The organism is Cobetia sp. PDI-23MA (genome assembly GCF_059507735.1).
Genome location: NZ_CM183352.1, coordinates 1,201,893 through 1,258,542 on the forward strand (window position 1 = coordinate 1,201,893; position 56,650 = coordinate 1,258,542).

51 protein-coding genes (1 of these 51 running past the window's edge) are annotated in these 56,650 nt (G+C 63.1%); 35 read left to right on the forward strand and 16 right to left on the reverse strand.

Annotated elements, in window-relative coordinates; all coding sequences use genetic code 11:
- Positions 1–786: the 5' portion of an archaetidylserine decarboxylase gene (gene asd / locus AC5WNJ_RS05150; protein ID WP_495930569.1), read on the reverse strand. 126 nt of this gene lie to the left of the window's left edge; only the first 786 of its 912 coding nucleotides appear in the window; it begins with the start codon at positions 784–786; its stop codon lies beyond the left edge, outside the window.
- A gap of 252 nt (positions 787–1,038) precedes the next feature.
- Positions 1,039–1,902, reverse strand: coding sequence for a sulfurtransferase (locus AC5WNJ_RS05155; RefSeq protein ID WP_495930570.1), 864 nt, complete (start codon positions 1,900–1,902; stop codon positions 1,039–1,041).
- Between the two features lie 571 nt (positions 1,903–2,473).
- Here AC5WNJ_RS05155 and AC5WNJ_RS05160 point away from each other — a divergent pair.
- Positions 2,474–3,808: an NCS2 family permease gene (locus AC5WNJ_RS05160; RefSeq protein WP_082388884.1), complete on the forward strand. Its 1,335-nt coding sequence runs from the start codon at positions 2,474–2,476 to the stop codon at positions 3,806–3,808.
- 162 nt (positions 3,809–3,970) lie between these two features.
- Here the strand turns inward: AC5WNJ_RS05160 and rsgA are convergent, their stop codons facing one another.
- On the reverse strand, positions 3,971–4,981 hold the full coding sequence (gene rsgA / locus AC5WNJ_RS05165; protein ID WP_495930571.1) for a small ribosomal subunit biogenesis GTPase RsgA: 1,011 nt from the start codon (positions 4,979–4,981) through the stop codon (positions 3,971–3,973).
- A gap of 183 nt (positions 4,982–5,164) precedes the next feature.
- On the opposite strand from rsgA, the gene orn reads away from it, so the two are divergent.
- Positions 5,165–5,737: an oligoribonuclease gene (gene orn, locus AC5WNJ_RS05170; protein ID WP_495930572.1), complete on the forward strand. Its 573-nt coding sequence runs from the start codon at positions 5,165–5,167 to the stop codon at positions 5,735–5,737.
- A 45-nt stretch (positions 5,738–5,782) separates the two neighbouring features.
- Here orn and queG read toward each other — a convergent pair whose 3' ends face one another.
- On the reverse strand, positions 5,783–6,925 hold the full coding sequence (queG, locus tag AC5WNJ_RS05175; protein ID WP_495930573.1) for a tRNA epoxyqueuosine(34) reductase QueG: 1,143 nt from the start codon (positions 6,923–6,925) through the stop codon (positions 5,783–5,785).
- A gap of 231 nt (positions 6,926–7,156) precedes the next feature.
- Between queG and AC5WNJ_RS05180 the strand changes: the two genes are divergently transcribed.
- The 19 genes from AC5WNJ_RS05180 to AC5WNJ_RS05270 all read left to right on the forward strand — a co-directional run bounded on the left by AC5WNJ_RS05180 (position 7,157) and on the right by AC5WNJ_RS05270 (position 30,353).
- Positions 7,157–8,962, forward strand: coding sequence for an NAD(P)H-hydrate dehydratase (locus AC5WNJ_RS05180; protein ID WP_495930574.1), 1,806 nt, complete (start codon positions 7,157–7,159; stop codon positions 8,960–8,962).
- Positions 8,943–9,428: a tRNA (adenosine(37)-N6)-threonylcarbamoyltransferase complex ATPase subunit type 1 TsaE gene (tsaE, locus tag AC5WNJ_RS05185; RefSeq protein WP_043335197.1), complete on the forward strand. Its 486-nt coding sequence runs from the start codon at positions 8,943–8,945 to the stop codon at positions 9,426–9,428. The genes AC5WNJ_RS05180 and tsaE overlap by 20 nt, the downstream gene beginning before the upstream one ends.
- 91 nt (positions 9,429–9,519) lie before the next feature.
- Positions 9,520–11,004: an N-acetylmuramoyl-L-alanine amidase gene (locus AC5WNJ_RS05190; RefSeq protein WP_495930575.1), complete on the forward strand. Its 1,485-nt coding sequence runs from the start codon at positions 9,520–9,522 to the stop codon at positions 11,002–11,004.
- A 163-nt stretch (positions 11,005–11,167) separates the two neighbouring features.
- Complete coding sequence (gene mutL, locus AC5WNJ_RS05195) at positions 11,168–13,489, forward strand: DNA mismatch repair endonuclease MutL (protein WP_495930576.1); 2,322 nt, start codon at positions 11,168–11,170, stop codon at positions 13,487–13,489.
- 60 nt (positions 13,490–13,549) lie between these two features.
- The gene (gene miaA / locus AC5WNJ_RS05200; RefSeq protein WP_495930577.1) at positions 13,550–14,533 is read left to right on the forward strand and encodes a tRNA (adenosine(37)-N6)-dimethylallyltransferase MiaA; all 984 of its coding nucleotides are present in this window, start codon (positions 13,550–13,552) and stop codon (positions 14,531–14,533) included.
- 114 nt (positions 14,534–14,647) lie between these two features.
- The gene (gene hfq / locus AC5WNJ_RS05205; RefSeq protein ID WP_176676617.1) at positions 14,648–14,896 is read left to right on the forward strand and encodes an RNA chaperone Hfq; all 249 of its coding nucleotides are present in this window, start codon (positions 14,648–14,650) and stop codon (positions 14,894–14,896) included.
- Between the two features lie 15 nt (positions 14,897–14,911).
- Positions 14,912–16,282 (forward strand): ribosome rescue GTPase HflX, encoded by a 1,371-nt coding sequence (gene hflX / locus AC5WNJ_RS05210; RefSeq protein WP_176676618.1) that lies wholly within the window; start codon positions 14,912–14,914, stop codon positions 16,280–16,282.
- Between the two features lie 388 nt (positions 16,283–16,670).
- Positions 16,671–17,894 carry an FtsH protease activity modulator HflK gene (gene hflK, locus AC5WNJ_RS05215; RefSeq protein WP_176676619.1) on the forward strand — a complete coding sequence of 408 codons (1,224 nt, stop codon included), beginning with the start codon at positions 16,671–16,673 and terminating at the stop codon, positions 17,892–17,894.
- Complete coding sequence (hflC, locus tag AC5WNJ_RS05220) at positions 17,891–18,772, forward strand: protease modulator HflC (protein ID WP_176676620.1); 882 nt, start codon at positions 17,891–17,893, stop codon at positions 18,770–18,772. The genes hflK and hflC overlap by 4 nt, the downstream gene beginning before the upstream one ends.
- A gap of 359 nt (positions 18,773–19,131) precedes the next feature.
- Positions 19,132–20,316, forward strand: coding sequence for an ATP phosphoribosyltransferase regulatory subunit (locus AC5WNJ_RS05225; protein WP_495930578.1), 1,185 nt, complete (start codon positions 19,132–19,134; stop codon positions 20,314–20,316).
- 174 nt (positions 20,317–20,490) lie between these two features.
- Positions 20,491–21,786: an adenylosuccinate synthase gene (locus tag AC5WNJ_RS05230; protein ID WP_495930579.1), complete on the forward strand. Its 1,296-nt coding sequence runs from the start codon at positions 20,491–20,493 to the stop codon at positions 21,784–21,786.
- Between the two features lie 385 nt (positions 21,787–22,171).
- A complete protein-coding gene (locus tag AC5WNJ_RS05235) occupies positions 22,172–22,678 on the forward strand; it encodes an SUF system Fe-S cluster assembly regulator (protein ID WP_495930580.1) in 507 nt (168 codons plus the stop codon).
- Positions 22,679–22,813: 135 nt separating this feature from the next.
- Positions 22,814–24,256: a Fe-S cluster assembly protein SufB gene (gene sufB, locus AC5WNJ_RS05240; RefSeq protein ID WP_176676623.1), complete on the forward strand. Its 1,443-nt coding sequence runs from the start codon at positions 22,814–22,816 to the stop codon at positions 24,254–24,256.
- Positions 24,257–24,331: 75 nt separating this feature from the next.
- Positions 24,332–25,081 (forward strand): Fe-S cluster assembly ATPase SufC, encoded by a 750-nt coding sequence (sufC, locus tag AC5WNJ_RS05245; protein WP_176676624.1) that lies wholly within the window; start codon positions 24,332–24,334, stop codon positions 25,079–25,081.
- Entirely contained in the window at positions 25,081–26,493 is a 1,413-nt protein-coding gene (gene sufD, locus AC5WNJ_RS05250; RefSeq protein ID WP_495930581.1) for a Fe-S cluster assembly protein SufD, read from the forward strand. The genes sufC and sufD overlap by 1 nt, the downstream gene beginning before the upstream one ends.
- On the forward strand, positions 26,490–27,734 hold the full coding sequence (locus tag AC5WNJ_RS05255; RefSeq protein ID WP_495930582.1) for a cysteine desulfurase: 1,245 nt from the start codon (positions 26,490–26,492) through the stop codon (positions 27,732–27,734). Before sufD ends, AC5WNJ_RS05255 begins: the two co-directional genes overlap by 4 nt.
- 165 nt (positions 27,735–27,899) lie before the next feature.
- Positions 27,900–28,475 (forward strand): putative Fe-S cluster assembly protein SufT, encoded by a 576-nt coding sequence (sufT, locus tag AC5WNJ_RS05260; protein ID WP_495930583.1) that lies wholly within the window; start codon positions 27,900–27,902, stop codon positions 28,473–28,475.
- Positions 28,476–28,698: 223 nt separating this feature from the next.
- Entirely contained in the window at positions 28,699–29,304 is a 606-nt protein-coding gene (locus tag AC5WNJ_RS05265; RefSeq protein WP_495930584.1) for a YceI family protein, read from the forward strand.
- Between the two features lie 152 nt (positions 29,305–29,456).
- Complete coding sequence (locus tag AC5WNJ_RS05270) at positions 29,457–30,353, forward strand: SanA/YdcF family protein (protein WP_495930585.1); 897 nt, start codon at positions 29,457–29,459, stop codon at positions 30,351–30,353.
- A gap of 105 nt (positions 30,354–30,458) precedes the next feature.
- On the opposite strand, the gene AC5WNJ_RS05275 is transcribed toward AC5WNJ_RS05270, so the two are convergent.
- The 4 genes from AC5WNJ_RS05275 to AC5WNJ_RS05290 all read right to left on the reverse strand — a co-directional run bounded on the left by AC5WNJ_RS05275 (position 30,459) and on the right by AC5WNJ_RS05290 (position 34,425).
- Complete coding sequence (locus AC5WNJ_RS05275) at positions 30,459–30,917, reverse strand: hypothetical protein (protein WP_043335223.1); 459 nt, start codon at positions 30,915–30,917, stop codon at positions 30,459–30,461.
- Between the two features lie 290 nt (positions 30,918–31,207).
- Entirely contained in the window at positions 31,208–32,116 is a 909-nt protein-coding gene (gene rimK / locus AC5WNJ_RS05280) for a 30S ribosomal protein S6--L-glutamate ligase (protein ID WP_043335225.1), read from the reverse strand.
- A gap of 198 nt (positions 32,117–32,314) precedes the next feature.
- Positions 32,315–32,824, reverse strand: coding sequence for an ATP-dependent zinc protease family protein (locus tag AC5WNJ_RS05285; protein WP_176676631.1), 510 nt, complete (start codon positions 32,822–32,824; stop codon positions 32,315–32,317).
- Positions 32,825–33,300: 476 nt separating this feature from the next.
- A complete protein-coding gene (locus AC5WNJ_RS05290; protein WP_495930586.1) occupies positions 33,301–34,425 on the reverse strand; it encodes a DUF3549 family protein in 1,125 nt (374 codons plus the stop codon).
- A 779-nt stretch (positions 34,426–35,204) separates the two neighbouring features.
- Between AC5WNJ_RS05290 and AC5WNJ_RS05295 the strand changes: the two genes are divergently transcribed.
- From AC5WNJ_RS05295 to AC5WNJ_RS05305, 3 genes are all read left to right on the forward strand, one after another.
- Positions 35,205–35,939 (forward strand): amino acid ABC transporter substrate-binding protein, encoded by a 735-nt coding sequence (locus AC5WNJ_RS05295; protein ID WP_253062213.1) that lies wholly within the window; start codon positions 35,205–35,207, stop codon positions 35,937–35,939.
- A gap of 146 nt (positions 35,940–36,085) precedes the next feature.
- The gene (locus AC5WNJ_RS05300; protein ID WP_495930587.1) at positions 36,086–36,760 is read left to right on the forward strand and encodes an amino acid ABC transporter permease; all 675 of its coding nucleotides are present in this window, start codon (positions 36,086–36,088) and stop codon (positions 36,758–36,760) included.
- Positions 36,757–37,521, forward strand: a complete 765-nt coding sequence (locus AC5WNJ_RS05305; protein WP_495930588.1) for an amino acid ABC transporter ATP-binding protein — start codon at positions 36,757–36,759, stop codon at positions 37,519–37,521. The genes AC5WNJ_RS05300 and AC5WNJ_RS05305 overlap by 4 nt, the downstream gene beginning before the upstream one ends.
- Before the next feature lie 205 nt (positions 37,522–37,726).
- Here AC5WNJ_RS05305 and AC5WNJ_RS05310 read toward each other — a convergent pair whose 3' ends face one another.
- Both AC5WNJ_RS05310 and AC5WNJ_RS05315 read right to left on the reverse strand, forming a co-directional pair.
- Complete coding sequence (locus AC5WNJ_RS05310) at positions 37,727–37,993, reverse strand: late competence development ComFB family protein (protein ID WP_054556810.1); 267 nt, start codon at positions 37,991–37,993, stop codon at positions 37,727–37,729.
- Positions 37,994–38,193: 200 nt separating this feature from the next.
- Positions 38,194–40,182 carry a cation:proton antiporter domain-containing protein gene (locus AC5WNJ_RS05315; protein ID WP_082388800.1) on the reverse strand — a complete coding sequence of 663 codons (1,989 nt, stop codon included), beginning with the start codon at positions 40,180–40,182 and terminating at the stop codon, positions 38,194–38,196.
- A 75-nt stretch (positions 40,183–40,257) separates the two neighbouring features.
- Between AC5WNJ_RS05315 and AC5WNJ_RS05320 the strand changes: the two genes are divergently transcribed.
- Positions 40,258–40,623: a YqcC family protein gene (locus tag AC5WNJ_RS05320; protein ID WP_495930589.1), complete on the forward strand. Its 366-nt coding sequence runs from the start codon at positions 40,258–40,260 to the stop codon at positions 40,621–40,623.
- Between the two features lie 115 nt (positions 40,624–40,738).
- Complete coding sequence (locus AC5WNJ_RS05325) at positions 40,739–41,239, forward strand: gamma-glutamylcyclotransferase family protein (protein WP_495930590.1); 501 nt, start codon at positions 40,739–40,741, stop codon at positions 41,237–41,239.
- A 103-nt stretch (positions 41,240–41,342) separates the two neighbouring features.
- On the opposite strand, the gene brnQ is transcribed toward AC5WNJ_RS05325, so the two are convergent.
- Together brnQ and AC5WNJ_RS05335 are read right to left on the reverse strand one after the other, a co-directional pair.
- Positions 41,343–42,683 carry a branched-chain amino acid transport system II carrier protein gene (gene brnQ / locus AC5WNJ_RS05330; RefSeq protein ID WP_495930591.1) on the reverse strand — a complete coding sequence of 447 codons (1,341 nt, stop codon included), beginning with the start codon at positions 42,681–42,683 and terminating at the stop codon, positions 41,343–41,345.
- Between the two features lie 269 nt (positions 42,684–42,952).
- Positions 42,953–44,218 carry a DUF1853 family protein gene (locus AC5WNJ_RS05335; RefSeq protein WP_495930592.1) on the reverse strand — a complete coding sequence of 422 codons (1,266 nt, stop codon included), beginning with the start codon at positions 44,216–44,218 and terminating at the stop codon, positions 42,953–42,955.
- Positions 44,219–45,493: 1,275 nt separating this feature from the next.
- Between AC5WNJ_RS05335 and AC5WNJ_RS05340 the strand changes: the two genes are divergently transcribed.
- The 7 genes from AC5WNJ_RS05340 to AC5WNJ_RS05370 all read left to right on the forward strand — a co-directional run bounded on the left by AC5WNJ_RS05340 (position 45,494) and on the right by AC5WNJ_RS05370 (position 50,181).
- A complete protein-coding gene (locus AC5WNJ_RS05340) occupies positions 45,494–45,835 on the forward strand; it encodes a hypothetical protein (protein ID WP_495930593.1) in 342 nt (113 codons plus the stop codon).
- An 85-nt stretch (positions 45,836–45,920) separates the two neighbouring features.
- Positions 45,921–46,253 (forward strand): hypothetical protein, encoded by a 333-nt coding sequence (locus tag AC5WNJ_RS05345; protein WP_043335406.1) that lies wholly within the window; start codon positions 45,921–45,923, stop codon positions 46,251–46,253.
- Between the two features lie 83 nt (positions 46,254–46,336).
- Positions 46,337–46,669 carry a hypothetical protein gene (locus AC5WNJ_RS05350; RefSeq protein WP_495930594.1) on the forward strand — a complete coding sequence of 111 codons (333 nt, stop codon included), beginning with the start codon at positions 46,337–46,339 and terminating at the stop codon, positions 46,667–46,669.
- 115 nt (positions 46,670–46,784) lie between these two features.
- A complete protein-coding gene (locus AC5WNJ_RS05355; RefSeq protein WP_495930595.1) occupies positions 46,785–47,117 on the forward strand; it encodes a hypothetical protein in 333 nt (110 codons plus the stop codon).
- Between the two features lie 560 nt (positions 47,118–47,677).
- The gene (locus AC5WNJ_RS05360; protein WP_495930596.1) at positions 47,678–47,944 is read left to right on the forward strand and encodes a hypothetical protein; all 267 of its coding nucleotides are present in this window, start codon (positions 47,678–47,680) and stop codon (positions 47,942–47,944) included.
- 643 nt (positions 47,945–48,587) lie between these two features.
- The gene (locus tag AC5WNJ_RS05365) at positions 48,588–49,289 is read left to right on the forward strand and encodes a haloacid dehalogenase type II (protein WP_495930597.1); all 702 of its coding nucleotides are present in this window, start codon (positions 48,588–48,590) and stop codon (positions 49,287–49,289) included.
- Between the two features lie 208 nt (positions 49,290–49,497).
- Complete coding sequence (locus AC5WNJ_RS05370; RefSeq protein ID WP_495930598.1) at positions 49,498–50,181, forward strand: alpha/beta hydrolase; 684 nt, start codon at positions 49,498–49,500, stop codon at positions 50,179–50,181.
- A 125-nt stretch (positions 50,182–50,306) separates the two neighbouring features.
- On the opposite strand, the gene AC5WNJ_RS05375 is transcribed toward AC5WNJ_RS05370, so the two are convergent.
- Positions 50,307–50,873: a DUF6314 family protein gene (locus tag AC5WNJ_RS05375; RefSeq protein WP_495930599.1), complete on the reverse strand. Its 567-nt coding sequence runs from the start codon at positions 50,871–50,873 to the stop codon at positions 50,307–50,309.
- Between AC5WNJ_RS05375 and AC5WNJ_RS05380 the strand changes: the two genes are divergently transcribed.
- On the forward strand, positions 50,872–51,747 hold the full coding sequence (locus tag AC5WNJ_RS05380) for a carboxylate/amino acid/amine transporter (protein WP_176676647.1): 876 nt from the start codon (positions 50,872–50,874) through the stop codon (positions 51,745–51,747). The two genes, AC5WNJ_RS05375 and AC5WNJ_RS05380, sit on opposite strands and share 2 nt — an antisense overlap.
- Before the next feature lie 39 nt (positions 51,748–51,786).
- Here the strand turns inward: AC5WNJ_RS05380 and AC5WNJ_RS05385 are convergent, their stop codons facing one another.
- Complete coding sequence (locus AC5WNJ_RS05385) at positions 51,787–53,493, reverse strand: aminotransferase-like domain-containing protein (RefSeq protein ID WP_176676648.1); 1,707 nt, start codon at positions 53,491–53,493, stop codon at positions 51,787–51,789.
- A 156-nt stretch (positions 53,494–53,649) separates the two neighbouring features.
- Here AC5WNJ_RS05385 and AC5WNJ_RS05390 point away from each other — a divergent pair, with 156 nt between their 5' ends.
- Positions 53,650–54,645, forward strand: a complete 996-nt coding sequence (locus AC5WNJ_RS05390) for a DMT family transporter (RefSeq protein WP_176676649.1) — start codon at positions 53,650–53,652, stop codon at positions 54,643–54,645.
- 131 nt (positions 54,646–54,776) lie between these two features.
- Here the strand turns inward: AC5WNJ_RS05390 and AC5WNJ_RS05395 are convergent, their stop codons facing one another.
- Together AC5WNJ_RS05395 and AC5WNJ_RS05400 are read right to left on the reverse strand one after the other, a co-directional pair.
- Positions 54,777–55,526 carry an OmpW/AlkL family protein gene (locus AC5WNJ_RS05395; protein ID WP_495930600.1) on the reverse strand — a complete coding sequence of 250 codons (750 nt, stop codon included), beginning with the start codon at positions 55,524–55,526 and terminating at the stop codon, positions 54,777–54,779.
- 343 nt (positions 55,527–55,869) lie between these two features.
- Positions 55,870–56,463 (reverse strand): OmpW/AlkL family protein, encoded by a 594-nt coding sequence (locus AC5WNJ_RS05400; RefSeq protein ID WP_054556795.1) that lies wholly within the window; start codon positions 56,461–56,463, stop codon positions 55,870–55,872.
- Positions 56,464–56,650 lie beyond the last annotated feature (187 nt).

The window sequence follows — 56,650 nt, forward strand, 5'->3', positions numbered from 1 at the left end:
CAGGGCGTCATCGAACTCGACGCTGTCCGGGAAGCACATCACCACGGTGGAACCGAGCTGGAAGCGACCCATCTCGGCGCCGCGCGCCAGCTCGATGAGTTGATCGAAACGGGTCGTCTCGACATCACCGGAAAGCGGCGTGATCTGACCACTCCAGACGGTCTTGATCGCCGCGACGATCATCGCGCCCACCAGCACCATGGCCATCGGGCCATGCTCGGTCTCGAAGATGCAGACCAGGCGTTCGTTGCGCGCGAAGAGGCCCGGTACGTGCTTGGCAGTGGCTTCGTTGACCGAGAACAGGCGCCCCGGAACGTAGGCCATCTCGATCAGACGCCCGGCCACCGGCATATGGACGCGATGGTAGTCCTTCGGTGACAGGTAGACGGTGGCGAAGCGACCGTTGCGGAAGGGCGCGGCACGCGCTTCACTGCCACCCAGCAGCTGGGTCAGCGAGAACGCCTGACCCTTGGCCTGTACCAGGGTGCCGTGGTCGATGTTGCCGAACTGGGACAGTACGCCATCGGCCGGTGACACCAGGCCTTCACCGATGGGGCGGGCGTCCGCCTTGAGGGCACGGGTGAAGAAGTCATTGAAGCAGGCGTAGGCACGCGGATTCTCCTCGAGCGCCTCGTTCATGTTGACGCCGTAGGCCTTGATGAAACGCTCGATGAAGGTGTTCTTGACCCACGGATTGGTGCAGGCGGCGACACGGCCGATGAGGCGTGAGATCAGGTGCTGGGGCAGTGGGTACTGGCTCAGGGAAAACAGCTTGGCGCGATCCACGATGGCGATCCTTGCAGGCTCTTTCAGGAATGAAAAGCCCGCTCCTCGAGAGGGCGGGCGTTGGCCGGCTCAAGCGGCGGCCAGCAGTTGGGCTGCACCTTAGCCCATCGTCAATAACGGCTCAAGCCTGCGGATCGCCGCAGTCGTGGGCCTGGCGACAGTTGCCAGGCAGGCCATGCGCGTCATCCCGACATGGCCTGCCTTGGCGTGCTGGCGATCGAAAGGGGCATTCCAGTCTGCGATCGAGCGCCTTCAGCGCTCGATGGGCGTATCGTCACGGTTGCCCCATTCCTTCCAGGAGCCCGGATAGGCGCGCACATCGCTGAAGCCAAGCGCCTGACCCACCAGCCAGGTCAGGCCGGAGCGGTGATGGCTCTGGCAGTGTGTCACGATGTGCTGTTCGGGGTTGAGGCCGCGAGCGCCCAGTTCGGTCATCAGCTCCGCATAGTCGCGGATGCGCAGGTTGCGCTCACGGTCCATGGCCTCGGTCCACTCGAAATGCACGGCGCCCGGAATATGGCCGAGGCGGGCGTTCTGGCCCTTCTCGCCGCGATATTCCTCCGCCGAGCGTGCATCCCAGATCACGACGCTGTTCTGCGGATCCTCGGCCGCCAGCCGATCGAGAATGTCCTCCCGCGTCGCCATCACGCTGGCGTCCATGTAGGCGGCGTGATACTCGCTGGAGCTCCAGTCGCTGGCGGTGTCACTCAGCGGCAGGCCATCACCTTGCCATGCGTGCAGGCCACCATTGAGGTAGCTGTAGCGGGTATGACCGAGCAGCGCCAGGGTCCACAGCAGGCGTCCGGCCCAGCCGCCTCCTTCATCGTCATAGGCCACCACATGGCTGTCACGGGTGATGCCAAGGGCTGACATCACCTCAGACAGCGCCTCGGGGCTCGGCACGCCGGGAATGTCATCGTCATTGCTGCCGACCAGCTGCTTGAAGTCGAGCAGGCGAGCGCCGGGCACGTGACGCGCATGGCTCTCGGCTTTCAGCGGCACATCGACGATCACGATATCAGGATGGTCGAGCATTTCCGCGAGCTGCTGCGGTTCGACGATCAAGGGCAGCAGGTCGGCTTCCGAGGGGGAAGGATGTGAAGAATCGTGAGACATGGCGTAATCCTTGCTTCTACGAAGAGAATGGTCCTTCCGGCATCATGGCACGTCGGCTGGCGCTGTGGTCAAGTCACTGTGATCAAGAGATGCAATCAAGGCACTGCGGCGAGGCGAAGTGTCACCGCGCCAGATTCCTTGCCATCTTGTCCCCTGAAACGACATGTTTTCAGTATAATGCCGCGCGTCACATTCTGGGGCGAACGTGTGAAAGCCCAGTGCGCGCCACGACCTGACCTCCTGGACAGCCTTCCGGATTCCGGCCAGTTTCAAGGACGGGGTTCTGGTCAGCTGGCGAGGCCAGCCAGTAGCCCCAGCAGCCAGTAGATCCAGTCGGTCTTGTCGAAAGAAGCGCGTGTTTCAGCCCAGCGCCCTGTGGCGAATGCAACATTGGCCCTCGAGGCATCCTCTTCGCGGCCTCAGGCAATACACTGTCTGTCACCAGTGGCGCTGCTGCACTTTTCGGGTGCGGTGCTGGCGCTCAATGTGTGTCATTTTGGTGCAGCGTGTCGGCGCCCCGTCGATGCTGAGCTGCTACTCAATCGCTTCATCCTGAACGGGAGTCATCATCTTGCTCGAGCGCCTATTCTCACTGCGTGCCGAAGGCACCACGACGCGCACGGAAGTGCTGGCGGGCATCGCCACCTTCATGGCGTCGATGTACATCATCGTGGTCAATCCCGGCATCCTGTCAGCCGCCGGCGTGCCATTCAGTGCGGCCCTCACGGCGACCGTGCTGGTCAGCTTCTTCGGCAGCCTGATGATGGGCCTGTACGCGCGCAACCCGATCCTGGTCGCGCCGGGCATGGGCATCAATGCCCTGTTCGCCTACACCATGGTGCTGGGCGGCGGCATGAGCTGGGAGGTCGCGCTGGGCTGCGTGTTCTGGGCCGGCGTCATCTTCGCGGTACTGGCCATGTTCAACGTTCGCCGCCTGGTGATCGATGCGATTCCCGCTCAGCTCCGCTACGCCATCGCCTGTGGTATCGGCCTGTTCATCACCTTGATCGGCCTGGTGAATGCCAAGCTGATCGTCTCCAATCCGGTCACCGTGGTCAGTGTCGCGCCGATGACGCCCTCGCTGGTGGTCTTCCTGCTGGGGTTGGCGCTGACTGCCATTCTGGTCGCGAAGCGCATTCACGGCGCACTGATCATCGGCATCATCGTCACGACCCTGATGGCGACCACCATCGGGCGTCTGTGGGGGGATGGCAGCGCCTACTTCCCGCCGGAGATCGCCCAACCGACGCTGGTCAACTTCACCGGTATCTTCGCCGCGCCTGATTTCAGTGGCCTGCTGGCGCTGGACCTGCTCGGTTCGCTCAAGGTGGCCTATGCGCCGTTCATCTTCGTCATCCTGTTCACGGTGTTCTTCGATGCGCTCTCGACTTTCATGGCGGTGGCCGAGGCGGGCAACCTGAAGGACGAGAATGGTGACCCGCGTAATATCCGGCGCTCGATGATGGTCGATGCCTTCTCGGCGCTGGTGTCCGCGCCACTCGGCACCAGTCCGGCGAACGCCTACATTGAATCGGCGGCCGGTATCAGTCAGGGCGGACGCACAGGGCTGGTCGCGGTGGTGGTGGCGCTCTGCTTCCTGCCGTTCCTGTTCCTGGCGCCGCTGCTGTCGCTGGTGCCGTCCATCGCGACTGCCCCGGCGCTGATTCTGGTCGGCGTGTTCATGATGGAGCCGATCGGCAAGATCCACTGGCACCAGTTCGATGATGCGATTCCGGCCTTCATCGCCATGGTGATGATTCCGCTGACCTACTCCATCACCCACGGTATCGTGTTCGGCTTCCTGAGCTTCGTGGTCATCAAGCTCGGCGTTGGCAAGGCGCGCGAGATTCGCCCGACCATGTGGGTGCTGTTCGCGCTGTCACTGCTGCTGTTGCTGGAAGGCTAGGCTTCGAAAGCGGCAGTGATATGTCTCGAGGCTGTGATGTATCTCGATGATGTGATGTGTCTCGATGATGTGATGCATCCCGAGAGTGTCGAGCATGAAAAAGCCCCGCCAGGCAGTGACTGCCTGGCGGGGCTTTTTTGACGACTTCTGGATCGCGCCTGATCAGCTCTCGGTCAGCGAGAGCAGAATCTTCTTGTAGCTCTCGAAGCGCACGCGGCCGATCTCACCATTGTCCACGGCCTGCAGCAGGGCGCAGCCCGGTTCCTTCTCGTGCTTGCAGTCGCGGAAGCGGCAATAGCCGAGATAATCGTGGAACTCGCGGAAGCCGTCGGTGACCTGCTCGGGAGTCAGGTGCACCAGGCCGAATTCACGGATACCGGGCGAGTCGATCAGGTCACCGCCATCCGGCATGTGATAGAGCCAGGCGGTGGTGGTGGTGTGCGTGCCCTGACGTGATTCGGTCGACAGCGGGCCGACGCGAACCTCTTCCCTGGGCAGCAGCATGCCGATCAGGGACGACTTGCCGACGCCACTCTGGCCGACGAAGACTGAGGTGCGGTCGCTGAGCTGGGCCTTGAGGGCATCGAGCCCCGATTCGCCACGCGTGGTACAGGCGACGACTTCGTAGCCGAGTGCCTCATAGCGCGCCAGCAGGTCGCGCAGCTCACCGCCGCTTTCCGGCAGCAGGTCGACCTTGTTGAGCACCAGCACCGGCGTGATGCCGGTGGCTTCCGCGGCGATCAGATAGCGATCGATCAGGTTGGGCTGCGGGGCGGGTTCGGCGGCGAACACGATCAGGATCTGGTCGATGTTGGCCGCCACCGGCTTGAGCACGCCGCGCATGTCGGGGCGTTCAAGCTCGGTGGTGCGTGCGCCACGCGCGACGACGACGCCGCTGGCATCGCTGGCTTCGCGCCAGATGACCCGGTCACCGGTGACCAGCGTCTCGAGGTTGGCGCGCAGGTGGCAGCGGTGCAGGCTGCCGGACTCGCTCTCGACTTCCAGGCTGCGCCCGTAGTGGGCGATGACACGGCCATGCTGCTCCGGGCCATATTCGCCGGCGTCGAGCTTGTCGCGGTCCTGCGTCTCGCGCTTCTGGGCACGCTTGGTACGCTCGGCCTGCACCTTCTCGATTCGCCATTGCTGCTGGCGGCTTAGCTTGCGTTTACTCATGCTTGGCTGGAGACTCCGGTCGCCGTTCGTTCGCCAGGGATGGGAGAGTCTTCCCCCGTCTGCGGCGCGATTGTACCCTTTGCGCCCTCGGGTGTCGTGCGACGCCCCGGGATGGCGTGTGATACTGCGGCCACTGGCTGGCGTCTTGCGCCATTCCATCATCTGTTCAGCAAGGAGTGACCCATGGCAAACCCCACCGAGCAGGCCGACCGCCTCATCTGGATCGACCTGGAAATGACCGGTCTCGACCCGGCGCGTGAGCGTATCATCGAGGTGGCCACGCTGGTCACCGACGGCGACCTCAACCTGATCGCCGAAGGCCCGGTGCTAGCCGTGCATCAACCGGACAGCCTGCTGGAGGCGATGGATGAGTGGAATACGCGCACTCATGGCGAGTCCGGGCTGGTGAAGCGCGTCAAGGAAAGTCAGATGGATACCGCCGAGGCCGAACGTCAGACGCTCGAGTTCCTGGCCCGGCACGTGGCGGCAGGCGCCTCGCCGATGTGCGGCAACAGCGTGCATCAGGACCGCCGCTTCCTGCAGCACGAGATGCCGCTGCTGGAAGCATTCTTCCACTACCGCAACATCGATGTCTCGACCCTGAAAGAGCTGGCCAAGCGCTGGAATCCGGCCGCGCTCGACGGCTTCAAGAAGCGTGCGACTCACCAGGCGATGGACGATATCCGCGAATCACTGGCGGAGCTTGCGCATTACCGCAAGACCTTCCTCAAGCTGACCCAGCAGGGCATCGTCTGAACATCGTGCCTCAACTGAAAGCGATAGCGCTGGAGGCAACGCCTCTCACAGCGCGGTGGCCAGGCGGGCGCCGCGCTTGATGGCCTGCTCCTTCAGCGCCCAGCGCACATGCTCGCGCAGTGGCTCGCTGGGGTAGGCCAGACGGGCGCGCAGCACATGCTCGACCTGCTCCGACCAGGGCGCGTTGCCCAGCCCGATGGCGATGTTGGAGAGCCACTTCTCGTAGCCGATGCGTCGGATCGGGCTGCCTTCCGTCTTGCTGAGGAATTCCTGCTTCCCCCAGCAGAACAGGCGGATCAGCTCGATGCGATCCAGATCATGACGCGGCGAGAAGTCAGTCTCCTGAGTCGCCTTGGCGAAGCGTGTGAAGGGGCAGAACAGCTGACAGTCATCGCAGCCGTAGATGCGGTTGCCCATCGGGCGGCGGAATTCCTCGGGGATGGCGCCATCGAGCTCGATGGTCAGGTAGGAGATGCAGCGCCGCGCATCGACGACCTTGTCCTCGATGATGGCATCCGTCGGGCAGGCGACCTTGCAGGCGTTGCAGCTGCCGCAGTGTTCCTTTTCAAAAGGGGCATCCACCGGCAGGGGCAGGTCGGTGTAGAGTTCGCCCAGGAAGAACAGGCAGCCGGCCTGCTGATTCATCAGCATGGCGTTCTTGCCGAACCAGCCGATGCCGGCCTTCTGTGCCAGGGCGCGCTCCATCACCGGCGCGGAGTCGACGAAGGCGCGATAGCCGAACTTGCCGACTTCCTTCTCGATCTGCTTGGCCAGATTGGCCAGTCGCTTGCGCATCAGCTTGTGGTAATCACGCCCCAGCGCGTAGCGTGACACATAGGCGCGCTCGGGTTGGCTGAGTACCTGAGTGGTCTCGACCTCAGGCGGCAGGTAATCGAGGCGCACGCTGATCACGCGCAGTGTCCCGGGTACCAGCTCCTCAGGGCGAGTGCGCTTGGTGCCGTGCTTGGCCATGAAGTTCATCTCGCCGTGATGGCCGTTGGCCAGCCAGCGCTCCAGATAGGCCTCGTGGGCCGAGAGGTCGACATCGGTGATGCCGACCTGCTGAAAACCCAGCTCGCGCCCCCATGTCTTGATGCGCGTCGCCAGCTCCGCCATGGCCTGTTCATCGGCGGCGGGGCTCCGGGTGTCGGCAGGTGAAGCGGCGGTGGGTGAGTGCGGAGCAGACATGGGGTTTCCAGCGAGATCAAGGGCAGAGGCGCGCCACCTTAGCGCAACTTGCCGGTCAGCCCAAGCGTGCTGCCTGTCGGGGCGTGCACGGCAGGTAAAGGTGGTAGAAAGGAAGGCGGCATGCAACGGCATGCCTCACGACAGGCAACGCACATCCAGGCAGGCAATGAGCGTCCAGGCAGGCAACGAACATCCAGCCAGGCAACGAATACCCAGACAAGGAGTGTAGGCATGGCAGCGCACGAATCGACCTCTGAGCAGACCTGCCCGCCGGCATCTTCGGCGACCATGACACTGTGGCGTTCGGTCAACTGCCTGTGGCCGTTGGCGGCGCTGCGCGATCTGGAGCATTGGATGCTCGCGGAGGAGACCGTCGCCGCTGACAGTGGCCAGAGCGAGGCGCCGGTGGAGAAGCGCCTGATGGGGCGCGCCGCGCAATCGGCGTTCGACCTGCTGCGTCAGCGTTGGCCGGAGACGCGCAGGCTGTGCGTGCTGTGTGGCGGCGGCAACAATGGCGGCGATGGCTATCTGCTGGCGCGCCTGGCATTGCTGGCGGGCTTCGAGGTGCGAGTAATCGCCTTGACGCCGGAGGATGCCTTGACCGGTGATGCGCAGCTGGCCGCGATTGCGGCGCGCGAGGCTGGCGTCGAGACGCTGGCATGGCCCGCGGGCGACGAGGCCGCGGCGGATGCGCTGCTCAAGGGCTGGCCCTTGCTGGTGGATGCGCTGACCGGCATCGGCCTGCGCGATGCACCGCGCGGCAGCGTGGTTGAAGCCATCGAGCGCATCAATCACGCTCATCGGCAGGGCGTGCATGTCATGGCGCTGGATGTGCCCTCAGGCTTGAACGCCGCGACGGGCGCGGTCGCCGGTGTCGCCGTGGAAGCGGATGTGACGCTGACATTTCTGGTCGACAAGCCGGGCCTGCACACCGGACGCGCCGAGCTGCATACCGGGCATGTCAGCCTGGCGCGCCTGGGTGCGGCGCGCGTGTTGCCGGAGGTGGTCGCGCAGTCGCGCACCGCGGCATGGCTGGCACAGGACGGTGTGCAGCGCCTGACGTCACGCTGGCTGGAGTCCGAGCTGGTGCCGCGCTCGCCGCTGGCCCACAAGGGGGATGCCGGCAGCGTGCTGGTCTTCGGTGGCGGGCCCGGGCTGGGTGGCTCGGTGCTGCTGGCCAGCGAGGCAGCGGCGCGTGCCGGTGCCGGCAAGGTCGCGCTGCTGACGGCGCCCGCGCATATCAGCGCCAGCCTGACGCGCTGCCCAGAGGTCATGGCGCGCGGTCTCAAGAGTGGCCCGGAGGGCAGCAGCCACGATGGCTTCGCCGTGCTGGAATCACAGCTGGCACAGGCCAGCGTAACGCTGGTTGGACCCGGCATGGGCACCGAGAGTCTCGAGAGCATGCTGTGGGGCTGGGGCGGCATGTCGCGGGTGCTGGCGGCGGGTCAGCCACTGGTCGTGGATGCCGATGGGCTGAGCCTGCTGGCCTGGCGCGCTAGCGAAGGCGATATCATTCACCGCGATGACTGGGTGTTGACGCCGCATCCCGGCGAGGCCGCGCGCTTGCTCGATTGCAGTGTGGCGGACGTCGAACATGATCGGATCGCAGCCGCAAGAGCGCTTCAGCAGCGTTTCGGCGGCAGCGTTGTGCTCAAGGGCGCGGGCAGTCTGGTGGCGAGCCCTGCGGGAGTGCTCGAGGGGCCGGCGGTGGCGCTCTGCCCCTACGGCAACCCGGGCATGGCCAGTGGCGGCATGGGCGATGTGCTGGGGGGCATCATCGCGGGTCTGGCGGCGCAGGCACTCAACGGCGGCTTTGATGCACGCCAGCCGCGTTCCACCCGGGATGAGGCGGTGCAGGCCCGGCGAGTCACGCGTGCCATGGCGCAGGCGGCACGGCTTGGGGTGCTGGTGCATGCCCTGGCGGCCGATCAGGCGGTACAGGAGCGTGGTGAACGTGGCCTGCTTGCAGGTGATCTGGCATCCTATATGCATTTATTGCTCAATCCACGGGCCCGAGATGCGCATACTTCTGTCTGATGAAAACGCCCAGGTTGCCTTCGGCACTCAATTGGGAAATATCCTTGCCGGCCGCGGGCTGGTGTTCCTGGAGGGCGAGCTGGGGGCGGGCAAGACGACCCTGACCCGTGGCGTGCTGCGCGCCTATGGCCACCAGGGCGCGGTCAAGAGCCCGACCTACACCCTGGTGGAGCCCTACGTGCTGCCACGGGCCGAGGGTGGTGAGTGGCACATCAACCACTTCGATCTCTACCGCCTCGCCGACCCTGAAGAGCTCGAGTTCATCGGGGGGCGCGATCTGCTCGCCGCCGACAGCCTGGCGCTGATCGAGTGGCCGAGCTGTGGTCAGGGCTTTCTGCCCACGCCGGATCTGCGCATCACGCTGTTCGTCGCCGACGAAGGACGTGAGGCCGAATTGACTGCCCTGACACCGCGAGGTGAGGGTTGGTTGGCAACACTGGCCGAGCGCCGAACCTCTCAGGCATGATGACGCCGATCCGCTTGCGATGCTTGGCGGCGAAGTGTCTGGTCATTCGTTAACTTCATTCATGTTCTTTCTGTCTGGGTCATCCTGTCTGATGCCTGAAATAGCGTCCAAAATCCCCCGTATGCGTCTGGCGCGCAGCTTCCGTCGCTGGCTGGCGGGTGGCGTCGTCTGCTCGCTTGCCAGTCTGGTGCTGGCGCCGCAGGCGCTGGCCGCCAAGGTCGAGAACCTGCGCCTGTGGACCGCACCGGACCACACGCGGCTGGTGTTCGATCTCGACAGTGCCGCCAAGGCCAAGGTCTTCGGCCTCGACAATCCGCGCCGTCTGGTGATCGACCTTGCCGGTAGCGAAGTGGCCAGCGCCGCGGTCGAGCGCAAGTTCGCCGCGCTGAATCTCGAAGGCAGCGCCATCAAGTCGATCCGCAGCGGACGTCAGGGGGATGCCCTGCGTGTGGTGCTCGACCTGACGCGGCCGGTCAATCCCAAGGACTTCACGCTGGCGCCGAATGCCAAGTACGGCAATCGCCTGGTGGTGGATCTCGAGTTCCCCGGCGAATCGGCGGTCGAGAATCCCATCGATCCCATCGAAGCCCGTATCCGCGAGCAGGAACAGGCCGCGGCCAAGCGCAAGCTGAAGGGCGAGCCGGTGGAACCTGTGGTCAATACCCAGGCGGCGGCACACCCCAAACGTGACATCATCATCGCGATCGACCCTGGCCACGGTGGGGAAGACCCCGGCGCCAGTGGCCCCGGCGGGACTCGGGAGAAGGATGTGGTGCTCAAGATTGGCAAGCGCCTCAAGCGCATGTTCGATGCCCAGCCCGGCTTCAAGGCCATCCTGACCCGCAACAGTGATTACTACATTCCGCTGCGCAAGCGCACCGAGATCGCGCGTGAGCAGAAGGCGGACTTCTTCGTCTCGATTCACGCCGATGCCTTCAACAGCCCGCGCCCGCACGGCAGTTCGGTCTTTGCGCTCTCAAGCCGCGGGGCGACGTCCGAGACCGCACGCTGGCTGGCCGCCACCGAAAACCGTGCTGACTTGATCGGGGGCGTGGATGGCAATCTCAGCCTGAATGACAAGGATGAGATGCTGCGTGGCGTCTTGCTCGACCTGACCATGACCGCGACGCTCAACGATTCGCTGGCGGCGGGTAGCGGCGTGCTGGCCAACCTCGGGCGCATGAATTCCCTGCACAAGCGTCAGGTGGAGCAGGCGGGCTTCGTGGTGCTCAAGTCGCCGGATATCCCCTCGCTGCTGGTGGAGACGGGCTTCATCTCCAACCCCCAGGAAGAGCGCAACCTCAACAGCGGCCCCTATCAGGAAAAGCTGGCGCGCTCGATCTTCTCGGGAATCCAGAGCCACTTCGAGCGCAATCCGCCGCCCGCAAGTCTGCTGGCATGGCAGCGCAGCCAGGCACGCGGTGGCAACGGCGGTGAGTATCGCGTCAAGAGTGGCGATACGCTGTCGGAAGTGGCCCAGCGCCACAACGTGAGCATGGCGGCCATCAAGCAGGCCAACAACATGAGTGGCGACACGGTGCGCGTGGGCCAGCTGCTCAAGATTCCGCGCAGCTGAGCCTGACGCCATCAAGTCGTCCTGACAGCGCCTTGCGTTGGCGGGGCGCAGACACTGTCCGCTGATGCAGTTCCGGCATGCGTTGCTTGCCGTGGCTGGGTCGGCGGACAGTATCGTTTTCAGAGACGCGGCGTTTTTCGCTCGTGTATCCAGGAGTTTATCGATGTCTGACGAGCTGACCGACATGCAACCCGCTCGCCCTGGCGAGCGACGGATCCGCATCCTCAATCCACGCCTTGCCAACCAGATCGCGGCGGGTGAGGTCGTGGAGCGGCCGGCTTCCGTGGTCAAGGAGCTGGTCGAGAACGCCATCGATGCCGGCAGCACCCGCATCGAGCTGGAGCTGGAAGGCGGCGGTGCGCGGCTGATTCGCGTGCGCGACAACGGCAGCGGCATCACCGAGGAAGACCTGCCGCTGGCGCTGTCACGGCATGCGACCAGCAAGATCGAGAGCCTGGATGATCTCGAGGGCGTGGCGAGCCTCGGTTTCCGGGGCGAGGCTCTGGCCTCGATCAGTTCGGTCTCGCGGCTGGAGCTGTTCTCGAATGTCTCGGATGAGCCGGCTAACGGCTGGCGCGTGGTGGCGGAAGGGCGCGAGATGGCGCCGCGCGTCTCCCCGGCGCCGCATCCGCGTGGCACCAGCGTCGCGGTGCGTGATCTGTTCTTCAATACGCCGGCGCGCCGCAAGTTCATGCGCACCGAGAAGACCGAGTTCGGTCATGTCGAGGAAAGCTTCCGGCGGCTGGCATTGTCACGCCACGACATCGGCTGGACGCTGCGTCACAACCAGAAGGTGGTGCATCAGCTGCGTGCCGGTGAAGACACCCTGACGGTGGAGCGGCGCATCGGTGCGCTGCTGGGGCGCAACTTCCTCGAGCACGCGCTGCATCTGGATATCGAGGCCTCCGGGCTGCGTCTGTCCGGTTGGGTGGGCTTGCCGACGCATTCGCGTGCCCAGGCCGATCAGCAGTACTTCTTCGTCAATGGCCGCGTGGTGCGTGACCGACTGGTCGCGCACGCCGTGCGTCAGGCCTATCGCGATGTGCTGTTCCATGGTCGGCATCCGGTGTTCGTGCTCTATCTGGAGCTCGACCCGACGGTGGTGGATGTCAACGTTCACCCGACCAAGCACGAAGTGCGCTTCCGGGACGGGCGACTGGTGCATGACTTCCTGTTCTCCAGTCTGCACAAGGCGCTGGCCGAGGTGCGTCCCGGTGACAACAGCGCCGCGCCTACCGGCATCGAGGGGCAGGAGAAGGAAGAGGACCCCGGTTGGCAGCAGCAGGGCATGCGTCTCGGGCGTCAGGAACAGGATACCCAGCAGAATATCGCCTCCGGGCAGCAACCTTCATCGGCCGGTCCGCAGTCCGGGGGCGACTCGCCGGCTTCGCCAAGCGCGCCTGCAGGCGCTGCGGCTCCCTGGAAACCTTCCTCGCAGCTGCCGCCTGCCGGTGATGGGCGCTCCAGCGAACGCCTTAGCGCCGAGCGTGTGCGTCAATTCATGGCCGGTTATCGGGCACTGCACCCCAGCGAAGATCATCTGCTCACGCCAGGCGGTGGGGCAGGCGGCGCGGGCATGGCCAATGATCCGGCGGCGATCGCCAATGCCGAACGTGAGGCGCGGCGTGCGCCACGAGTCACGCTGGGCGAAGGTGGCCGCGAGGATGACGGGGAAGGCGCACGTCAGGGGAGTGCGCTGGAGAATGCGCAGACCGGTGTCCGAGAAGCGGCGCCCGGCTGGCAGGTCGACTCGCCTCAGGTGGGGGGGGCGTCCGGCGGCGCGCCTTCCAGCGACGCCGTGTCTGGCATGTCGGCGCCGTCGGTCTCAGGTGGTGCGGTCTCAGGTGATTCGGCAGTGGTGATGCGTGGTCTGCCGGCGCAGAGTGACGACGATGACACCCCGCCGCTGGGCTATGCCGTGGCGCAGCTGCATGGGGTCTACATCCTGTCGCAGACCTCGCGCGGGCTGGTGATGGTCGACATGCATGCCGCTCACGAGCGCATTACCTATGAACGCATGAAACAGCACGTCCACGGCGGCGGCCATCTGGAGGCCCAGCCGCTGCTGGTACCGGTGTCGCTGGCGGTCAGTGCGCGCGAGATGGGCACCTTCGAGCGCGAGTCCGAGGCGTTCACACGTCTGGGCGTCGAGCTGGACGCTGCCGGGCCGGAAACGCTGCTGGTGCGTCAGGTGCCGGTCGTGCTCGGCAATGCCGATGTGGAGCCTCTGGTGCGCGGCATGCTGGAAGACCTCGAGCGCTATGGGCGCAGTGACCGCATGGAGGCGCACATGAATGAACTGCTCGCCGACATGGCGTGTCGCGGCAGCGTGCGCGCCAACCGCCGACTGACGATTCCGGAAATGAATGCCCTGCTGCGTGACATGGAGCGCACCGAGCGCTCCGGGCAATGCAATCACGGCCGGCCGACCTGGACCGAGCTTTCGATGCATGAGCTCGACAAGCTGTTCCTGCGCGGCCAGTAGATGACGCCCCGTGTCGTCGCGGTTCACCCCTGATTCACCTCCCAGCCCAGACAATAGGCCATGACCCAGATTCAACCCCCTGAAGATTCCCGACACCACGCGCCTGAGGTGGCTGACAAGCCTCCTGTCGTGTTGTTGATGGGGCCGACGGCCTCCGGCAAGACCGACCTCGCCATTCGCTGGCACGAGGAGCAGGGCGCGGAGCTGGTCAGTGTCGATTCGGCGCTGATCTATCGCGGCATGGATATCGGCACGGCCAAGCCGAGCGCGGCAGAGCTGGCCCGAGCGCCACACCGCCTGATCGACTTTCTCGACCCGCTGGAGAGCTATTCCGCCGCCGAGTTTCGTCGCGATGCGCTGGCGCATATCGCCGAGATCCAGTCCCGCGGCAAGATGCCGCTGCTGGTCGGCGGCACCATGATGTATTTCAAGCGTCTGCTGGAAGGCGTGGCGGAGCTGCCGGCAGCGGATGCCGAGCTGCGCGCGGAGCTTGAGGCGCGTATCCAGTCCGAGGGTCTGCCGGCGATGCATGCGCAGCTGGCGCGGCTTGATCCGGCCACGGCACAGCGCATTCGGGCCACTGACCCCCAGCGGCTGACACGCGCGCTGGAGGTCTGTCTGATCAGCGGGCGCCCGATGAGCGAGCTGCTCGCGGAGCAGCCGAAGGCGGAACTTCCGTTCCGGCCGATAGCGATCGCACTGGCGCCCCACGATAGAGCCGTGTTACATGAACGTATCGAGACGCGTTTTGATCAGATGTTGGAACAGGGCTTCATTGCCGAGGTCGAAGCGCTGAAGGCACGTCCGGAACTGCATGCGGGCCTGCCCTCGATCCGTTGTGTCGGCTACCGTCAGGTGTGGGATTTTCTCGATGGCCATCTGAGCCGGGACGAGATGCGTGAGCGCGGCATCATCGCGACGCGTCAACTCGCCAAGCGACAGTTGACCTGGCTGCGGAGCTGGCAGGGGATTCACCCGGTGGATTCCATGGGTGTAGATCCTTACAGTGAAACCTTGAAAATCGTGCGCCAGACCTGCACTTAGCGTAACATGAGCGGTCACGACCCGCGCCCGTGAAGCCCCCTCAAGAGGGCAACCCGGAGCGCTGGCGAACATAACCATACTTACCTCGAACGAGACATTTTTACGGAGAGTCACATGTCCAAAGGTCAATCACTCCAGGACCCGTACCTGAACATCCTGCGCAAGGAACGTATCCCGGTCTCGATCTTCCTGGTCAACGGCATCAAGCTGCAGGGCCAGATCGAATCCTTCGATCAGTTCGTGATCCTGCTGCGCAATACTGTCTCCCAGATGGTTTACAAGCATGCTATCTCGACCGTGGTGCCGTCGCGCAATGTGCGCCTGCCAGCCCAGGATTCGAGCGTGCCGTCCACAGAAAGCTGAAGTCAGAGGCGCTGATTGTTCTTCGAACGACCCGAAGCCGGTGAAACGGCCGTCCTGGTGCATGTCAATTTCCGGGACGAAAAAGAACGCGAGGATGCCGGTGAGCTCCTCGAACTCGTACGTTCGGCAGGCGCCGTGCCGGCGACCCTCATCGAGGGTAGCCGGCCCCGCCCCGACTCCCGTACGTTCATCGGAGAAGGCAAGCTTGAGGAAGTGCAAGAGGCCCTGGCCGTGCACGAAGCCGAGCTGGTCATTTTCAACCATTCATTGAGTCCTTCCCAGCAGCGCAACCTCGAAGCCACGCTCAAATGTCGCGTCATCGACCGTACCGGTCTGATTCTCGACATCTTTGCCCAGCGTGCGCGGACCCATGAGGGCAAGCTGCAGGTGGAACTCGCACAGCTCGAGTACATGTCTACCCGCCTGGTGCGGGGTTGGACTCACCTTGAGCGTCAGAAAGGCGGTATCGGTCTGCGAGGCCCGGGGGAAACCCAGCTCGAGACTGACCGTCGCCTGTTGCGCGCCCGTATCAAGTCGATCCACAAGCGACTCGAGAAGGTGCACAAGCAGCGCGATCAGAACCGCCGTGCCCGTGCGCGTGCCGAGATCCCGAGCCTGTCGCTGGTCGGCTATACCAACGCCGGCAAGTCGACGCTGTTCAACGCGCTGACCACCTCCGAGGTGTACGCCGCCGATCAGCTGTTCGCGACGCTGGACCCGACGCTGCGTCGTCTGGAGCTCGAGGATGTCGGTTCGGCAGTCCTGGCCGATACCGTCGGCTTCATTCGTCATCTGCCGCACAAGCTGGTGGAAGCCTTCCAGGCGACCCTGCAGGAAGCGGCGGAAGCGGATCTGCTGGTACATGTCATCGACGCCGCAGACCCGGAGAATGACCGCAATACCGAGCAGGTCAACGAGGTGCTCAACGAGATCGACGCCGGTGATGTGCCGCGTCTGTTGGTCATGAACAAGATCGATCGACTCGACATGGCGCCGCGCATCGAGCGTGATGGCTTCGGTCGTCCGCTGGCGGTGTGGCTGTCGGCACGCGATGGCAAGGGGCTGGATCTGTTGATGCAGGCCTTCGCCGAGCTGCTGTCCGACAACGTCATCTCCATGCAGCTGACGCTTGGGCCTGAGAAGTCCCGTCTACGGGCAGGTCTGCATGAGCTGGACGCGGTCAAGGACGAGCAATATGACGAGCAGGGCAATGCGCTGCTGGACATTCGTCTCGAGAAACGCGACTTTCTACAGTTGTTGTCTCATCTTGGTGAATCGCCTGAAGATTATCTCGGCGGTGAACATGATGACCGTGAAGCCTGGCAGCGTGAGCTGTCTGCCGAACGCGCGGAAAAGCATCGCGTGTCGGTCACGCACAAGTCCTGATACCGTCTGGTAACGAGACTTGCGCTGGTGCGCTGCGCAGCAGCTCGATGAGAAGTGGCGCACGAGGCAATAGCGCACTGTTGTCACATTGCAATGGCAAGTACTACCCGGCATCCATCGCGGCGCACGAATGACGATGGATGCCCTCGCGCAGGGCATGCCCTGCGCGTCAGAGCAGCGGGCATTCAGCAGGATTGGCTGGATGCCGTCCGACGGACGATGGCCGTCGGGCAGGGCCATGGCCTTCTCCCGCAAGGGACGCGTCGCCATGCCGTAAGAGAGAATCGGTCGCCGGAGGCCATCAGGCTCAAGGCACGGAACCGGTCGCAGCTGGCAGGGCGGCGTCATCATAATGACGAGCGGAACATCGACTGAGTGGAGACGACGTATGGCTTGGAATGAGCCGGGTGGCGGCAACCAGCATGACCCGTGGAGCGGCGGTGGTCGCAACGGGGACAAGAAGGGGGGCGGGGGTAACGGCGGTGGCAATGGTGGGCCGCCCGACCTCGACGAAGCGCTGAAGAAATTCCAGGACAAGCTCAACGGCATGCTCGGCAATGGCCGCAAGCGTCGTGGCGGTGCCGGTGGCAATGGCGGCAACGGTGGCAGCACCAATGCCTTCGCGCTGCCGGGTATCATCGGTGTCATCCTGGTCGCCATCTGGGCGGCTTCCGGATTCTATCTGGTCGATCAGTCAGAGCGTGGCGTCGTGCTGCGTTTCGGCAAGTACAACGACATCGTCGGTCCGGGTCTGCACTGGAATCCGCCGATTATCGATGATGTGCGTGAGGTCAACGTCACCAAGGTGCGTTCGCTCTCCCAGACCAAGTCGATGCTGACCCGGGACGAGAACATCGTCGAAGTCCAGATGTCCGTGCAGTATCAGGTGTCCAACCCGCGTGATTTTCTGCTCAACGTCCGTGCGCCCGAGATCAGTCTCGAGAACGCCATGGACTCCGCGCTGCGTCACGAAGTCGGCAGTGCCGACATGAACGACATCCTGACCTCCGGTCGTGAGCTGCTGGCCAGCAACGTCAAGTCGCGCCTGCAGTCCTATCTGGACAACTATGGTGTCGGCCTGACGCTGCAGACCATCAACGTCGAGTCCACCTCTGCGCCGGCAGCGGTCCAGGATTCCTTCGATGACGTCATCAAGGCGCGTGAGGATCGTCAGCGCACGATCAACCAGGCACTGGCCTACGAGAACTCGATTCTTCCGGAAGCCCAGGGTCAGGCGCAGCGCATCATCGAGGAAGCCGAGGGTTACAAGGAGTCCGTGGTCGCGAAGTCCCAGGGTGAAGCCAACCGCTTCACGTCCCTGCTGACCGAGTACCAGAAGGCGCCGGAAATCATCCGCGAGCGCATGTACCTGGAAACCATGGGCGAAGTGCTCGGCAAGACCAACAAGGTGCTGGTGGATGTCGAGAACGGCAATTCCCTCATGTACCTGCCGTTGGACAAGCTGGCCAACAAGTCCAGTGCTGCCGCCGAAGACAGCAGTGGCATGAGTCGTAGCGAGCTGGACCGTGTGTCCCGACAGGCGAGTGATGCCCTGAGCCGCAGCCAGAGCAATGACAGCAGCAACAGCATCCGTCGGGAGGGTCGTCAATGATCAACAATCGCTCACTGATGGCCGTCGCCGGTCTGGCCGTAGTGGCCTGGCTTGGCAGCAACAGCCTCTACACGGTTGATGAGACCCAGCGCGCCATCAAGCTCAAGTTTGGTGAAGTGGTGGAAGACAACATCCAGCCCGGTCTGCATTTCAAGCTGCCGGTCTACAACACGATCCGTACCTTCGATACGCGCGTGTTGACGCTGGATGCCCAGGCAAGTCGTTATCTGACCCGCGAGAAGAAGGCCGTCATCGTCGACTCCTTCGTCAAGTGGAAGATCGTCGATCCGAAGCGCTACTACGAAGCGACCTCAGGCGAAGAGCAGATGGCCGAGCGCCTGATCGCGCCGCGTGTCGACGAGAGTCTGCGTAACGAGTTCGGCAAGCTCGAACTGGTGCAGATCATCTCCGAGCAGCGTGACGCGCTGATGAAGAAGCCCACCGAAGAGCTCGACGAGGTGATGCGCAAGGAACTGGGGGTGTCGATTCTCGATATCCGCGTCAAGCGTATCGACCTGCCGGACGAAGTCTCCCAGGCGGTCTACGAGCGTATGAAGACCGAGCGTCAGCGTGAGGCACGTGAGTATCGTGCCCAGGGTCAGGAGCAGGCCGAGAAGATCCAGGCCAATGCCGATCGTCGCCGTTCCGTCCTGCTCGCGCAGGCCGAAGAGCAGGCGCAGACCCTGCGCGGTGAAGGCGATGCCTCCGCCGCTGCCATCTATGCCGGTGCCTACGGGGCGGATACCGAGTTCTTCCGCTTCTACCGCTCCCTGCAGGCCTATCGCGACAGCTTCAAGGGCGATGGCAACATGATGGTCATGCAGCCGGACAGCGAGTTCTTCCGCTTCTTCAAGGACCCGCAGGGCAGCAACCAGTAAGCAGCATCATCAAGCCCGAAGGCTTGCTTTCGGGGATGTTGCGCGCGGCCTCTGGCAGCATCAGAGGCCGCGCAGTGGATGAACGTCGCTTGAGAGGTTCGCGGGGTTCATCCCACAAGGATTCATGCTAGACTCCTGCAACCGGGCACCGCCCGGTTTTTTTGTGGCCGCTTTTCATGCCCGGGTTTCATATTCGGGCGCAAGGCCGACAGGAAAGCGTCGAGCAGGACCTTGCTTCACGGGTCTCGGTCAGCTGACGTGAAATCCCCACGGGCGTCATTATCGATATGTGCGTTACCGAGTGGATTTCCGCGCGTCACGAGCCACCCCTTGTCATAAATCTCTCGCAGGATAGCGCAATGACCATCGCAGATCGCTGGCTCCTCCCGGATGGCATGGATGAGGTATTGCCCCCTCAGGCAACCCGTATGGAGGCGCTGCGCCGCGCGCTGCTCGACCTCTATCATCGCTTCGGCTATGACCTGGTGCTGCCGCCGCCCGTCGAATTTCTTGATTCGCTGCTGACCGGCACCGGTACCGAGCTTGATCTGCAGACCTTCAAGCTGACCGACCAGATGACCGGTCGCATGATGGGCGCCAGCGCCGACGTCACCCCGCAGGTGGCGCGCATGGACGCTCACTCTCTGCACCGCGAAGGCCCGGTACGTCTGTGCTACTGCGCCAACGTGCTGCGTACCAAGGCGGACAAGCACCAGGGCGGTCGCAGTCCGGTGCAGGTCGGTGCCGAGCTCTTCGGTCACGCCGGCCTCGAGGCCGACCACGAGATTCTGCATCTGGCCCTGACCAGTCTCGAGCAGGCCGGCGCGGGTGAATTGCACCTGGCACTGGGTCATATCGGCATCTACCGTGCCTTGATCGCCGAAGCCGGCATGAATGACGAGCACGAGCGTGAGCTGTTCGCTGCCATCGAGCGTAAACAGTATTCCGCTCTCGATGCATTGATCGATCGCGTGGTGGGTGACAAGGTAGTGGCGGGCATGCTCAAGGCGCTGCCGCACCTGCACGGTGATGACGAGATTCTGGCCCAGGCGCGTACCGCCTTCGCCGGCGCACCGGCGGCGGTCGCCAGCGCTCTGGATCAGTTGACGGCGCTGAGCTGCGCGGTCCGCGAGCGTCATCCGCAGGTCACGCTCTATTTCGATCTCGCCGAACTGCGCGGTTACGAGTACCACACCGGCATGGTGTTCGCGGCCTACGTCCCGGGTTACGGTCAGGCGCTGGCCAAGGGGGGGCGCTACGACGATACTGGACGAGCCTTCGGTCGTGCGCGTCCTGCCACCGGCTTCTCGATGGACCTCAAGCAGCTGGCCTCGCTGGCCGTGCATGCTCCGGCCTGCGACGGCATCTGGGCGCCGGCACTCAACGACAGCGCGCTGCGTGAGTGTGTCGATCAGCTGCGTGCCGCTGGCGAGCGTGTTATCGAGGCCCTGCCGGGCCAGACCACCGGCGCGGATGCACACCGTTGCAATCGTGAGCTGGTCAATGGCGACGGCGGCTGGCAGGTCGTCACGCTCGATGCCTGAGCCTGGATGACTGAGCTTGAATGGGTAAGCTTCGGTGACCCGAGAGCGATGGCAGCGAGTGACAGATAGCAGAACAGCTGGGGCCACTGGGCCCCGAGGTGCAGCTGCCGACAGGGCAGCTGCACTTGTGAGTGGGTTTTCACCGACGGTTATTCACCGAAAGAGATAGGAACCATGGGCAAGAATGTAGTCGTGCTCGGCACCCAATGGGGTGATGAAGGCAAGGGCAAGGTCGTCGACCTGCTGACCGAATCCGCCAGCGCCGTCGTGCGTTTCCAGGGTGGCCACAACGCAGGTCACACCCTGGTGCTGGACGGCAAGAAGACCGTCCTCCACCTGATCCCGTCCGGCATCCTCCACCCGGGCAAGACCTGCGTCATCGGCAACGGTGTCGTGCTGTCTCCGGAAGCGCTGATCAAGGAAATCCGTGAGCTTGAAGCCAACGACGTGCCGGTGCGTGATCGCCTGCGTCTGTCGCCGGCCTGCCCGCTGATCCTGTCCTACCATGTGCGTCTGGACCAGGCGCGCGAGAAGGCCCGTGGCGTCGCCAAGATCGGGACTACCGGTCGCGGCATCGGTCCGGCCTATGAAGACAAGGTCGCGCGTCGTGGCCTGCGTCTGGGTGACATGCTCCACCGTGAGCGTTTCGCCTCCAAGCTGGGCGAAGTGCTGGATTACCACAACTTCGTGCTGCAGCACTATCACGGTGAAGCGCCGGTCGACTTCCAGCAGGTGCTGGACGAAGCCATGGAAATGGCCGAAGAACTGCGTCCGATGGTCTGCGACACCGTGGATCTGGTCCACTCCGTGCGCAAGGCAAACGAGAACATCCTCTTCGAAGGTGCTCAGGGCTCACTGCTCGACATCGACCACGGTACCTACCCGTACGTCACCAGCTCCAACACCACTGCCGGCGGCACCGCCACCGGTTCCGGCGTCGGCCCGCTGTATCTCGACTACGTACTGGGCATCACCAAGGCCTACACCACCCGTGTCGGCTCCGGCCCGTTCCCGACCGAGCTGTTCGATGAGTTCGGCCGTCACCTGGCCGAGCGTGGCCACGAGTTCGGTGCCACCACCGGCCGTGCGCGTCGTTGCGGTTGGTTCGATGCCGTCGCTCTGCGTCACGCCGTGCAGATCAACTCGGTTAGCGGCATCTGCCTGACCAAGCTGGACGTGCTGGATGGTCTCGAGAACATCCGTGTCTGCATCGGCTATCGCGGCAAGGATGGCGACGTGCTGGACACCCCAGTGGATTCCGAAGGCTACGAAGCCATCGAGCCGCTGTACCAGGACCTGCCGGGCTGGAGCGATTCCACCATCGGCGTGCGCGAAGTCGACAAGCTGCCGGCCAACGCCCGTGCCTACATCAGCTTCCTGGAAGAACAGGTCGGCGTGCCGATCGACATCATCTCCACTGGCCCGGACCGCAACGAGACCATCGTGCTGCGCAATCCGTTCCACGGCTGATCATCACGCATGGCTCCGATGAGCCTTGCATGACGGCATGATGGCGTGACCAAGACACCCCGTCGGGATTTCCCCGGCGGGGTGTCTTGCGTTGTGGAGGGGCCTTGTAGAGAGGGCGTGCGTTGTAGAGGGGCGTAGCGGGGCTGCCGTCATCGATCACCTGGCGTGCACGGGATTGTTGTACAGGGCGCTTGGGCTATCGGGCAGGGCTGGTAGATATTATAAATGGGAATGATTGTTATTTTTGTTGTTATCGGCGGCTATCTTGTCGGCAAACTGGTTGCCCAGGTCGCAATTCGACGTTTTCGGTGGGGTCCCCGCTTCACATCGTTCTGATACAGGACTAAAATGGTCCCCAATTAATCTTCCCGTGGTGGAGGCCAGCATGCTGAAGCTTTCCAAGATGACCGATTATGCCGCTGTCGTGATGGCGCGCATCGCCCGCGAGCCGGACTCGGCCCACGCGGCGATCGATCTGGCCGAAAGCGTGCAGCTGCCGCATCCCACCGTGAGCAAGACGCTCAAGGCGCTGGTGCGGGCAGGGCTGCTTGAGTCGCGTCGCGGCGCGCTGGGCGGTTATCGCCTGGCGCGCCCAGCCAGCCAGATCACGGCCAGCGACATCATCAGCGCCATCGAAGGCCCGGTGGCCGTGACCGAATGCAGTCATGTCGATGGCGATTGCGAACTGGTCAACACCTGCGGGGTGGCCGACAACTGGCAGCGCGTCTCGTACGCCATCAGTGAGCTGCTGGGCAGCGTGACGCTGGCGCATCTGGCGTCATCCGCGCCACTGCGCATGCCGGTGCAACTGCCGATTCAGGCCATCAGTCTGTATGGGGATGACGAGCCACTCCCCAGGGCCAAGGCATCCAACAGCACTGGCAAACGCTAGAGCCGGCAAACGCTGAATCCGTTGCCGCGCGACAGACATCGCCTTGGCAACACGAACATTCGAACTTCGCTGCGATTCGGGCGGGGTGATCAGGCATCTGAACAGACCCGGAGCTCTCCGGGAGAGGAGACCAGCATGGCGAGCCAGGAGATGGAGCAGCTTGTACAGCGCGAGTACAAGCAGGGCTTCGTGACCGATATTGAGAGCGACACCATTCCGCCGGGATTGGATGAAAGCGTGATTCGCTTCATCTCGGCCAAGAAGGGTGAGCCGGAGTGGATGCTGGAGTGGCGCCTGGATGCGTATCAGCAGTGGCTGAAGATGAAGGCGCCGTCCTGGGCCCACCTGGATTATCCGGAGATCGACTACCAGGCGATTTCCTACTTCAGTGCCCCGAAGAAGCCGGAAGACCGCCCACAGAGTCTGGATGAGGTCGACCCCAAGCTGCTCGAGACTTACGAGAAGCTGGGTATCCCGTTGCACGAGCGTGCCGCACTGGCCGGTGTCGCGGTCGACGCGGTCTTCGACTCCGTGTCCGTGACCACGACCTTCAAGAAGGAGCTGTCCGAGGCGGGTGTCATCTTCTGCTCCATCTCGGAAGCCATCCAGGACTATCCGGAGCTGATCAAGCAGTATCTCGGTACCGTGGTACCCAAGGCGGACAACTTCTTCACCGCGCTGAATGCGGCCGTCTTCACCGATGGCTCCTTCGTGTTCGTGCCGGAAGGCGTCACCTGTCCGATGGAGCTTTCCACCTACTTCCGCATCAACGCCGCCAACACCGGCCAGTTCGAGCGCACTCTGATCATCTGCGAGAAGCAGGCTCAGGTCTCGTATCTGGAAGGCTGTACCGCGCCGCAGCGTGATGACAACCAGCTGCACGCCGCCGTGGTCGAGCTGGTGGCGCTGGAAGACGCCTACATCAAGTATTCCACCGTCCAGAACTGGTATCCGGGTGATGAAGACGGCAAGGGCGGCATCTACAACTTCGTCACCAAGCGTGCCGACTGCCGTGGTGACCGCTCCAAGGTCTCCTGGACCCAAGTCGAGACCGGCTCCGCGATCACCTGGAAGTATCCGTCGTGCATCCTGCGCGGCAAGGACAGTGTCGGGGAGTTCTACTCCGTCGCCGTCACCAATGGTCGTCAGCAGGCGGACACCGGCACCAAGATGATCCACATCGGTGAGGGCACCAAGTCCACCATCGTCTCCAAGGGTATCTCGGCCGGTAATTCCGAGCAGTCCTATCGTGGTCTGGTCAAGATCGGCCCGCGGGCCAAGGGCGCGCGCAACTTCACCCAGTGTGACTCGCTGTTGATCGGTGACCGCTGCGGTGCGCATACCTTCCCCTATCAGGAAATCGGCAACGCGACAGCCACCGTCGAGCACGAGGCCACGACCTCCAAGATCGGCGAAGATCAGCTGTTCTACTGCCGTCAGCGCGGCATCAGCGAGGAAGATGCGGTCAACATGATCGTCAATGGCTTCTGCAAGGACGTCTTCCAGGAGCTGCCGATGGAGTTCGCCGTCGAGGCCGAGGCGCTGCTCAACGTCACCCTTGAAGGCGCCGTCGGCTGATATCGCCGCGTCTTTCGCATTCCCCCCCATTCTTGAGGGCCGCTCGCGGGCGGCCTGTCAGCAAAAGGTATCAACATGCTCGTAGTCAAAGATCTGCACGTTTCGGTGGAAGGCAAGGAAATCCTCAAGGGTCTCGATCTGACCATCAACAAGGGTGAAGTCCACGCCATCATGGGCCCGAACGGCGCAGGCAAGTCCACGCTGTCTTCCGTGATCGCCGGCAAGGACGGCTATGAAGTGACCTCGGGCACCATTACCTATGAAGGTGAGGATGTACTGGAGATGGAAATCGAGGAGCGCGCCCGTGCCGGCCTGCTGCTGGGCTTCCAGTACCCGGTGGAAATCCCGGGGGTCAAGAACGTCTACCTGCTCAAGGCGGCGCTGAACGCCAAGCGTGAAGCCCAAGGCCTGGGCGAGATTCCGGCCCCGGAATTCATGAAGCTGATCCGCGAGAAACTGGCCTTCATGCAGATGGACGCCAGCTTCCTGCAGCGCGCCGTCAACGAAGGCTTCTCGGGCGGTGAGAAGAAGCGCAACGAGATCCTGCAGATGCTGGTGCTGGAACCGAAGCTGGCCATGCTCGACGAGATCGACTCCGGTCTCGACATCGACGCGCTGAAGATCGTCGCCAAGGGCGTCAACTCGCTGCGCAGTGAAGAGCGTGCCGTGCTGATGGTCACCCACTACCAGCGTCTGCTCGAGCACATCGTGCCGGACCAGATCCATGTGCTGATGGATGGCCGCATCGTCAAGTCCGGCGACAAGTCGCTGGCCCTCGAACTCGAAGCCCAGGGCTATGACTGGCTGCAGGAGGAAACCGCGTAATGACAGCACTTGCTACCGCGTCCGTCCCCGGCAGCGAAGCCTTCGCCAGCGAATTCGCTGCCCGCAAGGCCCGCTTTGCGGCCGACCCGAGCTGGATGGCCGCCCGCCGTCAGGCCGGCATCGCCCGCTTTGAAGCCCTCGGCCTGCCGACCCGCAAGGTCGAGGCCTGGAAGTACACCGACACCCAGGCACTGGGTCGTCATCAATATCGTCTCGCCGACGATGCAAGCCTCGCGCCGGCCGTGAAGGATGAGCTGGCGCTCGACGTCGATGCCTATCGTCTGGTGTTCGTCGATGGCCTCTACAATGCCGAGCTCTCCGATGTGGCAGGCCTGCCCGATACCGTGCGTGTCGTGCCGCTGTCTGACGCCATCGTCAATCAGTCGGAAGTCATCGGTGGCTCGCTGAACCGCCTGACCGGCATCGATTTCACGCCCTTCGTGGCGCTGAACTCCGCCTTCACCGAAGAGGGTGCGGTGATTCAGGTCGGCCCGCGTACGGTGCTCGACAAGCCGGTCTACGTGCTGTTCCTTTCGCGTGCCGCCCTCGAAGGCCAACCCGTGACCATGAGCCACCCGCGTCTGCTGGTGCAGCTGGGCAGCCGCGCCGAAGCCAGCGTGATCGAGCATCATATCGGTGAAAGCGGCGCGACCAACTTCACCAACATGGTCAGCGAAGTGATGCTGGAGCGCGGCGCCGTGCTCAATCACTACAAGCTGGGCGAAGCTGCCACCGGCGAGACGCATATCGCCTCGCTGCAGGTCGAGCAGCCGCGTGACAGCCAGTATCGCTCCATCAACCTGAACACCGGTGGTGGCCTGGTGCGCAACGACATCGTCTGCGACCTGAACGGCAACAACGCCCATGCACGCCTCGATGGCCTGTTCTTCGGTCGTGATCGCCAGCACGTCGACACCCACTCGCTGGTCAATCACAACGAGGCACTGACGTTCTCCGACGAGAACTACAAGGGCATCCTGGCCGACCGTGCCCGCGGCGTCTTCAACGGCCGCGTGCTGGTCAAGCGCGATAGCCAGCAGATCGAGGCGCATCAGAACAACGCCAACCTGCTGCTCTCGGACCGCGCCGAGATCAACACCAAGCCGGAACTCGAGATCTACGCCGACGACGTCAAGTGCTCCCACGGCACCACGACCGGTCAGCTCGACGAGACCGCCGTCTTCGCGCTGCGCGCCCGTGGCATCGATGAGCAGACCGCCCGTGGTCTTCTGACCCTGGCCTTCGCCAACGAAGTCATGACAGGCCTGGGCATCGACGCCATCGCCGAGCGCATCGAGCGCAGTGTCGCGGGACGCCTGCCGTCACGCTTCCACCTCGATGAGCTGGTCGATCTCAGTGTCGAGCTGGGCGGTGGCGCCGTGGCGGTGGCACGTGATGAGGACTTTGCATGAGCGCACTCGACAACCTGATGCTCGACGTCGTGCGGGTACGTGAGGATTTCCCGATCCTCGAGCGCCGCGTGCATGGTGATGTGCCGCTGATCTATCTGGACAGCGCCGCCACCAGCCAGACGCCGACCGCCGTCATCGACGCGATGAGCGACTACTACCGCAAGACCAATGCCAACATCCACCGCGGTCTGCATACCCTGGCGGATGAGGCGACGGCGGCCTTTGAAGGCACGCGTGAGAAGGTGCGCAGCTTCATCAATGCGCGCCTGACGCGGGAAGTCATCTTCACGCGTGGCACCACCGAGGCGATCAATCTGGTCGCCAACAGCTGGGGGGCCAACTGGCTGAATGCCGGCGATGAAGTGCTGATCTCTGTGATGGAGCATCACGCCAACATCGTGCCGTGGCAGCTTCTGGCCGAGCGTCTCGACATCGTCATCAAGGTCATCCCGTGTGACGACGATGGTGTGCTCGACATGGCGGCCTACCGCGACCTGCTGGGTGAGAAGACGCGTCTGGTCTGCGTCAATCAGGTCTCCAACGCCCTGGGCAGCATCAACCCGGTGGCCGAGATGGCGACGCTGGCACACGCCCACGACGCGCTGATTCTGGTCGATGGCGCCCAGGCGGTGCCGCATCAGCAGGTCGATGTGCGCGAGATCGATGCTGACTTCTATGTCTTCTCGGGCCACAAGATGTACGGCCCGACCGGCATCGGTGTGCTCTATGGCAAGGAAGCGCTGCTGGAGGCGATGCCGCCGTGGCAGGGTGGTGGTGAGATGATCCGCACGGTGTCGTTCGAGAATGGCACCCTGTTCGCGGACCTGCCGCACAAGTTCGAGGCCGGCACGCCGCCCATCGCCGAGGTCATCGGACTGGGCAAGGCCATCGACTGGCTGGGTTGTACCCACATGGCGCTGATCACGCGCTGGGAACAGCAGCTGATGCGGCATGCCAGCGAGCGCATGCGCGAAGTGGACGGCCTGCGTATCATCGGCAACTCGCCCGACAAGGCGGGCGCGATCTCCTTCGTGGTCGATGGTGCCCACGCCCAGGATATCGGTCTGCTGATCGACCAGCTGGGGGTCGCCATCCGTACCGGCCACCACTGCGCGCAGCCGGTGCTGCGTCGCTTCGGTGTCGATGCCACCTGCCGGGCCTCCTTCGCGGCCTACAACACGCCGGAAGAGATCGACATGTTCGTCGATGCCCTGCAGCGTGTGCTGACCATGGTGCGCTGAGCCCCCCCAGCGGTGCCCCTGACGGGCGCTGTTCAATGAGGCTCGCGCATGGCGGGCCTCATTGGTATCGGCACTTGCCAGGGGATGCTGTCACCCGTACGTCTTGAGTGAACCAACAGAATTCACGATCCGCATGCCTGTCATGCGAATCGGCAAGGAGAGGGCATGAGCCACACTGAAGACCAGCTGGCCAGCCTCGGCAAGGGCCAGAAGATGCCGTTGCAGCGGGACGTGGAGGGTATCTCGGTGCCGTTCGGCAAGTCGGTGACCCTGCATGAGGACTCGGTGGTTGAAGTCATGCAGGCCAAGGGCGGCACTGTCAGCGTCGCCTTCGAGGGTCGCATGTACCTGATCGAGAGCTTCAGCCTCGATGCGCTGGGGCTGGACGCCGTGCCGCGTCCGCATCTGCCGGCCGGCCAGAGCGATGCCGATATCGAGGCCTTCGTCTGGGCCCAGCTGCGCACCTGCTTCGACCCCGAGATCCCGGTCGACATCGTCGAGCTGGGGCTGGTCTATGGCTGTCGTATCGACACCCTGATCAGTGGCGAGAAGATGGTCAATCTCAAGATGACCTTGACCGCGCCGGGCTGCGGCATGGGCAACGTCATCGCCGAGGATGCCAAACGCAAGATTCTCGGGGCGGAAGATGTTTCCAAGGTCCACGTCGAGATCGTCTTCTCGCCGCCCTGGTCGCGCGAGATGATGAGTGAAGAGGCGCGCCTGGAGCTGGGCATGTTCTGAGCCCCGGGCGCGCCTTGCTGCCTGTCCTCAATGATGTGACCGTTACCGGTCGCATCGATAATCGGGGGAGATGCAGCAAACGCAACTGGATGGGCGGGAACCTCTCGCCCATCCGGCTATCCAATTCACGTTGCTGAGCGTCCGGGCAAGTTGCTGCCTCGGGCCGTGTCGGCACGTCCGTTTGACGGTTTCCCGTATCACCTGCCTCAAGGAAGACTCCCCAATGCGATTCCAGACTGCGCTGCGCACCCTGACCGCCACCCTGATCCTGAGCACCGCTGCCAGCGCGCAGGCCGCCTGGAAGCTGGATGGCGATCTGTCACAGCTGAGCTTCCAGACCACCAAGATGGCCAAGTCGGGCGCCAGCACCGTCGAGACGAATGCTTTCACCTCCTGGCGGGCGCGCGTCAATGACGCCGGTCAGCTGTCGGTGGAGATAGACCTCGACTCGGCCAGTACCGGCATCGACATTCGTGACCAGCGCGTCAGCGAGAAGCTGTTCGAGTCCGGCACCTATCCGTTGGCCGTGATGACCGCCAGTCTCGACATGCCGACCCTCAAGGTGATGGAGCCGGGCGACACCCAGAAGGTGGATGTCGAAGGTCAGCTGACGCTGCACGACAATACCCAGAACCTGCCGATGAGCCTGCAGGTGACGCGCCTGCGCGGCGACCGCTGGCTGGTGCAGACCCTCACGCCTGTAATGGTCGATGCTGAGCAGTTCGCGCTGGTCGATGGCATTCGCACCCTGCGTGACCTGGCCGGGCTTGGCAACATCGCGACCCAGGTGCCAGTCAACGTCAAGGCAGTAATGGTGCAGGAAGACTGAGCGGAGTCATCCGCATGCGTGGCCGGGAGCAGTCAGTGCTGGCAGAGCCTCGACCGCTTGGGTAGGCTGATCGCTCATGCCTGCATGATGTGACGCTACTGGCAGGAAAGACAGGCAGGGATGGGCGTGGGGAAGAGATGCAGCGAGTGATCATGCGGGCTGGCTGGACCATCGTCGGTCTGCTGGCCGCCGGTGCAATGACGGTGGTCGGGCTCAACCTCTGGGTCGTGATGGCAACGCACGATCGCATTGCCACGTCACCGCTGACCTGTCAGAGCCGTGAGGTGGGGATCGTGTTCGGCACCTCACACGGCCTGGTGGGCGGGGGCAGCAATCCACACTATCAGGCACGTCTCGATACCGCCGCCCAGCTCTACCGCCTGCGCCGCGTCTCCAACCTGCTGCTCTCGGGGGACAACCGCACGCGTTACTACAATGAGCCGATGACCATGTGGCGTGACCTGCGAGCACGCAACGTGCCGCAGGAGTTCATGACGCTCGATTACGCGGGCTTCTCCACCTTCGATACCCTCGTACGAGCGCACAAGGTCTTCGGTGTCGATGAGGCGGTGCTGGTCACCCAGCCGTGGCATTTGCCGCGTGCGCTGTTCATCGCCGATGCACTGGGCCTGGAGGCAGTGGGTTGCCCGGCCATCTCCGAACGCCAGCCGCCGGGGCTCAAGCTGATGCTGCGCGAGTGGCTGGCCCGTGCGGCGACAGTGGGAGACCTTTACCTGTGGGGGCGCAAGCCGCGCTTTCTCGGGCCGCAGGAGACGCTGCCGACGCCGGTCTTGTCATCGCACTCATCATCGCAGCCCTCATCATCTCACTCCTTGGACAAGCCCGTGTCACCGGCGGCGGACTCGGTGGCTGCCGGAGCAGGGCAGCAGGCCACTGCCAGTCGTGATGTGGCGGATGCAGAGAATGCTGCCGACACGTCGGATTCGCATGCCCTCGCGCGTCAGGCGCAGGCAAGCCTGCTGGCCAGTCTGCCCGAGGTGAAGCAGGCACTGCTCCAGTGGCTGCCTGTCAGATCTGATGCGAACTAGCCGCGTGTCGGCTTCGCCAGACGCACAGGGTCAACACGAAGACGCCCCGCACTTCCTTTGGAAGGCGGGGCGTCTTGCGTTCACGGCCTGGCGGCGGATATATGGCTAGCCGGCGCGGCGGCGGGCGGCCTGACCTGTCTGGTGACGGTACAGCTCGCGGATCAGATGGCGGCAGTTGTGGAAGATGCCTTCCAGTACCTTCTCCATGCTGTCAGGCAGCGGATGCGTGAAGGCGGTCGAGCAGGCCTGCATCAGGACGCGTTCCTGTTCGAGCAGCTCGTTGATCAGCACCTGATTGTCATTTCCGACGATGCTCTTCAGGCGACTCCACAGCCACATGTAGTCATCGCGCTCGACATCGGCGTCGCGCGGCATCAGGCTCAGATGCTTGCGTGTCTCGACTTCCAGGGCCTGTTTGAGCTCGACACGGCTCGCATAGAAGGGCTCGAAGGCCTTCAGGAGCGCGGGACGCAGCCGTTCGGCGTTATCCTCGAAATAATCAAGACTGTCTGCCAGGGCTTCCTGGACGCTATCCATCGCCACCTGGCGATTGTCGAGAAACATGGGCGGTCACCTCCTCCGTCAGAAGAGATTGTGCGGGTGAAAACAGTGTTTTTCTACCCCCGAAGGGCAGAAAGTCAGGATATTTATTCCCGCACTGTCAATCCCTGCAGTTTACGACAATACAATGACGTTCTGGTGACGATCATCGTTGCCTTCAGACGCTGTCCTTGCCCTGTTTCCATCGCTCCCGCTTGTCCACACGCGGCCATCAGACCCAGAGACGCCAGGTGTGCCGTCATGACGACCTGCCCCCCCCCCTGGTCGAGCGTTGCGCGTTAAGTCCTCAGCCCTCAGCCCTTGGGCTTGGGCGGAATCTTCTTGGCCGGCGCGGCGGACTTGGCGATGTGATCGATGATCAGACCGGCGATGTCCTTGCCGGTGGCCGTCTCGATACCCTGCAGGCCCGGCGAGGAGTTCACTTCCATGATCACCGGGCCATGATTGGCGCGCAGCAGGTCGACACCGGCGACGGACAGGCCCATGGCCTTGGCGGCGCGAATGGCGGTGGAGCGCTCTTCCGGCGTGATGCGGATCTCGCTCGCGGTGCCGCCACGGTGCAGGTTGGAGCGGAACTCGCCATCGGCCGCCTGACGCTTCATTGACGCCACCACCTTGTCACCCACCACCAGGCAGCGGATGTCGGCGCCACGCGCTTCCTTGATGTATTCCTGCACCATGATGTTGGCTTTCATGCCCATGAAGGCCTGGATCACGCTCTCGGCGGCCTGGTTGGTCTCGGCGAGTACCACGCCGATGCCCTGGGTGCCTTCCAGCAGCTTGATGACCAGCGGCGCACCCTTGACCATGGTGATCAGGTCGGGGATGTCATCCGGCGAATGCGCGAAGCCGGTGACCGGCAGGCCCAGCCCCTTGCGCGACAGCAGCTGCAGGGAGCGCAGCTTGTCGCGTGAGCGGGAGATGGCCACGGAATCATTGACCACGTAGGTGCCCATCATCTCGAACTGGCGCAGCACGGCGCAGCCATAGAAGGTGACGGAGGCACCGATGCGCGGCACGACGGCATCGAAGTGCTCGATCTCGGCGCCCTTGTAATGGATGGACGGGCGGTGCGAGGCGATATTCATGTAGCAACGCAGCGTGTCCACCACGCGCGCGGTGTGGCCACGTGCCTCGGCGGCCTCGATCAGGCGACGGGTGGAGTAGAGGCGTGAGTTACGCGACAGGATACCGATATGCATGAAATCCTCCGGAGCCGAATGGGCCAGACAGAGATGGGAATGAATCAGAAGACGACTGACGTGAAGCCCGTCAGGAGGCGTGGTGTTCGTCGGTGAGGCCTTTACTGTCTCGAGGCGTTACGCGATAGCAGGTGGCACCGGCGCCAGCGTCTTGAGGCGAGATGCCGCAGCATGCAGCCGCGCGCACGGCCGATACCGTCAGGGTTCGCCGTGCAGATAGGCGGCGCCCGGTGCGACCAGCAGGCGACGCAGGGCACGGCGCCCCAGCAGAATGGGGTGACGCATCTGGGAGCGGTCCACCAGCGTCATGTCGATATCGTAGTCGAGCCCGGCCAGCTTCATGCGCGAGCGGATCGCGTAGCGCCACTCGGCCTGACCATTGGATGAGCGCACGCGGCGGCGATCATGCACCGGCGTCTCGATCGTATGCGGCGGGGAGTCGCTACCGCCGGTCCGGGTGATGAAGCGAACCCACAGATCATCGTGCTGCTCGAAGACCTCGATACTCTCGGCATGCAGCGCACTGGAATGCGCACCGGTGTCGATCTTGGCATTGAGGTGCAGCTTGAGCTCCGGCAGCTCGATCAACTCACGCCGACCCACCACGCCACGCGGGCGAAAGCCCAGCAGGTCATGATTCAGTGTCTTGAGATCGAGGGGCGGTGCCTTGTCGATGTGATGACGCGAAATGTGCTTGTGATGCGACATGTTTCTTCCTGAATCAGAGGGCGTGAGCGAAGCGGGCAGCGGCTCACGGCATGAAGACACCGGGCAGGCGCGGCACAGCGTAATGTGCGTTGCCGGCCTGGCGGGGTAATGGCCAGGCGGGCGCGCAGCATAGTCACTTGACGCACTGACAGCAATCCTTGCTGAAGCCTCTTTTTTCGCGTCACGCAGCGGGATATGACGGTGGCGCTGACTGCACCCGGCAAAACGCCCCGGGCACGCGGTCATGGCACGCGGTGATGGCGCGCTTTCATCGCCGCCGGACGCCTCGCTTGCGGGCGTCGGGCAAGTCCCCCACGGCCACAGGCGCGGGTGACGTCGTGTAACCGGCGCGTTGCCGCGCGCCCTGTTCACCGGTGCCGATCAGCCCCGATGCCATGCCTTGAGCAAGTGCCCGATCAAGTGTCGTGGGTTAAGCGCATGATCTCAAGCACTGTCACCTGAGGGCATGCCCGGCGTCAATGACGCGGGGCAGGATTGGCGGTATCGGCTTGGCGGGTCAGGGCGGCAAGCGCCTGACCCAGCGGGCTGTCCGCGCTTGCATTGCGCAGCGTCATCAGCACCGGCAGGCGCAGACGCGGAATCAGGGCGAGGTCGCGTGCCAAGGCGGCGAAGTTGGCCTGCGGGCAACTGGCCAGGCGGGTCAGGAAGGCCGGCAGACGTTTGGCATCTTCCAGATGGGCGTAGCCGCGCGCAGCGATCGCGACCAGCACGTCGACATTGACGGCCTCGTCGTCGGCCAGCAGGGCATCGATCCACTCCGCCGCCGCAGGCCGTGGGCTGGCGCCGGCGGCCCGCAGGCAGGCGCACAGCGTCTCCAGATCCCCCAGGTCACGTGCAGCCTGGCCACGTGCGATCAGGGCGGAGAGCAGCTCGGTCTCGTATTCCTCCGGCAGTGGGGCGGCCAGCTGGGCATGGGCGGGCGGTGCCTGCTCCAGACACAGCGCGATGGCGCGCAGCGGTGTATCCGGCAGGTCAGCCAGACGCTGCACGAAGGCGGCGGCAAGCTCGCTGGACAGCTCGCCGCGCCGTGTCAGCACGTCGGCGATGCCCTGCAGACCGAGTGACGGCCAGTCATCCAGCGGTAGCTGGGCGGTGAGATACTGCTCGGCGAGCTCGTAGTACTGGCTGGCAGGGCGGTCGCAATCGAGGCTGGCGCGGGCGTGCAGCATGGCGCGCAGGCTGTCGTCCGGCGTGAAGGCCAGCGGATTGTCCTGCATCAGGTTGTCGATCTTGCCGGCCTCGGCCTGCTGGAGATCAGGCCGGCCGACGGTCAGTGCCGTCTGACCCAGCGTCGTGATCAAGCGCTCGAGGAAGGCGTCGCGTTGCGCGGGAGACAGACGACCTTCCTCATCCAGTGGCAGGGCCAGAAACCACACCAGCGGATCGTCGAGTCCGGCCGGACGGAACACGCATGCCAGGCGTGCCTGGCCCTTGAAGGGTTGCTCCCATGGTTGCTGTTCGGTCTCGAAGGCTTCCAGTTGCTCAAGACTGAGCGGGGCCAGGGTGCGACCCAGGTGATAAAGGTGCAACTCGGCACCGGTGCGCGTGAAGAAGTTGCTCAAGGAAGAGAGAGGAGTCATGAAGCTCACCACTGCTGTGTCTCCCTCACGGCCAGGCAGGGCGCGGGGGAGAGCGGAAAATAGAGTCTTGTCGAGCATGATTGCCACGCCTGATCGATGTCCCTCGACGACGGGTATCGGTGCGTGGCAGATGCCTGAGCATGTCTGGAATGGCAGCGACTTTAGCGATTCACCGGCTGTCATGCCACCCGCTGGCGTGTGATGATGGCCAGAGGGAAGAGAGCGACCTGTGTCTATTATGGCCGCTCTTTCGGCCCGTGATGGCTTGACAGATGACGCGGTACCTCAAGCGCCGCTGCGCGTTTTGCAGGTTGATGATTTTTTGATCAATTTTCGTCATCCCACGGCTGGCGCGGCTTGCAGCGTGACCAAGACGGGTTATCCACAGCATCGTCCACGGATGGCGTGAATAACTGTCATCCGCTTGTCGTCAGGCTGACATCCAGCGCTGCAGCTAGCCCAGACGGCATCACTGGCCCGCCAGGACAGGCGTGCTAGAATCGCGACCATTGACAGAATTGCTGTCTTATTCCTTATGGTTATGTACTTAAGGGATGAAATGATTGGGAATGCGGGTCAGCCCCGTTATCCTATACAACCAAATCACATATAAAAGGCTGTGCTTATACCTGTTCTGTCGCCTCGCTATCCATTACCCATGGGATATCGGCGCCAGTCCGGCGGTAAAGGCCCACTCTTGCGATCCATGAGGAATCTCGATGCGCCAATCACGTTCGCTCGCAGCTGTCTTCTCTTCTACCGCTCTCAAGGGCGCCGTGATGGCCGCCGCATTGGGCGCGACCACCCTGGGCAGCCTGGCGGCGCAGGCTGATACCCTCAAGGTCGGCATGTCGGGCGGCTACTTCCCGTTCACCTTCGTCAAGCAGGACAAGCTACAGGGCTTTGAGGTGGATGTCCTCAATGCCGTCGGCGAGATCACCGGCGATGATGTCGAATTCGTGACCATGAGTTTCTCCGGTCTGATCGGCGCACTGGAAGCCGGCCGCATCGATACCGTGGCCAACCAGATCACCATCACCGACGCACGCAAGGCCAAGTTCGCCTTCACTCAGCCTTACGTCTACGACGGGGCTCAGGTGGTCAAGCGTCGCGGCAATGACGAGATCACCGGTGTCGAGTCCCTCAAGGGTCACAGCGTGGCGGTCAATCTGGGCTCCAACTACGAAGCGCTGATGAAAGAGCTGCCCTACGCCGACCAGATCGACATCAAGACCTATGAGTCCAACATCGAGCAGGACACCGCTCTGGGGCGTGTCGATGCCTTCGTGATGGACCGCGTCAGCGCAAGTCAGGTGATCCAGAAGACCCCGCTGCCGCTGGAGCTGGCGGGCAAGCCGTTCTCGCGTCTCGAGAACGCACTGCCGTTCCGCAAGGACGCCGAAGGCGAGGCCAAGCGTGACCAGGTGGATGCCGCTCTGACCGAGCTCAAGGAAAATGGCCGTCTGGCCGAGATTTCCAACAAGTGGTTCGGCAACGACATCACCACGCCTTGAACAATGCCCGCTGCGCCCTGATACAAGGCGCATGCAAGGAAGTCAGGTGACAACGGGGTGACGGCTGGACCGTCGCCCCGTTGTCGTCATGTCGATGGGTGTCTTTCCAGACTCTCAGCCAAGCCCTCAGTCTGTCCGGATGACGAATGGATATTCTCAACATCGAATACATGCTTGGCCTGTTGCCGGTCATGCTCAAATACCTGCCACTGACACTCAAGATGGCCTGTATCGGCATGCTGGCCGCGCTGGTGCTGGCCTCGCTGTTGGCGGTGGTGCGGGTGCTCAAGGTGCCGGTGCTGAATGCGCTGACCATCGTGTTCATCTCCTTCTTCCGTGGCACACCGCTGCTGGTGCAGTTGTTCCTGTTCTATTACGGCCTGCCGCAGGTGATGGCGTTCCTGACCCAGATCGATGGCGTCACCGCGACGATTCTCGGCCTGACGCTGCATTTCGCGGCTTACATGGCCGAGTCCATCCGCGCCGCCATCGTCGGAGTCGATCGCAGCCAGACCGAAGCGGCGCTGTCGATCGGCATGACCAATGTCCAGCTGATGCGGCGCATCGTGCTGCCCCAGGCGGCCCGGGTGGCGGCTCCCACGCTGATGAACTACTTCGTGGACATGATCAAGTCCACGTCGCTGGCCTTCACGCTGGGGGTGACCGAGTTGATGGGCGCGACTCAGAAGGAAGCCGCCAGCAGCTTCCTGTATTTTGAATCCTTCATCATGGTGGCCATCGTCTACTGGGTGATGGTGGAAGGGCTGTCCTTCGTGCAGCGCTGGATGGAGAAACGTCTCAACAAGGCCTATCAGCGATGATTGCAGTCAGAAACCTGATCAAGAAATTCGGCGGGCAGGCCGTGCTCGATGGCATCACGCTGGAAGTGAAGCAGGGTGAGATCATCGTCGTCATCGGTCCTTCAGGCACCGGCAAGTCGACACTGCTGCGTTGCATCAACTTCCTCGAGCAGCCCGATGCCGGCGAGATCCAGATCGGTGAGCGCAAGGTCGAGGCCACACGCGCCAGCCGTCACGACATTCTCGGTCTGCGTCGCAGCAGTGCCTTCGTGTTCCAGAACTATGCGCTGTTCGCCAACAAGACGGCGCTGGAGAACATTGCCGAGGGCCTGATCGTCGTCAACGGCTGGCCCAAGGCCAAGGCGCATCAGCGAGCGCGCGAGATTCTCGAGCGTATCGGCATGAGCGAGAAGGCGGACGCCTTCCCGGCGGCTCTGTCCGGCGGTCAGCAGCAGCGTATCGGCATCGGGCGCGCCATGGCCGCCCAGGCCGAGGTGATCCTGTTCGATGAGCCGACCTCGGCGCTGGACCCGGAATGGGTCGATGAGGTGCTGGAGCTGATGAAGCAGCTGGCGGTCGAGCGCCAGACCATGATCGTGGTTACCCACGAGATGCAGTTCGCGCGGGAAGTCGCCGACCGCGTCATCTTCATGGAAGGTGGGCGTATCGTCGAGCAGGGGCCGCCGAGTCAGCTGTTCAGTGCGCCGAAGGATGACCGCACGCGTGCCTTCCTGCGCAAGGTGCTGGATGAAGTGCCGCCACAGTGCGCCGAGGGCATCTGATATTGCTCGGTTGAGGCCATGACCCTCAGGTCACGTGATGCAACGCCCCGGGCAGTACCTGCGACAGACACAACGGCCACCGCGAGATCGTCGCGGTGGCCGTTGTCGTTTCTCTGGCGGTGATCATTGATCCGCTTCTGATGTTGCCGGGCGCGTTCAGGGCGACCTTTCATAGGGTCTAGGATCATAGGGGCGCAAGTCGTGGCTAGCCGTGGCGGGGCATCGAACGCACCTTGTCGAAGGCTTCCTGAAGCGCCATCGAGACACGCTCTTCCAGCAGCTCCTGTTCGGCGGGCGCCATGTAGAACGCCATGTCGACGTCATGGCGGATATAGCGAGGCGCCAGCTGGTTGAGCGCGATGCAGGCCACGTCTTCGCGGCTGTCGACATCCATGGCGTGGCTATCGGGATGCAAGCGCAGCTGGTCGAGCACCAGCTGCTCCATGTAGTTGTGTACGCCTGCGCTTTCCATGTGTATTGCCTCCTGGTGATGGGGGCTATCTCCCATGCAGGGCCGTGCCCCCTGACATGTCGATCCCTTCGGTATGCTCATCAGTCTATTCATCCGAGCTGACTCTCTATGACGCTCTCCCTCCCGCACGCCAGCACGGTTGCTGGCGGCGGTACAGCAGGCGGCGGAGTCTTTGGATGTCGCCTGCCGCTCAAGGCCTGTCAGCCGGTCAGCAGGCGGGTTTCCGCCTCTTCAATATGATCAGCCAATCCCGATAATACCAGTGTATCGCCACACGCCAGCGTCAGGTCGCCGGTGGGCTCTTCCAGGTTCTCGCCACTGGCGCGCACCACGCGTGAGACGAGAATGCCGCACACTTCCGGCAGGGCGATGTCGTCCAGTCGCCGGCCACAGGCCCAGGCATCGGCGGTCAGCGTCAGCGGATGACGCCGCAGCAGCGGGTTGCCGCGTTTGTCGGTCAGCTGGGACTGCTGTCCATGGAAATAGCCATGCAGCATGCTGTAGCGCGCCTCACGTGCATTCTGGATCGAGCGCGCCACGCGTCGGAAGGGCACCTCGAGATTGACCAGCACATGCGAGACCAGCATCAGCGAGCCCTCGAGCACCTCGGGAATCACCTCGGTGGCCCCGGCGGCCTTGTAGGTCTCGAGGTCCGCGTCATCCTGGGTGCGCACCAGCACCTTGAGGTTCTCGAGTTCCAGCGGCTGGATGGCGCGCAGTATGGCCAGCGCGTGCGAGAGCTGATTGACGGTGATCACCACCTGACGGGCGCGCTCGATACCGAGTGCGCGCAGGATTTCCAGACGCTGCGCATCGCCGAACACCACCGGCTCACCGGCGCTGGCGGCCTCGTGGACGCGGATGGGGTCGGCATCGATGGCGATCCACTCAAGCTTTTCCTGAGTGAGAAATCGCCCCACCGTCTGGCCGACACGCCCGAAGCCGCACACGATGACATGGCCACTGAGCGGGGCGGTGGCGGCGCTCAGCTCCGCGGTGGTGTGCGGGTTCTCCTGGGTGGGTGTGGTGGAGCGACACAGGCGGCGCGTCAGCTGCTGGTTGTGGCGAATCAGGCTTGGCGTGACCACCAGCGAGCCGATGATGATCGCCACCACCAGGCCCACGGTCTCGTTGTCCATCAGGCGTTGCTGACTGGCCAGGGCCAGCAGCGCGAAGCCGAATTCGCCACCCTGGGACAGCACCAGGCCAGTGCGCAGCGCGCTGTCCAGCGGGCGGCCGGAGAGGCGCGCCAGTCCGGTGATCAGCAGTGCCTTGGTCGCCAGCAGGCAGGCCACGCCGATGACGACCCAATACCACTGGGCCAGCAACACCTGCGGGTCCAGCAGCATGCCCACCGAGACGAAGAACAGCCCCAGCAGGATGTCGCGGAAGGGCCGGATGTCGGCCTCGATCTGATGGCGGAAATGACTCTCGCCGAGCATCATCCCGGCCAGGAAGGCGCCCAGCGCCATCGACAGATGCAGGCTGTGGGTCAGCCAGGCGGAGAACAGTGCCACCAGCAGCACGGTGAGCACGAACAGCTCTTCCGAGCGCGCGCGCGAGATTTCCTGGAACACGAACGGCAGCACCCACTTGCCGATCATCAGCATCACCGCCACCAGCCCGAGCCCCTTGATGAGCATCAGGCCCAGGTCACTGAGTAGCTGGCTGCCATCACCGGCCATGGCCGGAATCAGGATCAGGAACAGCAGGGCGGCGAGATCCTGGAACAGCAGCACGCCCACGGCGGCGTGGCCGTGGGGGCTGTCCAGCTCATTCCAGCGCGCCAGTTCCCGCGTGACGATGGCGGTGGAGGAAAGCCCCAGCGCGCCGGCCGCGACCAGTGCCGCCGCCGGTGACAGGCCAAGCGCCGAGCCCAGCGCCCAGAACAGGCCACTGCATACCGCCACCTGACAGGCACCCAGCCCGAACACCGTGGTCTTGAGGGCGCGCATGCGCGGCACCGAGAATTCGAGGCCGAGCGAGAAGAGCAGAAATACCAGCCCGAATTCCGACAGGAAGGCGAGTTCTTCCGGGCGACCGATCCAGCCCGCCAGATGAGGGCCGACCAGAAAGCCGACCGCCAGATAGGCCAGCACCGGCGGCAGATGCAGGCGGCGGAACAGCGCCGCGGCCACTACCGAGGCTCCCAGCAGTATCATCACATCATTGAACAGCGTGTCTGCCATGCGGCCTCCTGGCCTTCGGTGAGCATCATCGGGATAATAGCGCGAACGAACCCTGCATGATTTGACGGAGGTCGCATGAATCCGACTGAACAACCCCGGGACGGCGAGATCGCCGGCAATCCCTACGACGAACTGCGCGCGCTGCTGGCACGTCTGGAAGCGACCATGAAGGCTGCCGACCTGTGGCGCATGGACACGCCATCCCCGCAGGCCTTCATGAGTGTGGAGCCATTCTGTGTCGATCGCATGGACATGGGCCAGTGGCTGCGTTTCGTGTTCATCGCTCGTCTGCAAGCGCTGTGCGACGCCCGTGCGCCGTTCCCCGTCAAGTGTGAAGTGGCACCGGCCATCGAGGCCTGGCTGAAGGATGCCCGCCCCGAGCGCCGCGTGGCGATGACGGAAGTGGTTCGCGAGATCGACACGCTGGTCACGACTCACTGATTGTCTGGTAGGGAGGCTCGTCTCGCACTGAGCCTACTCTGCCCGACACCTTCCACTGGGCCTTTCGCGCGTGATGCTCTCGCATTGCGCCTCGAGACAACTGTCAGGAGCTTGCATGGCCTATTACTTCGCCTACGGCAGCAACATGAATCCGGCGCGTGTCATGGCACGCATCGGCGAGACGCGACGGGCCGTGCATGGCTGGTTGCAAGAGCATCGCCTGAGTTTCGACAAGGCCTCTCGGGTCGAGGGTATCGCGCATGCCAACGTGCAGCCTGCGTCGGGCGAGCGCGTCGAAGGTGTGCTGTACGAGCTGCTCGAGGCCGAGCAGATCACGCTGATGGACCCCTTCGAAGGCCGCCCGCATGAATATGAGCGTTTCCTTCATCCCATCGTCACCCGCGAAGGCGTGATCGACGCCTGGGTGTATGTGGCGCTGCCCGAGCGCACCGCCGAGGGCCTCAAGCCGGCACGCGAATACCTGGAGCACCTGCTGGGCGGGCGTGACTTCCTGACACCGGACTACTTCACGACGCTGAGCGGCGTCGAGGCCGTGCAGGGGCTGGATGACGCCACCCTGGCTCAGCTGGGCCTGTCGCGCAGCACGCCGCGCTGACGGTCGCCTGCCACCTGCCGTGTGGCAACAAAAAGCCCGCCTCTCTTTGGAGAGGCGGGCTTTCGCGTTTCTGGCAACGCTAGGTGACGGATTGGCGTGAGCCTCAGTCCTTGGCGGCCAGTACCGGGTCCAGGTTCGTCTGATCACGACGGCTGGCCAGCATGCCGATGATCAGCCCCGCCAGTGCCGGCGCCAGCCAGCCCAGATTCATCGAGGCCAGCGGCAGCAGCGGCTCGATGCGGTGCGAGATGGCCATCAGCGAGTCGATGCCGCTGGCTTCGAAGCCATCCAGCAGGCTGACCAGCAGCGTCAGGCCCAGGGTCCAGGCGAACACGCGCGGCGCATCGTGCAGGCGCGGACGCAGGTAGGACAGCAGCGTCAGCACCAGCACCAGCGGATAGAGCGTCACCAGCACCGGAATCGAGACGCTGATCAGGGTCGAGAGGCCAAGATTGGCGATCAACGCCGAGGCCACGGCCATCACGATCACCAGCAGGCGGTAGGGCACGCTCGGCAGCAGGCGATGGAAGAACTCGCCGCATGAGGTCAACAGGCCCACTGCGGTGGTCAGACACGCCAGGGTGATGACCAGTGCCAGGATCAGCTTGCCGGCATCGCCGAACAGTGCCTCGACGTAGACCGGGATCAGCTCGCCCTTGGCGGCTTCGCTGACCAGTGCATGGCTGGTGGCGCCCATGTAGGTCAGCGGCAGATAGACGGCGGCCAGACAGATGGCGGCGATGGCGCCGGCCCACAGGGTGTAGCGGGTCACGTCAGCGGTCGCGGTGATGCCGCGTGCCTTGATCGCCGAGACGATCAGGATGCCGAACACCATCGAGGCCAGCGCATCCATGGTCAGGTAGCCCTGTTGGAAGCCGGTCATGAACGGCGCCTCGGCCCACTCGGGGCTCACCGGCCCCAGCGGCCCCTGCGGGTCGATGATGGTGAACAGCGCGATCAGCGCCAGCAGAGCGATCAACAGTGGCGTCAGCCACTTGCCGACCACATCCATCAACTTGCCCGGGCTCAGCGCGATCAGCGTGGCGATGCCGAAGAACAGCACCGAATGCAGGGCCAGACCGCTCTGTGCCGACATGTCGATGAAGGGACGCATGCCCATCTCGAAGGCCACGGTGCCGGTGCGCGGAATCGCGAACATCGGCCCGATGGACAGGTAGATGGCGACGCCGAAGGCCGCGGCCGCCCACTTGGGCAACGGCGAGGTGATCTTGTCGAGGCCGCCGCCGATCACGGCCACCGCGACGATACCGGCCAGCGGCATGCCGACACCGGTGGCCAGAAAGCCCAATGCCGCCGGCCAGAATTCGGCACCCGCGCCCTGACCCACCTGAGGCGGGAAGATGATATTGCCTGCGCCCAGAAAGAGGGCAAAGGTCATGAAGCCCAGCGCCACGATATCGAGGCTGGAAAGTCGTGTTTTCACTATGACGTCCTACGGATTCAGCAGATGCGTTGCAGCAGGCGTCATCAGGTGACCGATGAGGTGGTCGGTCAGGCAAGAAGACGTGCCGAGAAGCCGTTGGCTAGCGACAGGGGTGGGTCACCAGCAGACCCGGGAGCAGCGGGGTAGTGTTGCGCGCGGGTCGAATGGCGAGATCAGGCTGACGGATTGTCGCCACCCTGATCTGACGCGGCGCATTATCGTTGATTTCACGTAGCAAGACAAAGCCACCAGCAAGCCATGCGGCAGGCTCACCGCGCGGCAGGTGGTGGGGGCGGTAGTGGAGTGAAGCTCGGCCAGTCGTCCGGTACTACGAAGATGCGCCATTGCTGGCGGGGTGAGCTGGCGGTGGTCGGCTTGCCGGCAGGCGCCGCCACGCTGCGCTCCAGCCACAGCTGGCGGGGGTGTTGATGCGTGCGCTGACGGCTGTGCCGCTGAGCCGGTTCGTCCGGCCTGAGGTCGTCAGCGGCGGCAGGTAGTACGAAGTGATCGCGCAGCCAGCGGTCCAGCGCATGCCATGGTTGTAGCGACGCCACGGGCGGGGCGGCCAGCCAGGCAGGTTTTTCCCTGACGCAGCCCAGCAGCGGGCCGCCATGCATCGTGGAGGCCTCGAGGGTCTGACAGAAGGCAGCAAACTGGCTGACGCTCATCCACCAGCCGGCCTGGCGCGCACTCTCGGGATGGCAATGGCGGGGCGGGGGCAGCCAGTCGGCGGGCGCTATATCTGGCTGCCAGGGGCGAAACAGGCAACCGGGCAATGCCAGTTGCTGGCCTGCAAGCAGCGGGGCACTCGGGTCTTCTGTCGGCGGCGGGTTCATCTCGCTCGCGCCTGCCTGTCTGGTCAGTGCTTGTCTGGCCAGTGCCTGGCGTATCGTCTGCTGTCCGCGCTCGGTATAGGCGAGGGGCAATTGATGCTCAAGGCTGCGCTGATACTTGATGGCGAGGCTGTCGGCGCCGCCGGGGCCTATCCAGCGTGCCGGACTGTCGGCCGCTTCGGGGCCTTCGGGCAGGCCGAGATAGAACTTGATCGCGACCTCAAGGTGCGTGGGCAATGTGTCTCGCGCCGCCAGATAGAGCATGTCCAGCTCGCCCAGCGTGATCTTGCCCTGGGAAATCCTGAGGTTGTTGGCCAGCAGGCGACTGCCGGGTGCGTGTGCCAGCACGAATTGCCAGAGCAGCTCGTGGTAGTGGCCCAGGCGGTAGTGGCGGCGCTCATTCACGGCGGCCTCGAGCGCGTGGGGTGCCTGCTCCAGTGTCATCAGCCAGCGGTGGCGGACGCGATCATCCTCCAGCCCGAGTGCCGCCAGGGACGGGCGCGGATAACGCGCAAGCTGCAAGAGGTCCGGGGCATTCAGAAGCCAGGCGATATCCCTGACGCGCGGGTGACTGTAGTGCGTGCAGTCGCGGCGCAGGTCGCAGCCGGTCGCACAGGGGGAGTCGGCCCATTGGGCAAAAGGGGGCGATGACTCGGCTGCACCTGGCGATGCATGGGGCGGGGCTTCGGGCTCGATAGGCATGATGCCAGTGTATCCCACGTCGGATGACGGTCGATAATGCGTGGCACTGTTAGAGCCTGGCTCTGTGTGAACCGAGCCGAGTGCTGCTTGCCGGCCGTGGTGTCACGCTGGCGCTTCTTCTCTCCCTCTATCTACTCCCTTCAATATTCCCTTATCTACTCCCATTCTTTACTCCTCTGTCTTCTCGCTCCTTTTCCTCACTTGCCACTCTTTACGCCAGTTATTACGCCACCCTTTGCGCCAGCCTTGCGCTGCTCACACGACACTTTCTCGCCGCTTTCTCGACGGTCTTCCAACACGTTCTGCTGTCCGTCGCCGGTAATGCGACGGCCGTCCCCGGGCTGTCATCGTTTTGACATCGTTGCGTGAGTCGCCTAAGCGATTGAAAACGTTGAGATTGCTTCGCGCGGGTGGGTGGGGGGCTTCAATTCGGGTTGGAAAAGCGCTGAATTGATTCTATGAGAGAATCAATCCTGTTCCGGTGCGGGGATATATCCCACGGCTCCTGAGGTTCACAATGCCTTCCATCAACGTTGCAGCAAATATGCAGGGCCGATGAGGCGGTATTGACCTAGAGCTCTTGGTTGTCGAGCGACATGAATCTACTCGACATCAGTGGGCAAGGCGTCACCGACTGACGGTGTGAGGGGCAAGATCCACACCCTGAACAATCGGTCAATAAATATTCGTAAAGGTTGATGTGCACAATTTCTTGCTGCTGGACGCTGTTTTCAGGCGTCTCAGCCAAATCAAAAAGAAAAATACGCATTTTACTGTTTTTGTGGCATCCAGTTCTGCTGTGGCGACGTATAACTCATCAGCACAGCAAGACACACCCTGCAGCGTGCAGCATGTTCGACCAAGGTGGTGGGTGAGGCACTGTCTTCCTCAACCAACGTCGATAGTGATCTGCCAGGCCGAAGCGCCGCGCAAGGGGATGGCCAGCACGCAAACAAGGAATTCTTGCACTCTCCATGTTGTACAAGTCTTTCACATAACCGCTGCAATAGCTTTATTGGTGATGAGAGGGGCAGGAGGGTCAGTCGCTGCGGAAGGGCATTCGTTTTCAGTAGCGTTGCTCAAAGAGAAACATTGAGCTTCCAGTTGCACGGCTAGTTTGAACGCAGCATAAACATTAGTCTGTTAATCATCGAAGCGCAGCACGCAACACAGTCAGTGAAAGCCAGGGCCCGGACAGGGGTCAGCAAACCACTCCATCACTGACTGACAACGACTCAAAGCGGAAGCATCCGCACCAGGACCAGGAGATACACCATGAAAAACATTTCCCTCAAGACTCTGATCGCTACCGTCGCCATCGCCACTGCCAGCACCTCCGTATTCGCAGCCGACGATAGCCCCGCCGCCGTGCGCGTCCAGAACGCCATCAGCAGCCAGCAGATCATGGGCCAGACTCAGCCGGCTGCCACCAGCCAGCAGAGCTTCTCCGAAACGGGCATGAGCGTTGCTGCCGGTCGCGTTGAGCAGGCGCTCAATGCTGACCACATCCGCGGCATTGAGACCGCTGCCGTGTCCCAGGCCAACGCCACCGTCAATGATCAGGGCAAGAGCGTCGCCGCCAGTCGCGTTCAGCAGCACATCAGCGACAACGCCTGAAGCAGAGTGGTCACGCTGACAACTCAGTGACCCCCGAACAGCGCCTCACCTGACATTCGACCTTGACCATTTCTGGAGAATCATCATGAAAACCCTGACTTCCCTGATCGCCGCCGCTGCCATTTCCATTGCTGCCACCGGCGTTGCCACCGCTGATGAAAGTGTTGCCGATGCCCAGGTGCGTGCCGCACTGAGCGAACAGGTCATCCACGGCCAGGCGCAGCCTGCCGCGACGCAGCTGAATGCTGCCGAGTCCGGCATGAGTGCCGCTGCCAACCGTGTCGAGCAGTCCCTGAACGCCGATACCATCAAGGGGGAACAGACGCACGCCGTCTCCCGCGGCCAGAGCCTGAGCAACGACAACGGCAAGAGTGTCGCGGCATCACGCTTTGAAGATGCGCTGAACGACAACGCCTGAGTGTGCAGGTCCTTATTCATGGCCTCAGGACCACAGCAGCAGTGTTCTCCCTTTTCGCTATTCACTTTTTCTGGAGTCATCTCATGAAAACCCTCAATACCCTTATCGCCGCCGTTGCCCTGTCCGTGACCGCCACTGGCGTCGCCAATGCCGATAGCGTTGCCGACCAGCAGGTTCGCGCCAACATCAGTGAATCCGTGATCCACGGTCAGGTCCAGCAGGCAGCCACTCAGCAGCAGGCCATCACCGATGCAGGCAAGAGCGTTGCGGCCAGCCGTGTCGAGCAGGCGCTGAACAGCCAGACCATCAAGGGCCAGCAGGCGCAGGTCACTCGCGACACCCAGCAGTTCGTCAATGATTCCGGCAAGAGCGTTGCCGCGTCACGTGTCGAGCATGCCCTGAACGACAACGCCTGATGCGTTGCGCCGTCACAGTGACGGCACCCAAGACAGACTCTGCTTGCGACCTGGCAGACCTTGTTGAATCGGTTGGCCCAGTTGACCCGAACAAAGATTTCACTGGAGATATTTCATGAAAATGCTCAATACCCTCATCGCCGCCACCGCGCTTTCCGTTGCTGCCACCGGTGTTGCCTTTGCAGACAGCGTCGCTGACCTTCAGGTGCGCTCTGCGCTCAGCGAATCCAGCATCCACGGCCAGGCTCAGTCCGCCGCCGCCGAGCAAGCCACCTTTGCCGATACCGGCATGAGCGTTGCTGCGGGCCGTGTCGAAAGCTCCTTGAACGATGTTGCGATCGAGGGTCAGCGCGAGACCCTGGCGTCCGACGCCCAGCAATTCGTCAACGATGCTGGCAAGAGCGTTTCCGCGACTCGCGTCCAGCATGCGCTGAGCGAAAGCGTCTGAGCCAGATTGTCTGATTCAGATTGTCTAATTCAGATTGTCTGAGCCCCGCTCTGATTCTTGACCAGGCATGGCAGCAATTGACTCAAGCGTCCCCGCAGCAAGTGCCGTCATGAACAGTCTCCGGAATAGAAGCAACAAGCTTGAAGATATAAAGGCTTGGAGACTTAAGGGCCTGAAAAATCAAGAGCGTGATCAAGCCAGTTGCACAGCAGTGTCGCTGGTACTGATCAGCCAGCTGACACCCCGTCGCGAAGTGAAGCGAAAGTCAGCTCCTTCTGGAAATGGCCGGCATCTGTCGGGAGTCATCCTGCGCAGCGACGCCCCGTGGCTCATACGATGACGTAGAAGGGCCACGCCATGGGAAAACCTGAATCGCGTGCCATCGTAAGCCGCATCCTTGTGGGTAGTGCTTGTTGATGGTCTTTGATAATTGTTCACGTGGGTAATTTCAGTTATCAACTCTGATAGATATCCCGCTTGGATATACGCAGTAAATGAAGTGATCAATGATGTGTCACTCCATGGCAACTCGATAGTGAAAATGAACGGAGGATAGAAAGATGGTCAAGTCATTCATGACTCACGGTCTGGCAGCGTTTTCCCTCGCCATCAGCGGTCTGGCCAGTGCCGATATCAGCACTGATGACAGCAGTAACGTGCGATTCAATAGCGCTCAATCTCACGGCGTCCACAGCGAAGTGCGTGATTATCAGAAGAGCGAAAAGCGTTACGCCGCAAATCCTGACATTCTGATCACCAGCCGTGGCAATGTGTTTGCCGATAGTGATGTGCAGGGTGCAGTCAATATCGACGCCGATCATCGCTGAGTTTTCGATGCTGACGGTTCACATGACTCGCTTCACATGACTTCATGCCGCAAGTTGTCATTGCGAAACGATTGAAGCGCTGTGAATTGATTGCCGCTTGAATCATTGCGCAGCGACGATCAAAGGCCCAGGCACTGATGCGCAAGCCATTGATTGCCGAAATTCAGGGAGAGCGAAAGGAAATACCCCAGACATAGAGACACTTGGATAGTGAGCAGAACGCTTGAGCAAGGGCTTTGGGCCCCTCCACCAGCCCGTCTTGTACGACCCGGTGGCAAAACCCTTTCTCAAACGCTTTCCTGTCCTGGGTGTCGCTGTCCCGACATTCATTGCCCGCCATCATGGCGGGTTTTTTTATGCCCGGATTCTGGATGGGCGCAGCATATGGTGGGTCGACTCTGTGCATGGCACCTTGCTTGATGCCGCAATATGCTCAGAGTTTTCCAGGAATTTCGTAAGGATTCATCGGCAGTTCACTGTATGGATGACATGATGCATCACGGTGATTAAACGTTGTTGGTTGCCGGCCTGCATGTCGGATATCCCGAGGCAGGATGCCATGATATTACTCAAGTGGAGGCCCATGATGGTGCGCGGAAAACTCAAGAAAGTGGCAGGTTCATTGGTGTTGGGTGTTGGTTTGATGTCAGGGAGTGTGATGGCGGGTGATGTCGTCGAAAAGCCCAAGGTGCTGATCTTCGATGTCAATGAAACGCTGCTGGATCTTGCCTCGATGCGCAGTTCCGTCGGTGAGGCACTGGGGGGAAGAGAAGACCTGCTGCCTCTGTGGTTCTCGACCATGCTGCATTATTCTCTGGTGTCTACCGTGACCCGGGATTACCACGACTTCGGCCAGATCGGTGTCGCATCGTTGCGGGTGGTCGCGGAGAACAACGGTGTCGAACTGACGGATGAGCAGGCGAAGAAGGCCATCATCACCCCGTTGCTGACACTCCCGCCTCACCCTGATGTCAAGGAAGGTCTGGCCAGGCTGAAGGCTGAAGGCTACAAGATCGTCAGTCTGACCAACTCGTCCAACAAGGGCGTCCAGGCGCAATTCGAAAATGCGGGATTGCTGCCGTATTTCGATGCGCGCTACAGCATTGAAGATATCCAGATCTACAAGCCGGACCTGCGTTCCTATGAATGGGTGCTCGACAAGCTGGATGTCGAACCCGAGGAAGCCATGATGGTCGCGGCACATGGCTGGGATGTCGCCGGCGCCAAGGAGGCGGGCTTGCAGACCACATTCATCGCCCGCCCAGGCAAGGCACTGTTCCCGCTGTCCAAGAAGCCGGATCATGTCGTGAAGGATGTGAATGAACTGGCCGACATTCTCCAATAGCACCAGAATCCTTGATTGACAGACCCCTTGATTGACGGATGCTGAAGATATCCTGTCATGGCGTCAGTGGCATTGGTGAGGCTGGCGGGCGTCGAGTGACAGGGCAATTTGCCTGTTCAGGCTGAGATTGCCAGTCTCACCGCATGGCAGATGACGGCGTCAATGGTAGGCTGGGCGGCAATCCCCTTTTTACCAACCGGAGCTGAATATGAGTGACGCATCACAGCAGCATGGCCATCGTGCCCCTCAGGTCATCGAGCCGAGCGCCCAGGCGGATGCCTGCGTGATCTGGCTGCACGGCCTGGGTGCTGACGGCAGTGATTTCGTGCCAGTGGTGCCTGCGTTGGGGCTGCCCGAGAATCACGGTGTGCGTTTCGTCTTCCCGCATGCACAGGAGCTTGCCGTGACCGTCAATGGCGGCATGCGCATGCCAGCCTGGTACGACATTCTCGAGATGAATCTCGGGCGGCGTGTCGATGAGGTGCAGCTGCGTGAATCCGCGGCCTACGTGCATGCCTTGATCGAGGAGCAGATCGCCCAGGGCATCGCCAGTGAGCGCATCATTCTGGCCGGCTTTTCCCAGGGTGGTGCGGTGGTCTATGAGGCGGCGTTGAGCTGCGAGCGCCCGCTGGGCGGCCTGCTGGCGCTTTCGACCTATTTCGCGACCAGCGCGACCATTGCGCCGAGCGCCGCCAATCAGGGCCTGGCCATCAGTGTCCATCACGGTACCCACGACGATATCGTGCCGCTGGCACTGGGCGAGGCGGGCGCCGAGAGTGCGCGTGCGCTGGGTCATCCGCTGGAATGGCAGACCTGGCCGATGGCGCACGCCGTGTGTCTCGAGGAAATCGAGGCGATCGGTGAGTGGTTCAAGGCGCGTCTGCTGGCCTGATCGGTCGCCAGTATCGACTGCCAGAGCAAAACGCCGCTGACGGAGTGATCCCTCAGCGGCGTTTTCATGTGCTGCCAGCGGTCCCGTCATGCGCCGTCAGCGGTCTTTGCCTGTGCTGGTCACGCTCAGCAGCGATAACGGTAGGCGAGGTGTTCATCCTTGCGCGGGCCGGTGATGCGCCAGTCGAGATCAAAGCCCAGGGCATTGCCCGCCTCATCGCGCACGATGACCAGCGTGGCGGCGTAGAGATCATCGATGCACAGATGCGCTTCACGACTGACGAAGTGGTCTTCGCCTCGAGCGCTGTCGGCCACCAGGTCGAACAGGAAGACGGCGGCATCGCGGCCACGACGCTCATGACTGAGCGACAGCGCCTCGCCATCCGCAGCCAGCTGCCAGCGATAGCGGTTGTGGAAGTTGACGCTGGATGACTGGCCCTTGAGCTGGAACTGGCCCTGCTCGAGAAATACCACGCTCTCCGCCTCTTGCTGAGCCGCTTGCCGTGCCCCGTCGTGGGGGGAATCTGGGGCTTCGCGGGTGACCGTCACCTCGCCGCTTCCCTGGCCAGACCAGGCATTGCGCGAGGCCGGGCCGGAGCGTGACGAAAAATCCAGCCGGCGGATCTGCGCGAGCAGCGCATAGAGGGTTACAATTGGTGTCAACTTCTTCTGGCTACCGGGTTTACTCGTCATGTCCTACCTGATTGGTGTCACGGCCCTCTGGGCCTTCTCGTTTTCCCTGATCGGCGTCTATCTGTCTGGTCAGGTCGATAGCTATCTGGCCGTACTGACGCGTATCGCGCTGGCGTGCCTGATCTTCGCGCCGTTTATGCGCCCGCGTGCGATCAGCGGTCGTCTGCGCTTCCAGTTGATGGCCATCGGCGCGATCCAGCTCGGCCTGATGTACATCTTCTTCTATCGCTCCTTCCTGCTGCTGCCCGTGCCGGAAGTGCTGCTGTTCACCATCTTCACGCCTATCTACATCACCTTGCTCGATGACCTGATGAACAAGCGCCTGTCGCCATTCTACCTGCTGACCGCCGCGATTGCGGTGCTGGGTGCGGCGATCATTCGCTACGACGGGGTCAGTGACGGCTTCTGGCTCGGCTTTGCGGTCGTGCAGGGCGCCAATCTGTGCTTTGCCATCGGGCAGGTGGCCTACCGTCAGGTCGCTCCGCAGCTGCCGGCGGATGTCGCCCATCGCCATGTGTTCGGCTGGTTCTATCTCGGCGCGCTGGCGCTGGTGATCGTGATGTTCCTGCTGTTCGGCAGTACCGACAAGCTGCCGTCGCAGCCGGTGCACTTCGTGGTGCTGGGCTGGCTGGGCATCGTGGCCTCGGGGCTGGGCTATTTCCTGTGGAACAAGGGCGCGACGCGAGTCGATGCCGGCACGCTGGCGATCATGAACAACGCGCTGATACCGGCGGGCCTGCTGGTCAATCTGCTGATCTGGAACCGCGACGCCGACCTGGCGCGTCTGGCGCTGGGTGGGGCGGTCATCGTGGCGGCACTGGTGATCAACCAGATGTGGGCGCGTCGCCGCGAGCAGGCGCTGCGCATGGCCTGAAAGTCTGCGCCATAAGGAAATCCAGACATCGCATCACAATCAGCCCTCGCCCTGTGCGAGGGCTTTTTGCAGGTGAGTGGTGAGGCGCGCCAGTATGTCCTGCTGGCGGGGAATCTCGTCAGAGGACCGTGCAGCGTTCTGAGTCGCTTCCTCGCCGAGCTGGGCTGCATTCAGACGCAGGCCCGATTGTTCGACATTGAACAGGCTGCCGGGCAGGGTGGCGATGCCTGCGTTCAGCAGGTCCTGATGCAACTGCTCCAGCTGGCGCGCCTCAAGGCTTGGCAGGCCACACCATTGCAGATAGCCGCCACTTGGTGGTGGCAGCCAGACGCTGTCGCCCAACGCTGCGCTCAGGTGCGCGCGCAGACGCTCCAGGCGCTTGGCATAGCAGCGTCGCATGCGCTGCACGTGGCGGCCGTAATCCCCGCTGGTGATCAGTTCGCTCAGGGCGGCATGCATCCACGGCATGTCGCCCATGCCATTGGCCCAGCGTGCCCGAATCATCGCCTGCAGCCCCAGTGGTGACTCCTGCTCGGGTCGTGACAGCCACAGCCAGCCGCAGCGGGTGCGGGGGTCCAGCGTCTTGGAAAATGATCCGAGACTGATCAGCGCAGGCATCGGCCTGTCGGCATGGCGGTGGGCGAGGTCGGCCAGCCACGGCTGGCGGGTATCGAAGCTCAGCTCGGCAAAGGTGGTGTTCTCGACCAGCAGGATGGCGTGGCGTGCCGCCAGTGCCAGCAGGCGGTGGCGATCTGGCGTGCTCAGCTGTCCGCCCAGGGGATTATGGCCATCCGCGGTCACGATCAGCGCATCCAGCGTCAGGGCGGGCGTCTTGTCATCATGACGTTCGAGCAGACGCTCGAGCGCCGCGACATCAAGTCCCTGGTGCGCGCGGGCAGGAATGGCGATCGCCTGATGACCCTGGGCTTCGATGGCGGCCACGATACCGAAATAGCCCGGCGCTTCGACGCCGACCCGACAGCGGCCCTTAGTGGCACGCAGCTGGCCGAGCAGCAGTGACATGCCATGCTGCGCCCCCTGGCTGATCAACAGGGCATCGCTGTCACAGGGATGGCCGTGGTGGCTGAGGTGCTGGGCGATGGCAGTGCGCAGCGCGCTCGAGCCCGGCGGCAGGGCATAGGCGCTGGGGTGCTGGGCATGCGCCCCGAGCTGAGTGCGCGCCAGACGATACAGGCGGCGCACGGCGGGGGCGTCCAGCTCCGGATGAGCGGCGCCCAACGGCGCCAGGCGCGGATCACTGGCATTCGCCATCGCCTGCCAGGCCGGGTCACTGATGGTGAGTGTGGTGATGGCGCGCGGCCTGTGATGTGACTCCCGCTGCCCGTGCTGCGACTCCCTAGGGTGGCGTGATGAAGTCGGGCTGTTCTGTGAGCCGGTATTCAGGTCATCCGTGTCGTGAGCAGCCTGCGTCGATGGCGCGACCCGATAGCCGGCACGCGGTTCGGCGATGATCAGGCCCGCCGCCTCCAGCTCGCCATAGGCACGGATCACGCTGTTGAGGCCGAGCCCCGCCTGCGCCGCCTGCCGCCTGAGCGAAGGCAGGCGCTGTCCCGCGCTCAGTTTGCCCGTCGCCATCTGGGCCTTGAGTCGCTCGACCAGCTGTTGATAGCGCGGCAGCGTCGCGGCTGTGGCGCCTGAGCTGGCGGTTGAGCTGGTGGTTGAGTTGATGGCGTCGCCGGCAAGCGAAGGGCGGCTGGCGGACGAAGCGTGCTCGGCGGATGACATGCCTGTCTGTACCCCTTGAATTGGTGATTATCTGTATCTTGTGCCCCCTTGAGGGGTCGCGGCAAGCTGAAGGCTCATGTCGTGGTCCCGTCGGTGCACGTCCTGCACCTGCCTATGGGCCGCCCGCTTGTCATTTCTCTCGCTGGAGTCTGCGTGATGTGGATGCCACTTTGCTTCGTGTTTCTGTTCGCCAGCGGCTTCATCGCCGCGCGCTTCGGTACCCTGGACGCTGAACCCTTCACCTTGCTGCTGGTGCGCAGCCTGCTGGTGCTGCCGGTGCTGGGGTTGATTCTGTGGCTGCGCCGCAAGCCGCGTCAGTGGGGCCGGCGCAATGACCGTCTGGCGCAGATGGGCATCGGCATGCTGTTGCATGGCGCCTACCTGGGCGGCGTGTTCGCAGCGGTCAAGGCGGGGCTGCCGGCGGGCCTGACGGCGCTGCTGGTCAGCCTGCATCCACTGGTGACGGCGGCGTTGTCGCTGCCGTTGTTCGGCGTGCGTCTCGGGGTCAGGCAGTGGGCGGGGCTTGGCTGTGGCGCCATCGGCGTCAGTCTGGTGCTGGGGGCAGGGCTGGCCAGGGACGGTGCGGGCACCCTGGAGTGGCCGCTGATCGGGCTTGTCTGGTGCCTGGTGGCGCTGATCGGCGTGTCCAGCTCGACGCTGTGGCAGAAGCGGGTCTCCGGGCGCATGGGGCTGGTCGAGGGGCTGATGTTCCAGTATCTCGGTGCGGGCGCGGTATTCGTCGTCGCCGCGACCAGTGTCGGCAGCTTTGCCTTTGACCCCACGCCGCGTCTGCTGCTGACCATGGCCTGGCTGGTGATCGCCATCTCGGTCGGTGCCATCTGGCTGCTGATGCTGATGCTGGAGCGGGGCGAGGCCCATCAGGTCGCGCGCACCTTCTTCCTGGTGCCGCCGTGTGCCGCGCTGATGGCATGGTGGCTGTTCGACGAGCAGTGGACCGCGCTGATGGTCACGGGCGCGGCACTGGTGGTGCTGGGGCTGGTGCTGGACCGCCCGCGTCCGGGCATGGCGAGCAAGGCGCCGGCGGAGGACGCCACGCCGTCAGCGCCTTCAGCCTCGATGCCCCCAGGCTCAACAGCTTCAGCAACTTCTGAAGCTTCGGCAACGAACAGCGGGCAAGCCGCGTCGCGCTGATGCGTGCCGAGCGCACTACTCACCACGCACAGCGTATAGATAAAAAAGGACAACGCCCCGCCGGCCCGAGATGGGCTGGCGGGGCGTTGTCGTCTCTGGCCAGTCAGAAGTGCTAGCCAGGAAGTGGCTGATCAGAAGCGATAGCTGATCCCGGCCATGGTCACGATGGGGTCGATCTCGACCTTGTCGTTGACGCTGCCTGCCACGGTGACATCGGAATCGATATCCAGATACCAGGCAGCGACGTTGGCCGCCCAGTGCTCGTTGATCACCAGATCGACGCCGATCTGTGCGGCCGCGCCCCAGCTGTCATCCATCTCGAGCTTGGTGCCATCGTCGAGGGTTTCATCGGAGAAGTGGGTGTAATTGACCCCCGCGCCGATGTACGGCTGGATGCGCGATTCACGTCCGCCAAGCGGATAGTACTGCAGTGTCAGAGTCGGCGGCAGGTGATCGACGGAGCCGGCCTTCTGGCCATTGAGCGAGATGTCGTGGTCGAAATCCTGCGCCGCCAGCAGTTCGATACCGAAGGTATCGGTGAAGCGATAGCCGAGAGTGAAGGCAAAGGCGCTGTCATCATCGACGTCCACGTCGGCACCGATGGCATCGATGCGACCGTTGTCACTCTTCGGCGAGACCTTGGCGACACCCGCACGCGTCCAGAACTGCCCGGCGCCGTAGTTGAGAGAGCTGAGAGAGTTGAGAGAGCCATGAGAGCTGGCATTCAGCGAGTCGGCGGCCATGGCAGGTGCGGCGCCGAGAGTCGCGAGGCTGGTGAGGCCTGCCAGTGCCAGAATCTGCCACGGGCGTGCTGCAGAGCGCGGGCTACGCGAAGTCAGGTGCGCGGGGAGGGAGGCTGAGCGAGTGACGACGTCGGACATGATGGCTCCTGAAGGATGGCGGGAAACAATGCCCTCATTCTAGGTAGCCGAATTTCGAGAAATTTGATCTGAGGCAAGAGTTTACGGGCGTTATTGCACGGTGAGGGACGTGGTTGATCTAGGTCAATTTCTGCGGCGCGCCGCTGAAGATCCGCCGTGTAGCCGTTGGCTACCCACAACGAAAACGCCGCAGACCCGAAGGTCTGCGGCGTTTGTGTGTGATGCCCATCTGGCGCCTGGACGGCTCGGCGTTGCCGAGCTCCATCGCTGACGTTTTCATGGCGCGGCATCACACCGCTTGCCAGGTACTCGCTGGAGGCATGTTCACGCCTCGCGCATGGACTTAGAAGCGGTAGGTGACACCGGCACCGACAGTGACCGGGTCCAGCTCGGTGTCGTTCACGTCCTGACCGGCGATCTTGGTATCGGCCTTGACGTCGGCGTAACGAGCGAAGCCGTTGACGGCCCAGGCTTCGGTGATCTTGAGGTCCACACCCAGCTCGGCAGCGGCGCCGTAGCTGTCGTCGATGTCCATGCTCTGGCCACCGGCAGACTCACCGGAGAAGTGGGTGTAGTTCAGGCCGACACCAGCGTACGGCTGGACGCGGGCTTCAGTACCGCCCAGCGGGTAGTACTGCAGCATCAGGTTGATCGGCATCTGATCGAAGCCGCCGGCGCTGTTTTCCCAGTCAGTGCTGAATTCTTCAGTGGACTGCAGGGCGATGGCCAGGTTGTCGTGGAACATGTAGCCCACGGAACCGGCGAAGCCGGACTCGTCCTTGGCGATCAGACCGTTGCCGTTGTTGCTCTTGCCGTCGACCTTGGCAACGCCACCGCGCAGGAAGATATCGCCCTTGCCATATGCCATGGCGGATTGTGCGCCCATTGCCATGGTGCCGGCGATAACAGTAGCGGTCAGGATCTTGATAGCTTTCATGTGTAGTTCTCCTTGAAGCTTGGCTTCGTGAGCTGCCTGTCAGCAGTGCCTCGCTACCCTACGGCTTGGGCCGTGTGCTCTGCGTGGCTGCGTCGATCAGGGGACGCAGCAAACTATAAAAAACAGTGTTCTGTTTGGCAAGCATTTTTTAGAACGTTGTTTGAAAACTTTTTAGGCGTCCTGTTAG

Coding starts and splice junctions, on each gene's coding strand:
- AC5WNJ_RS05155 (WP_495930570.1), bottom strand. CDS start 1,902: ATGTCTCACGATTCTTCACATCCTTCCCCCTCGGAAGCCGACCTGCTG.
- rsgA (WP_495930571.1), bottom strand. CDS start 4,981: ATGAGTAAACGCAAGCTAAGCCGCCAGCAGCAATGGCGAATCGAGAAG.
- orn (WP_495930572.1), top strand. CDS start 5,165: ATGGCAAACCCCACCGAGCAGGCCGACCGCCTCATCTGGATCGACCTG.
- queG (WP_495930573.1), bottom strand. CDS start 6,925: ATGTCTGCTCCGCACTCACCCACCGCCGCTTCACCTGCCGACACCCGG.
- AC5WNJ_RS05180 (WP_495930574.1), top strand. CDS start 7,157: ATGGCAGCGCACGAATCGACCTCTGAGCAGACCTGCCCGCCGGCATCT.
- tsaE (WP_043335197.1), top strand. CDS start 8,943: ATGCGCATACTTCTGTCTGATGAAAACGCCCAGGTTGCCTTCGGCACT.
- AC5WNJ_RS05190 (WP_495930575.1), top strand. CDS start 9,520: ATGCCTGAAATAGCGTCCAAAATCCCCCGTATGCGTCTGGCGCGCAGC.
- mutL (WP_495930576.1), top strand. CDS start 11,168: ATGTCTGACGAGCTGACCGACATGCAACCCGCTCGCCCTGGCGAGCGA.
- miaA (WP_495930577.1), top strand. CDS start 13,550: ATGACCCAGATTCAACCCCCTGAAGATTCCCGACACCACGCGCCTGAG.
- hfq (WP_176676617.1), top strand. CDS start 14,648: ATGTCCAAAGGTCAATCACTCCAGGACCCGTACCTGAACATCCTGCGC.
- hflK (WP_176676619.1), top strand. CDS start 16,671: ATGGCTTGGAATGAGCCGGGTGGCGGCAACCAGCATGACCCGTGGAGC.
- hflC (WP_176676620.1), top strand. CDS start 17,891: ATGATCAACAATCGCTCACTGATGGCCGTCGCCGGTCTGGCCGTAGTG.
- AC5WNJ_RS05225 (WP_495930578.1), top strand. CDS start 19,132: ATGACCATCGCAGATCGCTGGCTCCTCCCGGATGGCATGGATGAGGTA.
- AC5WNJ_RS05230 (WP_495930579.1), top strand. CDS start 20,491: ATGGGCAAGAATGTAGTCGTGCTCGGCACCCAATGGGGTGATGAAGGC.
- AC5WNJ_RS05235 (WP_495930580.1), top strand. CDS start 22,172: ATGCTGAAGCTTTCCAAGATGACCGATTATGCCGCTGTCGTGATGGCG.
- sufB (WP_176676623.1), top strand. CDS start 22,814: ATGGCGAGCCAGGAGATGGAGCAGCTTGTACAGCGCGAGTACAAGCAG.
- sufC (WP_176676624.1), top strand. CDS start 24,332: ATGCTCGTAGTCAAAGATCTGCACGTTTCGGTGGAAGGCAAGGAAATC.
- sufD (WP_495930581.1), top strand. CDS start 25,081: ATGACAGCACTTGCTACCGCGTCCGTCCCCGGCAGCGAAGCCTTCGCC.
- AC5WNJ_RS05255 (WP_495930582.1), top strand. CDS start 26,490: ATGAGCGCACTCGACAACCTGATGCTCGACGTCGTGCGGGTACGTGAG.
- sufT (WP_495930583.1), top strand. CDS start 27,900: ATGAGCCACACTGAAGACCAGCTGGCCAGCCTCGGCAAGGGCCAGAAG.
- AC5WNJ_RS05265 (WP_495930584.1), top strand. CDS start 28,699: ATGCGATTCCAGACTGCGCTGCGCACCCTGACCGCCACCCTGATCCTG.
- AC5WNJ_RS05270 (WP_495930585.1), top strand. CDS start 29,457: ATGCGGGCTGGCTGGACCATCGTCGGTCTGCTGGCCGCCGGTGCAATG.
- AC5WNJ_RS05275 (WP_043335223.1), bottom strand. CDS start 30,917: ATGTTTCTCGACAATCGCCAGGTGGCGATGGATAGCGTCCAGGAAGCC.
- rimK (WP_043335225.1), bottom strand. CDS start 32,116: ATGCATATCGGTATCCTGTCGCGTAACTCACGCCTCTACTCCACCCGT.
- AC5WNJ_RS05285 (WP_176676631.1), bottom strand. CDS start 32,824: ATGTCGCATCACAAGCACATTTCGCGTCATCACATCGACAAGGCACCG.
- AC5WNJ_RS05290 (WP_495930586.1), bottom strand. CDS start 34,425: ATGACTCCTCTCTCTTCCTTGAGCAACTTCTTCACGCGCACCGGTGCC.
- AC5WNJ_RS05295 (WP_253062213.1), top strand. CDS start 35,205: ATGGCCGCCGCATTGGGCGCGACCACCCTGGGCAGCCTGGCGGCGCAG.
- AC5WNJ_RS05300 (WP_495930587.1), top strand. CDS start 36,086: ATGGATATTCTCAACATCGAATACATGCTTGGCCTGTTGCCGGTCATG.
- AC5WNJ_RS05305 (WP_495930588.1), top strand. CDS start 36,757: ATGATTGCAGTCAGAAACCTGATCAAGAAATTCGGCGGGCAGGCCGTG.
- AC5WNJ_RS05310 (WP_054556810.1), bottom strand. CDS start 37,993: ATGGAAAGCGCAGGCGTACACAACTACATGGAGCAGCTGGTGCTCGAC.
- AC5WNJ_RS05315 (WP_082388800.1), bottom strand. CDS start 40,182: ATGGCAGACACGCTGTTCAATGATGTGATGATACTGCTGGGAGCCTCG.
- AC5WNJ_RS05320 (WP_495930589.1), top strand. CDS start 40,258: ATGAATCCGACTGAACAACCCCGGGACGGCGAGATCGCCGGCAATCCC.
- AC5WNJ_RS05325 (WP_495930590.1), top strand. CDS start 40,739: ATGGCCTATTACTTCGCCTACGGCAGCAACATGAATCCGGCGCGTGTC.
- AC5WNJ_RS05335 (WP_495930592.1), bottom strand. CDS start 44,218: ATGCCTATCGAGCCCGAAGCCCCGCCCCATGCATCGCCAGGTGCAGCC.
- AC5WNJ_RS05340 (WP_495930593.1), top strand. CDS start 45,494: ATGAAAAACATTTCCCTCAAGACTCTGATCGCTACCGTCGCCATCGCC.
- AC5WNJ_RS05345 (WP_043335406.1), top strand. CDS start 45,921: ATGAAAACCCTGACTTCCCTGATCGCCGCCGCTGCCATTTCCATTGCT.
- AC5WNJ_RS05350 (WP_495930594.1), top strand. CDS start 46,337: ATGAAAACCCTCAATACCCTTATCGCCGCCGTTGCCCTGTCCGTGACC.
- AC5WNJ_RS05355 (WP_495930595.1), top strand. CDS start 46,785: ATGAAAATGCTCAATACCCTCATCGCCGCCACCGCGCTTTCCGTTGCT.
- AC5WNJ_RS05360 (WP_495930596.1), top strand. CDS start 47,678: ATGGTCAAGTCATTCATGACTCACGGTCTGGCAGCGTTTTCCCTCGCC.
- AC5WNJ_RS05365 (WP_495930597.1), top strand. CDS start 48,588: ATGTCAGGGAGTGTGATGGCGGGTGATGTCGTCGAAAAGCCCAAGGTG.
- AC5WNJ_RS05370 (WP_495930598.1), top strand. CDS start 49,498: ATGAGTGACGCATCACAGCAGCATGGCCATCGTGCCCCTCAGGTCATC.
- AC5WNJ_RS05380 (WP_176676647.1), top strand. CDS start 50,872: ATGTCCTACCTGATTGGTGTCACGGCCCTCTGGGCCTTCTCGTTTTCC.
- AC5WNJ_RS05375 (WP_495930599.1), bottom strand. CDS start 50,873: ATGACGAGTAAACCCGGTAGCCAGAAGAAGTTGACACCAATTGTAACC.
- AC5WNJ_RS05385 (WP_176676648.1), bottom strand. CDS start 53,493: ATGTCATCCGCCGAGCACGCTTCGTCCGCCAGCCGCCCTTCGCTTGCC.
- AC5WNJ_RS05390 (WP_176676649.1), top strand. CDS start 53,650: ATGTGGATGCCACTTTGCTTCGTGTTTCTGTTCGCCAGCGGCTTCATC.
- AC5WNJ_RS05395 (WP_495930600.1), bottom strand. CDS start 55,526: ATGTCCGACGTCGTCACTCGCTCAGCCTCCCTCCCCGCGCACCTGACT.
- AC5WNJ_RS05400 (WP_054556795.1), bottom strand. CDS start 56,463: ATGAAAGCTATCAAGATCCTGACCGCTACTGTTATCGCCGGCACCATG.